Source organism: Stenotrophomonas sp. EMP41, from assembly GCF_047495535.1.
Taxonomy (GTDB): Bacteria; Pseudomonadota; Gammaproteobacteria; order Xanthomonadales; family Xanthomonadaceae; genus Stenotrophomonas; species Stenotrophomonas sepilia.
The window spans coordinates 848,587-906,257 of sequence record NZ_CP179923.1 but is presented as its reverse complement, the minus strand read 5'-3'; the positions used below and the strand labels follow the sequence as shown (position 1 = coordinate 906,257).

Genomic DNA, 57,671 nt, shown 5'->3' with positions numbered 1-57,671 from the left:
ATAGTGACTGGTGCTGCGAATGTCCTCGGTGCCATTCTTGCCGTTGCGCCACCAGGCGGGTCGATCCATGCGCACCGGAGCGTTCACGGTGGTGGTCTGTGTGATGACCACGTTCTCGCGGATGTTGTTGAGCACCTGCGCATCGATGGACAGGTTGCCGGTCACATCGATGACCGAGCTGATGTTGTCGATCCGCCCGGCAATGCCGCTGGCGATGCGATCGGCACTCAGCGTGCCGCCGATGGCCGCATCACCGCCGCTGTAGATCAGGCCCTTGCCGGTGTTCTGCAGCTCGCGCACGCCCAGGTCCAGGCGCTCGCGTGCAGCCACGGTGCCGACGCGGGTGGCATCAGCGGCCTCTTCGGCGCGGTTCTTCAGCACGCCGGTGGAGATCGCCACGCGATCACCGTAGATGCGCCCGGTGCCAAGATTGTCGATTTCGCTGGCCTCCAGGTGGGTCCGCGCGCCATCGATCAGGCCGCGGTTGGTCAGCTGGCCACGGGCGTTGAGGTGGGTCGTGCCCTGGCTGGAGATCTCACCCGAGGCCGCATTGGTGATGTTCTGGGCGTTGAGGTCGAGGTTGCCACCGCGCACCACCCCTTGGTTGTCGAGGTCGCCGGACAGGTTCAGCGACAGCGTGCCGTTGGCGATCCATTCGCCACGATGGCGCATGTCCTGCTGCAGGGTGAGGCCAAGATCCCGCTGCGCCTGCACCTGGCCGTCTTCGCTGAGCGCACGTGCGACCAGGGTCTGGCTGCCATCGGCGCGCAGCAGGCCGCCGCTGTTGGCGACGTTGTCCGCCTGGCTGTCCAGGTTGCCGCCGGTGCTGATCACGCCGCCGGTGTTCTGCAGCTGGCCGTTGATCTGCAGCCGCGCACCGCCATCGGTGACGACCTGGCCCTGGCTGTTGTCCAGCCACTGTGCACCGAACTGCAGCTGGCCCGCCTGCAGGCCACGCGTGCCGTCGCCGCCACGGGTGTTGCGGTTGTCCACGCTGGCGGCCGTGAGGGTCAGCAGCTGGCCGGCCGCGATCGCGCCGGCGGCGTTGTCCAGGTGCCCGTCCAGGGTCAGGTCGAGGTTGCGCCCGGCCTGCACGCGACCACTGGCATTGGCCAGGCTCGCCGCCTGCAGCGACAGATTCGCGGCGCTGGCAAGTGTTCCACCGGAACTGTTGTCGACGCGGGCCAGCAGCAAGCGCGCATCGCCTTGTGCATTGACTGCGCCGCCACGGTTGTCCAGCACGCCACCATCCAGCTGCAGCTTCCCGGCCGCCAGCAATCCACCGCTGCCGGCGGTGGCGCGGTTGTCGATGTCCTGCCCGGCCGTGTTGATGGCCAGGTCGGCCGCCGACTGCACGCGACCGCCCTGGTTGTCCATCGCGCCACTGCGAACGATCAGGTCGCCCTTCTGCGTGCCCAGCGTGCCGGCGCGGTTGTCCAGCCGCTGGCCGCGGGTATCGATGTCCAGCTGGCCGCCCAGCAGCGTGCCGCGCTGGTTGAGCAGGCCGTTGCCCTGCAACTGCAGCCGTTCGGCGGCCTGCATCGCGCCGTCGCTGTTGTCCACGCCTGCCGCCGTGGTCACCGCCAGGTCCTTGCCAGCGACCAGGGTGCCGTGGCGGTTGTCGAGACTGCCGGCGCCCAGGGTCAACGTGCCGGTGCTGGACAGCAGGCCCTGATCGCCATTGTCGAGGCGACCGTCAACGCCCAGCACCAGTGCGCTGCCGCCCGCATGCACGGTGCCCCCCTGGTTGCCGAGGCTGGCCGCGGTGAGCGTGCCGGCACCGCCGAGCAGGATGCGGCCCTTCTGGTTGTCCAGCGCCTGGCCGATCGCCAGCGTGGAGTGACCCGCGCCTGCACCCTGCAGCGTGCCCTGTGCATTGATCAGCTGCTGCGCGGTGAGATCCAGCACGCCATTGCCCGCCAGCGTGCCACCACGATTGTCCAGCACACCCTGTACGCGCAGGCGCAGCGCGTCTTCACCGGTTGCGGTGAGCGTGCCACCGGCGGTGGTCAGGGTATCGGCGGTGATGTCGACGCGGCGCGCCGAGGTGGTTGCCGCGGTCAGATCGAGGTTGGCGCCATCCAGCGCGAAGCTGCCATTGCTGAGCACGCTGCCGCCGTTGCCCAGCAGGGTCTTCGCCGAGACCTGCAGCTGGCCGCTGCCCGCGTGCTGGATCCTGCCTGCACGGTTGTCCAGCGCCTGTGCCAGCAGGGCCAGGTCGCCATTGCTGGCCAGCGTGCCACCGGCATTGCCCAGCGTCGTGGCCTTGATGCGACTGGCGCCTTCGCCGCTGGCGATGATGCGGCCACCGGCGTTGTCGAGCGTAGTGGCCTCAAGGTCGAGGCGATCGGCGCCCAGTGTCGCGTCACGATGATCCACGTCGCCAGCACGCAGGGTCAGCGTGGCCGAGGAGACCAGCGTGCCCTTGCTGCCGTCCAGGCGGCCGGTGGTGATGTCCAGGCCCTGGTTGCCGGCCTGGCGGATGCTGCCGCCACTGTTGTCCAGCCGTGCGGAAGTGACCGTCAGGCGGTTGGCATTGCTGGCGATCGTGCCTTCGTCATTGTCCAGCGCAGCGACGATCTGCAGCGTGCTGTCAGCTGTCCCCGCACCGCTGAGCGTGCCCCTGCGGTTGATCAGTTCACCGGCCTGTACATCCAGCGCGCCGTTGCCGGCGATGGTGCCGCCGCTGTTGTCCACGCGCTGCGCCACGTGCAGCCGCAGCGTGTCGTTGCCGGTCGCGCTGAGGTTGCCGCCGGCATTGTCCAGCTGCTGCGCATCGATGGCGATGCGCTCGGCCTGGGTAATGCTGCCGGCCCCCAGCAGCAGGTCGCCGCCCTCAAGTTCCAGCGCCGACTGGCTGAGGATGCGGCCGCCCGCGCCCTGCAGGCTGTCGGCCCGGATCTGCAAGGTGCCGCTGCCCGCGTGTTCGATCGCGCCGCCGCGGTTGTCCAGGCGCGCTGCCTGCAGCTGCACATCACCGGTACCGGCCAGGCGGCCGCCGTTGCTGTTGTCCAAGCGCTCTCGGGCCTGCACCTGCAGCGCGCCACTGCCTGCCGCCAGCACCTTGCCGCCCTGGTTGACCAGGCTGCCAACCTGCAGCTGCACCTGGCCATTGCCGGAGATGCCGCCGCCGCTGTTGTCCAGCGTGTCGCGCACCGCCAGGGACACGCCCTGCGTACCGGCCGACTGCAGCGTGCCCTTCTGGTTGTCGATGCGACCGGCGTCGATGCGCAGGCCGCCGTTGCCGACGATCTGGCCGCCCTGATTGTCGAGCGCATCGCGCACGTCCAGCGCCAGCGCCGAGACACCCTGCGAAACGATCTGGCCCTGGCGGTTGCGCAATGCCCCGGCGTGGATCTGCACACTCTGCGCCGATGTCGTACCGCCACTCACGTCCAGCTCGCCGCCGGACAGCACCAGCGCGCCGTTGCTGAGCAGGCGCCCTTCGCTGCCACGCAACGTATCGGCCTGCAAGCTCAGGGTGCCGGTGCCAGCCTGCTGAACCAGGCCGTTGCTGTTGTCCAGCGTGGTCGCGACCAGTGCCAGATCGCCGTTGCCGGCCAGCGTACCGCGGGCACGGTTGTCCAGCGTCGTGGCCTTCACCGAACTGGCCCCGCTACCCAGCGACAGCAGGCTGCCGCCCCGGTTGTCCAGCGTCGCGGCCAGGATGTCGAACCCGGCCGCACTGAGCGAACCGCTGCTCAGATCGGCGTTGCCGGCCGACCATTGCAGGCGGCCCAGGGTACTCAGTCGCCCACCACTGCCGGCCCAGTCGCCCGTAACCAACGCGAGACCATCGCCACCGGCATGTTCGATGCGGCCACCGGCATTGCCGACCTGGCCTGCGCGCAAGGCCAGCTGCGTGGCATTGGTGGCCAGCAGACCACCGTCGTTGTTGAACAGGCCCTGCACCGTCCACGACGATGCCGCTTTGCCGGCGTGCCGCAGTTCACCACCGCGGTTGTCGAGCGACTGCGCATTCAGCCACAGGTCGCCGGCCACGCTCAGCGCACCCTTCTGGTTCGACAACAGGCCCACCTGCAACGCGGCATCGCCATGCACCTGCAGCATGCCGCCGTCATTGCGCAGCTCACCCCCGGCCTGCAGCGCGCTCACTCCCAGGCGACCGCCGCTGTTGTCGAGACCGTTGCGTGCGGCCAGTGACACCGTGCCGCCGTTGCTGATGCTGCCGCCGTCGTTGTCCAGCGTACCGGCGATGGCGATCAGGCCCTCGGCCAAGGGCAGCTCCGGCGACGTCGGCGTACCCGCCGAGCCGCCATTGCCGCCTCCGGTTCCCGGCGTTCCCGGCGTGCCGGTTCCTGGTATTCCACCGCCATTGCCGGGCGACGCGCCGCTGCCAGCGCTGCTCCCGTTACCACCTGACACCACGGCATCCAGTGCGCCCAACAGGCCATTGCTACGGTTGCTGGCTGCGTCGGCCTTGACCGCCAGCGCTTGTGCGCCGGTCTGTTCAATGGCGCCGCCATGGTTGCGCAACCCCTGCGCCTCCACCTGCAGGCGCTGTGCATTGAGCGTGCCGCCGCTGTTGTCCAGCGTGCCACCGGCGGTGATCGCAACTTCGCGCGTGGCCGCGATGGTGCCGCCATTGGCAAGGTCGCCACTGGCCTGCACGCGCACGTTCTGCCGCGACTGCAGGGCGCCGGTGTTTTCCAGGCGGCCATCCACCGTCACTACCAGCTCGCCGGCCTGCGCGCCGATGCTGCCGGCATTGCGCACGCCCACGCCGTGCTCGTTGCCCACCAGCCAGATCTTGTTGGCGAACATGCCGCCCAGTGCGCCAACGTCCAGCGCGAAGGTCGGTGCCTCGCCGCTGGCTGCGGTCGCACTGGCCTGGCTGTGGTCGGCACTGACCACGTTGTTGCCCAGCGTCGCCTGCAGCTGGTTGGCCCAGATGCCGGCGTTGACCTGCAACGAACGGGTGATCAGGTCGGTGTAATCGGCACGGCTGGTGTCCAGGCCATCGCCATCGATCTGGATCGCGCCGCCGGTGACGCGGTAGCCCTCCAGTGCGCCGGCCCCCGTGAACATCGGCGTGCCGGTGGTCAGGGTCACCCGGCTGGCATTGAGGAAGCCGCCGCCGTTGACCTGGATGGCGGCCGGGTTGGCAATGATCACTTCGGCGCGCTGCCCGGCCACTTCCACATAGCCGTTGAGCCGGCTGGCCGGACCATTCACTTCATTGAGGATCACCCGTGCACTGCCGGTGGCGAGCCACGGGTTGCCCTGCACCCAGCCGCCCAGCTGCGTCTGCACCTGGCCGCGGGCGTTGTTGAGGATGACGCCATCGCGGCCCACGTCGAACTGCGAATAGCGGTTGCGCGACACGCCCGCCGCCGACGGCGTGGTGATGTTCACCATCGGCACGCCATTGGGTGCCGTCACCATCGTCGGCCGTTCACGGCCCGGCGCATTCGGATCGGAAATGATGCGCGCGTCGGACTGCGCCAGTGCAGGTGTTACCAGGCTGACCCAGCCCAGTGAGCACATCAGCGCGAAGCCCAGCGGCGACAGCGCGGCGCTCTGCCGGCCCGGCGCATGGCCGACCAGGCCACCGCCACCCTTCACCAGCTCCGACGCCACCTGCCAGACGCGCAGCGCGCGGTTGAAAACCAGACGATAGATAGTGTTCATGTCACGTGTCCTTGTGGCAGATCAGTAGCGCCAGGCCAGGCTGAAGCCGAATGTGGTGTAGTCGGTGGGGAAATGGGCGGGTTTGCGCAGCGCCGAACCGACGAAGCCATCCCAGGAAAGCTGCTGCCAGCCGCCGCGCAGGCCCAGTGCCATGCCGGCCAGGTCATGGCCGGACTGCCACTGCGCGGATGGGCCGCCGATGCGGCCGTAGTCGGCAGCCACGTAGAACTCCTGGCCGCCCCCGATACCGAGCGAAAGATCGTTGCGCAGCGACCAGCCACGCTCGCCGCTGAGCGAACTTTCACCGTCGAAACCGCGCACGGTATAGCGGCCACCGATGGCGAAGCGGTCCTGTGGCGAGAGCGGTGTGCGGTTCCACTGCGCCCGCCATGCGGCGGTGTAGCGCAGGCGTTGCTTGCCCAGCTGGAACGGCACGCTGAACTGCGCGTCGGCGGTGATCAGCTTCATCCGCGAGGTGCCTTCCAGCGGCAACGTCGGGTCCCACAACTGCGCCATCTCTTCCGGCGAACGCAGTGCGTGGAAGGCGCCCGTGCCACGCCGGTAGGCCACACTGGCATCGAGCGTGGCAGTGCCGATGAACTGCTTGTGGGTCAGGCCCAGTTCCCAGCCGGCGGTGCGGCGGCGCTGCACTTCGATCTCGGTATCGTCGATGTAGTTCTTCGACTCGCGCTGCCAGCCGCGTGCGTAGGCACTGAACTTGACCTTGGCATTGCGCAGCAGCAGCCGGTCCACCCGCGCCTCGGCGTTGCGGCTGCGGCCACTGTAGTCGTAGCGTTCAAAAGCACCGACCACGTTCTGGCTGTAGTCGTAGGCGCTGGCAGTAGCACCGAACAGCCAGTAGCCGTAGGGCACGTCGTAGTGCGCGGTCCAGCTGTCGGTGTCCTTGCCGCGGCCGTTGAACACGCCGCGGCCAGCACTGACGTAGAACAGCTCGTTCAGGCCCAGCGGATTGTCCAGCGACAGCGTCGCGTTGGCCTGCAGCTTCCCGGTCCCGCGGCTGCCGGCATCGTCCAGGGTGACGCTGGCGCGTACCGGTGAACGCTGCGTCCAGTCGATCTGCAGGTCGCTCTGGCCGGGCGCCGCGCCCTCGCCGTCGGCCGGCGCGATCTTGATGTCGGCGCTGACGGTGGGCACGCGCTGCAGGTTCTCCAGGCCCTGCTCGATGTCACGCAGGTTGAGCAGGCCGCCACTGCGGATCGGCAATGCATTGGCGAGGGCCGGATGCCGTCCCTGCGGATCGGAGAACACGGCCTCGCGGAACCGGCCCGGCACCACCGACAACGCCAGCGTGCCCTGGTTGAGGTCCTGCGGTGCCGACAGCACGCGCGTGGTGACATAGCCACGGGCGATGATCGCGTTCTGCACACGCTTCATCACCACGTTGATGCCTTCGGTTCCCAGGCAACGGCCAGTGGCCGGATCGTCCGCCGGGTCGGCCGCCGCCAGTGCCCAGCCGAAGCGCTGGCTGTCTTCGCCTTCCAGCACGATGCGATCGATGCGTACGCACGGGTGCTCCTGCGCCGGCAGGCGGTCGCCCTCCTTCTGCGCGTCCCGCTCCAGGCGGACGTCGGGGCGTTGTTCCTGCTGCTCGCGCAGCACGCGTTCGCGCTCCTGCTGCCGCAGCAGTTCCTGCGCGGCGGGATCACCGGCCTGCTGGGCGGTCGCCGGCCATGCGGCAACGGCGAGCATCAACGACCAACCACGATGGAGCCTCGGCCCCGGGTGCTTCTTCCCTGTTTCCACTCTACGTTCCATTCGAAATCGTCCTGCCAGCGCCCGCGGTGCCAGCCGCGGTGCTGCAGGAACGCGAACTGCGGCTGCGCCACCATGGACAGCCACGGCATCGCGCGACAGGCGCAATGCCGCGGTACAGATCGGCCGGCGCGGAAGTTTCTGAAGGGTGGATTTCCGGAGGACGCGCGTGAGCCCGGTGCAAAGGCTCGCGGCAAAGCGTTGGCAGGTTGCGGAACGCGCGTTGCACTCGTGCCTGCAAAGCAGCGCATGCTGCTGCGCGACAGCCGTGCAGCGAGGTGCAGCCGCGAAGTATGCGGTGCACGGCCCACGCCCGCAAAGCGAATCCGTTCAGCCGCACACGCCGTACGCGCGGGTCACGCTACAGTCGGCGCATGACCATCGTCCTGCAGATCGAAGGCAGCGCCATCAATGACATCGCCACCCTGTACGCGGAGATCAACCGCGTGTTCATGGCTGGCGAGGCGTGGCAGCTCGGGCCGAGCCTGGACGCGCTGGACGACCTGCTGCATGGCAGTTATGGCGCGTTGGCCGGGCAGGCGCAGGCCACGCTGATCTGGCGCGATATCGCCCACAGCCGCGCGGCCCTGGGCATGGACACCACCCGCCAATGGCTGCAGGCAAAGCTGGACACACCGGGCAGTTTCAATACGCAGGCCATTGCCCGCCAGCTGCAGGCCCTGCAACAGGGCGAGGGACCGACCTACTTCGAAATCGTCATGCAGATCTTTGGCAGCCATCGGCAGATCACCCTGGTCCCGGCCTGACCCCCTTTCCGTGCCGTACCGGCCTGCCATCGGTGGCCGCAACCCTGCGCCCCAGCAGTTACCATGGAGGGCCCTGTACCGGCTCCGCTGCCGCCGCCCTCCGGCGCGGCCGGACGCCCTGATCCACGAGTCCCATGTCCAAAGACAAGTCCGCCGAACACACCCCGCTGATGAAGCAGTTCTTCGCAGCCAAGTCCGAGTACCCGGACCTGCTGCTGTTCTTCCGCATGGGCGATTTCTACGAGCTGTTCTACGACGATGCGCGCAAGGCCGCGCGCCTGCTCGACATCACCCTGACCCAGCGTGGCAGCTCCGGTGGCGCGCCGATCCCGATGGCCGGCGTCCCGGTGCACGCCTACGAGGGCTACCTGGCACGGCTGGTGGCGCTGGGCGAGTCGGTGGCGATCTGCGAGCAGATCGGCGATCCGGCGCTGGCCAAGGGCCTGGTCGAACGCAAGGTGGTGCGCATCGTCACCCCCGGCACCGTCACCGACGAAGCGCTGCTGGACGAGCGCCGTGACACCCTGCTGATGGCGCTGTCGCGCACGAAGCAGGGCTACGGCCTGGCCTGGGCCGACCTGGCCGGTGGCCGCTTCCTGGTCAACGAAGTGGAGACCGACGACGCACTGGAAGCCGAACTGGCCCGCCTGGAGCCGGCAGAGCTGCTGGTGCCCGACGAAGAGAACTGGCCGGAATTCCTGCGCCAGCGCACCGGCGTGCGCCGTCGCGCCCCCTGGCTGTTCGACGCCGACAGCGGCCGCCGCCAGCTGCTGGCCTTCTTCAAGCTGCACGACCTGAGCGGCTTCGGCATCGATGACAAGCCGCGCGCGACCGCTGCCGCAGGTGCCCTGCTTGGCTATGTCGAGGAGACCCAGAAGCAGCGCCTGCCGCACCTGACCTCGATCGCCATGGAAACCGCTGGCGAGGCGATCGCGATGAACGCCGCCACCCGTCGCCACCTGGAACTGGACACGCGCGTCGACGGCGATACCCGCAATACCCTGCTGGGCGTGCTCGACAGCACGGTGACGCCGATGGGCGGCCGCCTGCTGCGGCGCTGGCTGCACCGCCCGCTGCGCCTGCGCGAGGTCCTGGTACACCGTCACCATGCGGTGGAAACCCTGATCGACCGCGGCAGCGACGCCGATATCCGCGAACAGTTCCGGCGCCTGGGCGACCTGGAACGCATCCTCACCCGCGTCGCGCTGCGCTCGGCGCGCCCGCGCGATTTCTCCACGCTGCGTGACGGCCTGGGCCTGTTGCCGGCCGTGCGCGAAGTGCTGGCGCCGCTGGATTCGCCGCGCCTGCAGGCCCTGCACGCCGCACTGGGCGAACACGATGCGTGCGCGCAGCTGCTGGCCAGTGCCATCGCCGAGATGCCACCGCTGAAACTGAGCGACGGCGGCGTGCTGGCTGACGGCTTCGATGAAGAGCTGGACGAGCTGCGCCGCCTGTCCACCCATGCCGACCAGTTCCTGGTGGACCTGGAACAGCGCGAACGCGAAAGCAGCGGCATTCCCACCCTGAAGGTGGGCTACAACCGCGTGCACGGCTACTACATCGAGATCAGCAAGGGCCAGTCCGACCGTGCGCCGGTGCACTACACCCGCCGCCAGACACTGACCAATGCCGAGCGCTACATCACCGAAGAACTGAAGGCGTTCGAAGACAAGGTGCTGTCCGCGCGCGACCGTTCGCTGTCGCGCGAGAAGTACCTGTACGAGCAGCTGCTGGATACCCTCGGCGAACAGCTGGAACCGTTGAAGCAGTGCGCCGCTGCGCTGAGCGAACTGGACGTGCTGGCCGCCTTCGCCGAGCGCGCGCAGGCGCTGGACTGGTCGCGCCCGGAACTGGAAACGGCACCGTGCCTGAAGATTGAGCGCGGCCGCCATCCGGTGGTCGAGGCGGTGCGCGAGCAGCCGTTCGAACCGAATGACCTGGACCTGCATCCGGACCGTCGCATGCTGGTCATCACCGGCCCGAACATGGGCGGTAAATCGACCTACATGCGGCAGAACGCGCTGATCGTGCTGCTGGCCCACATCGGCAGCTTCGTGCCGGCCAGCCGTGCGGTGATCGGCCCGATCGACCGCATCCTGACCCGCATCGGCGCCGGTGACGACCTTGCGCGCGGGCAGTCGACCTTCATGGTCGAGATGGCCGAGACCAGCTACATCCTGCATCACGCCACCGCCCATTCGCTGGTGCTGATGGACGAGATCGGCCGCGGCACCTCCACCTACGATGGCCTGGCGCTGGCCGACGCGGTGGCTCGCCACCTTGCCTACCAGAACCGCTGCTACACGCTGTTCGCCACCCACTATTTCGAGCTGACCGCGCTGGCCAACGAACAACACGAGGGCGGCCGCAGCGGCATCGCCAACGTGCACCTGGATGCGGTCGAGCACGGCGAGGCGCTGGTGTTCATGCACGCGGTCAAGGATGGTCCGGCCAACCGCAGTTTCGGCCTGCAGGTGGCGGCACTGGCTGGCCTGCCGCGCGCCACCGTGGCACAGGCACGCCGTCGCCTGGCCGAACTGGAGCAGCGCGGTGGTGAAAGCCATGCTGCCGAACTGGCGCCACAGGCACTGGATGCGCCGCAGCAGTTCGGGCTGTTCGCCGCGCCGTCGAACAAGGCCCAGGAAGCGCTGGCCGCCATCGACCCGGACGAGCTGACCCCGAAGCAGGCACTGGAAGCGTTGTACCGGCTGAAGGCGCTGCTCTAGCCCTGCCGCGCCCGGCCCCGGCCTCCCGCCACGGCGCGGGCGGCTGTCCGAAAGGCCCTGTAAATCCGATTCTTCGTTTCAATTGACAGAAACTATCAGCCTGAACGGATCATTCGATTATTCATTTCATCTGGCCCTAGCTAAAGTCGAGTGAAGATGTTCCACCCCCGTCTTCACCCGCAGGAGCCAGCCATGAGCCAGTCCGATAACAACAGTCCCAAGTGCCCGTATCACACCGCTCCGTCGCCGGCAGAAGGCGCCCAGCAGCAGCGTGAACTGAGCACCACGCCGAAGCAGAAGCACGGCGACGATCCGGTCACGCCGATGACCACGGCCTTCGGCGCACCGGTGGTGGACAACCAGAACAGCAGGACCGCTGGCCCGCGCGGCCCGCTGCTGATGGAAGACGTGTGGCTGCTGGAAAAGCTGGCCAACCTCAACCGCGAGATCATTCCCGAGCGCCGCATGCACGCCAAGGGCTCGGGCGCGTTCGGTACCTTCACCGTCACCCACGACATCACCCGGTACACGCGCGCCAAGCTGTTCGAGAAGGTCGGCAAGCAGACCGAGATGTTCGCCCGCTTCACCACGGTGGCCGGCGAGCGTGGCGCCGCCGACGCCGAGCGTGACATCCGCGGCTTCGCCCTGAAGTTCTACACCGAAGAAGGCAACTGGGACCTGGTCGGCAACAACACGCCGGTGTTCTTCCTGCGCGACCCGCGCAAGTTCGCCGACCTCAACAAGGCAGTCAAGCGCGACCCGCATACCAACCTGCGCAGCGCACGCAACAACTGGGACTTCTGGACGCTGCTGCCCGAAGCCCTGCTGCAGGTGACCGTGGTGATGAGCGACCGCGGCATTCCGCGCAGCTTCCGCCACATGCACGGTTTCGGCTCGCACACCTACAGCTTCACCAACGCCGACAGCGAGCGCTTCTGGGTGAAGTTCCACTTCGTCAGCCAGCAGGGCATCGAATCGCTGACCGACGCGCAGGCGCAGATCCTGGTCGGCCATGACCGCGAAAGCCACGGCCGCGACCTGTTCGCCGCGATCGAGAAGGGCGACTTCCCGAAGTGGAAGCTGTTCATCCAGGTCATGCCCGAGCTGGAGGCGGAAACCTACCGCATCCATCCGTTCGACCTGACCAAGGTATGGCCGAAGAGCGACTACCCGCTGATCGAAGTCGGCCAGTTCGAGCTGAACCGCAACCCGGTCAACTGGTACCAGGACGTGGAGCAGTCGGCGTTCGCACCGAGCAACCTGGTGCCGGGCATCGGCCCGTCGCCGGACAAGATGCTGCAGGCACGCCTGTTCGCCTATTCCGATGCGCAGCGTTATCGCCTGGGCGTGAACCACCACCAGATTCCGGTCAACGCCGCACGCTGCCCGGTGCACAGCAACCACCGCGATGGTGCGATGCGCGTGGATGGCAACTACGGCGGCCTGCCGCATTACGAACCGAACAGCTACGGCCAGTGGCAGGAACAGCCGCAGTACCGCGAACCGCCGATGAAGATCCGCGGCGACGCCGACTTCTGGAACTTCCGTGAGGACGACGCCGACTACTTCAGCCAGCCCGGCGCCCTGTTCCGCAGCTACAACCAGGCACAGAAGGACCGCCTGTTCGCCAACACCGCCCGCGCCCTGGGGGATGCACCGGACTTCATCAAGCAGCGCCACATCGACAACTGCAGCAAGGCCGACCCGGCCTACGGTGCCGGCGTCGCCGCGGCGCTGAAGGCGCTGGCCAGCCAGCCGTCGGATCCGTTCAAGGCGGCGCAGCCGGAAGCGGACTTCCCCACCGCGACCCCGGGCGCGGAAGACATCGAGCTCTGATCGCCCCCGTGTACGGCACGCCGCCTCCCTGTGAGGCGGCGTCGCCGTTTTAACGGTCCGCATCGTACCTTCGGCACGCCCCACCCCAACCAAGGATTCCGCAGATGAGCCTGACCGATGAACTTCTCGCCAAACTGCAGGGCGCTCCGCTGCAGCAGGTGTCGCAGCAGCTTGGCATCAGCGATACCCAGGCCTCCGGGGCAATCAGTGCCGCACTGCCGGTGCTGATGGGCGCGCTGGGCAACAACGCCTCGCAGCCACAGGGCGCACAGGCGCTGCTCGGCGCCCTGCAGAACAACCACAGCGGCCTGGACCTGGGCAGCGTGCTCGGCTCGGTACTGGGCGGCGGTGGCGGTGGTGCCGCCAGCGATGGCGCTGGCATCCTCGGCCACATCTTCGGCGGCAGCCAGCAGAAGGTCGAAACCGGGCTGGCCCAGGCGACCCAGCTCGACAGCAGCCGCACCAGCCAGCTGCTGCAGATCCTCGCACCGATCGTGATGGCCTTCCTCGCCCAGCGTCTCGGTGGCGGCCAGGCCGACGCCGGCTCGCTCAGCAAGGCGCTCGGCCAGGAAAAGCAGCAGGTGCAGCAGCAGGGCGGCATCGCCGGTGGCCTGCTCGGCAGCCTGCTGGACCAGGACGGTGACGGCCAGCTCGGCGTGGGCGATCTGCTGAAGATCGGCGGCAGCCTGCTCGGCGGCAAGCGCTGAGGTCTGCGGGCGCCGGACCCGGTCCGGCGCCGCATCATTTACAGCGCGTCGATATCGCCCAGCGCGCGGATCAACCGGCGTGCGCGCTTGTCCGGCTTGTGCTCCGGCGGCTGGAATCCATCGCGCGCGGCGATGCGCAGCGCACGCTGTTCGGCACGACGCGCCTTGGAGGCCTCGCTCTCGGCATACAGCTGCTGCGCCGTCGCTGCGGGCCCGCGCTGATCGCTCAGGCCGAGCACCTGGACCTCGAAATGCTCTTCACCACGGTCGACCTGAAGCTGCTCGCCCACGCGCACCGCGCGTGAGGATTTCGGACGCTGCCCGGCAACGCTGACCTTGCCGGTCTCGATCGCCTGCTTGGCCAGGCTGCGGGTCTTGAAGAAACGGGCCGCCCACAGCCAGATGTCCAGGCGGACACTGGGCGACAGCGGGGAAAGCTCGGTCATCGGCAGGGACTACTCCGTTCGCTTGTTCAGGGGACGCGGGTTGTCGGGGTCGGTGCGGCAGCCGCTGCCGCCGATCAACGTGGGTACGCCAGCAGACAGATCCTGGCGCTGGCTGCCGACCAGGCACTCGGGGCGGTCGGTCGGCCGCACCTGGGTATCGCCCAGCCGGTCACCCGTCGAACATGCGGCCAGCGCGGCGCCGATCAAGGCCAGCGCCAGCCTCCGCTTCACCTGCAGTCGTTGATGCATTGCCACATCCCGCATACCGGCTTGGTGCTAGTGTGCGCCTCCCGGGATTGGATCACCACTCCATGGCCAAAGCGCCGCTTGACCTGACCTCCGGCCCGATCGGGCGCAATCTCCTGTTGTTCTCCCTGCCGATCCTGGCGGGCAACATCGCGCAGTCGCTGAACGGTTCGGTGAACGCGGTCTGGGTCGGGCGCTTCCTGGGCGAGGCGGCACTGACCGCCACCGCGAACGCCAACAACATCATGTTCTTCCTGATCGGCTCGGTGTTCGGTTTCGGCATGGCCTCCACCATCCTGATCGGCCAGGCGATCGGCGCGCGCGACATCGCGCAGGCGCGTCGCGTGGTCGGCACCAGTGCCACCTTCTTCATCGGCCTGTCGGTGATCATCGCCCTCGCCGGCTGGTTCATGGCCCATCCGCTGCTGGCGGCGATGGGCACGCCGGCCGCTTCGCTGCCATTGGCCGAGGCCTACCTGCAGATCATCTTCCTGGCGATGCCGACGCTTTACGCGTTCGCCTTCCTCACCGCCGCGCTGCGCGGCGCCGGTGATTCGCGCACGCCATTCCGTTTCCTGATGGTGTCGGTGGCACTGGACATCGTGCTGAACCCGGTACTGATCTTCGGCATGGGGCCGTTCCCCGCGCTGGGTATCGCCGGCTCGGCGTGGGCCACGCTGGTCGCACAGACGCTGTCGCTGGCCGGCCTGCTGCTGTACATGCGGCACAAGCGCCATACCCTGTGGCTGGGCCGCGCCGACATGCGCCTGTTCAAGCTCGACATGACCATCCTCAAGGCGCTGGTGGTCAAGGGCGTACCGATGGGCCTGCAGATGGTGCTGATCTCGCTGTCGGTGATCCTGCTGATGACCATGGTCAACCAGTACGGGACCGACACCGGCGCGGGCTACGGTGCCGCCCTGCAACTGTGGAACTACCTGCAGATGCCAGCGATGGCGATCGGTGCAGCGTGCTCTTCGATGGCCGCACAGAACGTGGGTGCGCAGCGCTGGGATCGCGTGCGCGGCACCGCGCGCCAGGGCGTGCTGTTCAACTTCCTGCTGACCGGCGCGTTGATCCTGCCGCTGGTGGTGTTCGATCGCCAGCTGCTGGCGCTGTTCCTGCCACCGGCGAGCCAGGCGCTGGAGATCGCGCGCCACCTCAACCACGTAGTGATCGGTTCGTTCCTGTTCTTCGGCGTCAGCTTCGTGATCTCCGGCGTGGTGCGCTCGACGGGTGCGGTGATTCCGCCGCTGCTGATCCTGGCCGGCTCGCTGTGGGGCGTGCGCGTGCCGTTCGCCGAACTGCTGCAGCCGTACTGGGGCGCCAATGCGATCTGGTGGAGCTTCCCGGTCAGCTCGCTGGTGTCGATGCTGCTGTCGCTGGCGTACTACCGCTGGGGTGGCTGGCGCAAGGCGAAGATGATGGGCAAGCCCTCGCATGCCGAAGAACTGGCGACGCCGTCGGAGATTCCGGCCTGTCCGCCGTCGCCGGTGGCCGACCCGGATGCCGCGCCGCTGCGGTAGTGCCGGCCGCTGGCCGGCAACCTCACGGACCAACCCATGACACGGTAGTGCCGGCCGCTGGCCGGCAACCTCACACCTCTCCAGCAGCATCGCGCAACAGCCGGCCAGCGGCCGGCTCTACCGCTTCTTCTTCGCCGCGTTGAACGTCGCCGCCGCGCGCAGCAGCGCCTTGAACGCAGCGGCATCCGGCATCGCGCCTTCATGGATGTCGATCGCACGCCGCGTATTGCCCTCGAGGCTGGCGTTGAACAGGCCTTTGGGATCGGCCAGCGCCGCGCCATTGGCGAAGGTCAGTTTCACCGCCTGCTTGTAGGTCTCGCCGGTGCACAGGATGCCGTTGTGCTCCCACACCGGCGTACCCCGCCATTTCCAGGTTTCCTGCACGTCGGGCAGCGCTTCATGGATCAACGCACGCACGCGTGCCAGTGTTTCACCGCGCCAGTCTGCCAGCTCGGCGATGCGTGCATCGATCAGTTCGGCCGCCGGTGTTCCGGCATCGGCCGGGTTGGGGGCATGCGTGGCCATCAGGAGTTCTCGTCGGGAAAGGAATGAGAAGGTCGGGGTTACATGCGCTCGCCGGGCAACGCGGCGGCCTGGCGCACCCAGTCGAGGAACTGCGCCTCATCCCGCAGGCCGTCCTGCGGGATGTGCAGGTAACGCGTATCGGCGCTCCTGGACGGCTCGGGCGGCACTGGCACCAGTGCCGTGCCGCGGAAGAACGCCACCTTGATGTAGCGGGCGAAGCAATGGAAGCTGAGAAACCACCCTTCGCCCGGCGCAACCGCATACATCGGCGAGTTCCACTTCACCGCCTTGTGCACGCCAGGTACGGCCTGCTCGATCAATGCATCCAGTCGCGCGCCGATCGGACGCTTCCAGTCCGGCATGGCGGCGATGTATGCCTGCACCGGAGCATCGCCCTCGCCCTTGGCGATCTGCGGGTTGCCACCGGACAGCAGCGTGGGCGCAGTGGAAGGTGCGGTTCGCTTGGCAGGCATCGCACGATACGTCCATCGGGATGAAGCTGCAGCCTAGCGCAGGCACGCCGGGTGGTCACGGCGCAGTGCGCCATCGGCTCAGTCCGCCTGCCGTGCGCGGAACCGGCGCCAGTCCGGCAGCTTGCGGTGGCGTCGCAGCGAGCGCATCAGCGCTGCCATCACGATGCCGAACAGCGCGCCAGCCAACAGACCGGCCACCAGCAACAGCGCCAGCGGGCGCTCGCTGCCCTGCCACAGCATCAGCCACATCAGCGCGGTCCAGAACAGCCCGAACAGCAGGCCCTGCACCAGCGCATTGGTACCAAAACCAGCCAGGATCGGTGGTGGCAGCGCGATGCCCGCGCGCCACAGCAGGCGGTGCAGCAACGGCGCCGACTGCACGCGCGCCAGCCCCTTGCCGTCGAGAAAGCGCAGCGCCGACTGGATCACGGCGGGATAGCGCGGGTTGATGTCGTTCATCAGCTGATCGTGGCCGATGCGATGCCGGAAACGCAAACGGCCACCCGAAGGTGGCCGTCGCGGCAACAACCGAAGTTGTTTATCAGGCCTTGTCGGCCAGACGGGCAGCCTTGGCGGCAGCAGCGGCAGCCAGGTCTTCCTTGATGCGGGCAGCCTTGCCTTCCAGGCCACGCAGGTAGTACAGCTTGCCGGCGCGGACCTTACCACGACGCTTCACTTCGACCGAGTCGATGATGGCGCTGTGGGTCTGGAAAACGCGCTCGACGCCATAGCCGTGCGAGATCTTGCGGACGGTGAACGAGGAGTTCAGGCCGGCGTTCTTGGTGGCGATGACGACGCCTTCGTAGGCCTGCACGCGCTCGCGGCTGCCTTCCTTCACCTTCACGTTGACGACAACGGTGTCGCCCTGGCTGAACTTCGGCAGTTCACGGGTGATCTGGGCGGATTCGAATTCCGCGACGATGGACTTGTTCAGCTTGCTCATGGGTTACACCGATTCTTGTTCGGGTGGGCGTGTCGTATCGACAACGTGGGCTCATGCAGTCACCGAACTGTGCTGCACGTTTGTTTTGGGTACTGCGCGCGCCAACCGGGGCTGGCGGGAATTGGCCATGATAGCCGATAAAGCCAGCCCTGCGCTAGGGGCTGGCCTTGGATTTCTGCGCCTGGCGGCCCTGCTCCAGCAGTTTGCGGTCGGCCTTGCCCAGTGCCTGTTCATCCAGCAGGTCCGGGCGCCGCTGGGCGGTCCGGAGCAGCGATTGCTGGCGGCGCCAGGCGGCGATGGCCGCGTGGTTGCCCGAGCGCAGCACCTCCGGCACGTCACCCAGCGGATGCTGGGCCGGCTGGCTGTAATGCGGGCAGTCGAGCAGGCCGAGGTCGCCCTCGAAGCTGTCCTGCGCCGCCGATTCGGCGTCGTTCAGGGCACCGTCCTGCAGGCGGGCCACCGCGTCGATGATCACCGCCGCGCCCAGTTCACCCCCGGACAGCACGTAGTCGCCGAGGGAGATCTCCTGGTCGACATTGGCCTCCAGGAAACGCTCGTCGATGCCCTCGTAGCGGCCGCAGAGCAGGACCACGCGCGGCAGCGCCGCCAGTTCCCGCACCTTGGCCTGGGTCAGCGGCGCCCCCTGCGGGCTGAGGTAGATCACCCGCGCTGGGGTCGGATCGGCCTCACGGATCGCCTGCAGGCAGGCCTGCAGCGGCTCGATCAGCATCACCATGCCCGGGCCACCACCGAACGGACGGTCGTCCACCCGGCGGTAGTTGCCTTCGGCGTAGTCACGGGGGTTCCAGCCATGCAGGCTGAACAGTCCCTTCTCCTGCGCACGCCCGACCACGCCCAGTCCAGCGGACTGGGCGAGGAACTCGGGAAACAGGGTGATGACGTCGAAACGCATGCTCACACTCAGAACTCGGGGTCCCAGTCGACCACGATCAGGTTGGCCTCGAAATCGACCGATTTGACGAAGTCCGGCTGCACGAACGGAATCATCCGCTCGCGGTCACCGCGGACCACCACCACATCGTTGGCGCCGGTGCTGAACAGATGCGAGACCTGGCCCAGGGCAACGCCCTCGGTGGTCTTCACGTCCAGGCCTTCCAGGTCCACCCAGTAATACTCATCGGGCTTCGGCGGCGGCAGGGCACTGCGGGCCAGGTAGATCTCGGTGCCGCGCATCGCTTCGACCACATCGCGATCCTCGACCCCGGGAAAACGGGCCACCAGGTGCTTGCCGCTGTCGCGGCCACGCACACCTTCAATCGTGGTTTCCACGCCGGACGGGCTGCGCACGATCCACGGCTGGTAACGGAAAATGGCGGATCGTGGCTCGGTCCAGGACTCGAGCTTGATCTCGCCGCGCACACCAAAAGCGCCGACAACCCTGCCCAGCAGGATGCGGCGCTCGATATCTTTCATCTGCTTCAACCAAGAGGGCCACGCCGAAGCGTGGCCCGTCAGGATCAGGCCGCAGCGGCCTGGGACTTGGTCGCTTCCTTGATCAGGTTGCGGACCTTGTCGGTCGGCTGGGCGCCGTTCTTGACCCAATGGTCAACGCGGGCCAGGTCCAGCTCGATGCGCTTCTCGGCGCCCTGGGCGACCGGGTTGTAGAAGCCAACGCGCTCGATGTTGCGGCCGTCGCGCGCGCTGCGCACGTCGGTGACGATGATGTGGTAGAACGGACGCTTCTTGGCGCCGCCGCGGGTCAGTCGAATCTTGACCATGGTGTTTTTCCTATTGCCCAGTCGCCAGGATGGCGAGGTAAGCGGGCGATTATAGCGGCAGATCGCGGCCGGGCCAACCCCGGGGGGGGCAGATCGCTTCTGTGCCGCAAAAGGGATCTGCCCCCAATCCCTGCCAGGCCACCGCCGCCAGCACCGCCCTGCCCTGTTCAGCCAGCGCCTGGGAGCCGGCCAGGACATGCCCGTCAATGGCCTCCAGCGCCCACAGGCCGCTGGCGTTGCAGGCAAAGGCGGCCTTCACACCGGCCAGATCCGCCAGTTGCAGAGGCTGCGTGGCCTGCGGGCCCGGCCAGTGCCGCTTCAGCAGTGCCTCGGCCGTCCCGCGCAGGGCCGGCGCCTGTGGCCAGAGCAGCCGCTCACCATCGTGCACGGCCAGATTCCAGGTGCTGCCTTCACTCACTTCGCCATCAGCGGTCACGAACAGCACGTCGTCGAATCCTTGCGCCATCGCCGCGCGCCGCTCAGCGAACAGGCCAAACGTGCCCACATGCTTGATCTGCGGCATTTCGCGCTGCCAGGCCACGCTGCGCACGCGCTTGGGCGCGGCCAGGGCCACCGGTGCGGACACCGCCACCAGCACGTCCACCGGCACCGCCGCCAGCGGATTGCGGAAATCGAAGCGGCGCGAGTACACGGTCACCCGCAGCGAGGCATCGGCCTGCCCTGACTGCTGCAATGCCTGCGCCATCCATGCCTGCACCTGCACCGTGTCCAGTTCGCTGCCGAACAGTTCGCGCGTAGCCTGTGACAGCCGCGCCAGATGCAGGTCCAAGCCCTGCACGGCGTGATCGCGCACCTGCAGCGAAGTGAAGTGGCCATAGTTCACCAGCGCCGGCAGCAGGTCTTCCACCTGTGCCGGCAGGCCGTTGCAGGTCAGCGTCATCGCAGCAATGCCTGCGCCTGCTCCCACATGCCGCGCAGCACGTCGGCGGCCGGCTGCGCCGGCGCCATCCACGCCGACTGCCCGGCCCAGGCCTGCATCGCAGCCAGACGATTTTCCTGCGCCGCCTGCCTGCGCATCGGGGCTGTCAGGCCGCGCTGCACCGGGTACGGACGCGGCGCAGGCGCCCCATCTGCGGCGGCGGCGCGCACATACGCGGTGGCCAGGCCACGGCCCAGGCGACCACTGAAGGCGCGGGTCGGCCAGGTATCTTCCGGTTCGCTGGCGGCCAGCCCATCGGCCCACGCCGAAGCGATCGCCGCTTCCGGCGTGCGCAGGAAGGCGGTGCCGATCTGGACGGCGCTTGCCCCCAGGGTGAGTGCGGCAGCAATGCCACGACCATCGGCGATGCCACCGGCAGCGATCACCGGAATCTGCAGGTGATCGGCCAGGCGCGGCAACAGCGCGAACAGCCCGACCAGCTGGCGCTCGGCCATCGCCGGATCGAACGCGCCGCGGTGGCCACCGGCCTCGGCGCCCTGTGCCACCACCGCATCGGCACCAGCGTCCTGTGCCGCGCGCGCTTCGGACAAAGTGGTGGCACAGGCGATCCAGGCGATGCCGGCGTCCTTCAGCTGCTGCACGTGATGCGGCAACAGCACGCCCATGATGGTCGACGCCACCGCAGGACGCGCCGCCAGCAGCGCGGCGAACTGTTCTTCGAAGTCGGCGGGCGTGGCGTCGGCGGCGCTGGCCGGCACGTCCGGGCCCCACTGCGCGAGGAAAGCGCGGCTGGCGGCCTCGGCGGCCACATCACGGGTCGGCGCAGGATCGGGCACCCACAGGTTCACCTGGGCCGGGCCGGTCGAAGCGGCGCGGAATTCGTCCATCCAGCGACCGATATCGGCCGAAGAGGACAACACCGCGCCCATCGCGCCCATGCTGCCGGCGTTGGCCAGCGCGGCCGACAACGGCACCGGACAGGCACCGGCCATCGGTGCCAGCAGGATCGGAACGGATACGCCAAAGCGCCGGCAGAACGCCTCGACGCGGGAAGTTACAGCGGAACTCTGCATGACGGCCCATCGTTTCGGACAGGCCACCATGGTGCGCGCGGGACAGGGGTGGCGTCGAGCCCGTTGCCCGACCGCCTGCTGCGGCGCTTGCGCCGCCGCCCGAGCGTGGGCCCGGGCGCTACATCACACTGCGACCGGGGCCGTCATCAACGGAACGGCATGCCACGGCCGCCCATGGCACCCATCATGCCCTTCATGCTGCGCAACATGCCCTTCATGCCACCGCCGGCCATCTTGCTCATCATCTTTTCCATCTGCATGTACTGCTTCATCAGCTTGTTGACGTCAGCCGGCGTCACGCCCGAGCCCTTGGCGATGCGCGCGCGGCGCGAGCCGTTGAGCAGGTTCGGGTTGCGCCGTTCCTTCTTGGTCATCGAGCTGATGATGGCGATCATGCGCGGCACTTCCTTGCCCTGGCTGACCTGCTGCTTCAGATGGTCGGGGATGTTGCCCAGGCCCGGCAGCTTGTCCATCAGGCCGCCGATGCCGCCCATGTTCTGCATCTGCTCGAGCTGGTCACGCATGTCGTTCAGGTCGAATTTCTTGCCCTTGGCGACCTTCTCGGCCAGCTTGGCGGCCTTGTCCTTGTCGACCTGCTGCTCGACCTGCTCGACCAGCGACAGCACGTCGCCCATGTCGAGGATGCGGCTGGCGATACGGTCCGGGTGGAACACGTCCAGGCCTTCCGGCTTTTCGCTGACGCCGACAAACTTGATCGGCTTGCCGGTGATGTAGCGCACGCTCAGTGCGGCACCGCCACGGGCGTCACCGTCGGTCTTGGTCAGCACCACGCCAGTCAGCGGCAGGGCGTCGCCGAAGGCCTTGGCGGTATTGGCCGCGTCCTGGCCGGTCATGGCGTCGACCACGAACAGGGTTTCGGCCGGGTTCACCGCCGCGTGCAGGGCCTTGATCTCGGCCATCATCGCTTCGTCGATGGCCAGGCGGCCGGCGGTATCGACCAGCAGCACGTCGACGAACGACTTGCGTGCATCGTCGATGGCGGCGCGGACGATGGCCTCCGGCTTCTGGTCGGCGCTGGACGGGAAGAACAGCACGCCCACCTGCTCGGCCAGGGTCTTCAGCTGCTCGATCGCGGCCGGACGGTAGACGTCGGCCGAGACCACCATCACCTTCTTCTTGCGCTTTTCCTTCAGGTGCTTGGCCAGCTTGCCCACCGTGGTGGTCTTGCCGGCGCCCTGCAGGCCCGCCATCAGGATGATGGCCGGGGCGGGCACGTTGAGGTTCAGGTCGCTGGCTTCGGCGCCCATCACCGCGGTCAGCTCGTCGCGCACGACCTTGATCAGGGCCTGGCCCGGGGTCAGCGACTTCAGCACTTCCTGGCCGACCGCTCGTACCTTGATGCGCTCGATCAGGGCCTGCACCACCGGCAGCGCAACGTCGGCTTCGAGCAGCGCGATGCGCACTTCGCGGGTCGCCTCGCGGATGTTCTCCTCGGTCAGGCGGCCACGGCCACGCAGGCGCTCGATGGTGCCGGAAAGGCGCTGGGTCAGGGACTCGAACATGCGGCGCAACCTGTCTGAAAGCGGGGGACAATAAGGCCGACAGTATAGCGGGTCCGGCTGTCTCCCCGGACTGCGACCACGGGGCCGTCGCCACCACCGCAGGGGTATGCGAAACTGCAACGATGACAATCGTTCTCATCGCCGTCCTGCTCTACCTGGCTGCCAGTGCCCTGCTGGTGCGCGCGCTTGGCCGCGATGAGACGACCGGCTCACCCATCTGGCTGTGGCCGGCCCTGCCCGCCATGCTGCTGCACGGCGGCTACCACGTGATGGTGGCGATGCGCACCGACGGCGGGCCGGACATGCACTTCTTCGCCGCACTGTCGCTGGTCGGCCTGGGCATGGCCTGGCTGACTTCGCTGGTCGGCGCGCGCGGGCGGATGTCGGCGCTGGGCGTGGTGGTATTCCCGCTGGCTGCCGTGCTGCTGCTGGCCTACCACGGCTACGGCCACGAACCGAGCAAAGTACTGGGCTGGCGCCTGGCCAGCCACGCCTGGTTGGCGCTGCTGGCCTACGCCACGCTGAGCATCGCCGCGCTGCTGGCAATCATGCTGTGGCTGCAGGAACGCGCACTGCGTCGCCGCGAGTTCCGGCCGTGGCTGCGGGCGCTGCCGCCGCTGGCCGACCTGGAATCACTGCTGTTCCGGGTGATCATCGTCGGCTTCGCGCTGCTGACGCTGACCCTGGTCACCGGCGTGCTGTTCGTCGATGACCTGCTGGCACAGAAGCTGGTGCACAAGACCGTGCTGAGCGTGCTGTCGTGGATCGTGTTCGGCGTGCTGCTGATCGGCCGCCGGCGCTACGGCTGGCGCGGCATGAAGGCGGTGCACTGGACGCTGGCGGCGATGCTGTTGCTGCTGCTGGCCTTCTTCGGCAGCCAGTTCGTGATCGAACTGGTGTTCGGGCATTCGCGATAAAGGCGTGCCGACCAACGGTCGGCACCCACCGTAACGGCCCGGTAGTGCCGGCCGCTGGCCGGCAACTGAACCGCACCATGCGCGGACACTGCCGCCGATCAGGGAATCGGCTGCGCCAGGATCGTCCGCACCGAGCGACCGCTGTTGGTGAGGATGTCATCGACCTGCCAGCACCCCTGCCCCTGGCGCACCATCGGCAGGCGGGTCAGGTAGGCCTTCTTCCACACCGAATAGCGCATCTCGACCTGGCCGGCGGAGGCCGAAGCCTCCTTCCAGCTGTAGCGCACCGGGGTTTCGATGTCACCGTCCTGCGCATCCAGCCACGGATCCGAATCGATTGTGCAGATGCCCTCTTCGCGCTGCTGGCACGCGCGCTCGCCACGCAGTGCCTTGCCGAAGGCAGGGCTGACCAGCGCCGGTGGTGGCTCCAGCAGATCGCCATCGCCCGTCGTTGCCTCGTAGAAGGCGCGGGCAATGGCCATGGGTTCTGCACAGGCCGGTGCGGCCTGCACGGTGGGGGCCAGCAGCACCCCGGCGATCACCAACATCCCTGTCTTTCGCACGTATTTTTCCCTGAGGTGGTGCCGGCCGCTGGCCGGCAATACAGGATATCCCGGTGCTGCCGGCCAGCGGCCGGCACTACCCGATATCCGGCCTACAACCCGTAACGCTCGATCACGTCCAGATGCGGCTGGCGATCCTGGTCACAGGCTTCAGCCAGGCGCAGCCAGCAATGCGGATGCGGCCACGTCGCGGTGTGCTGCTGCAGGAAGCGGTGCAGCGCCAGCGGCGCATGGTCCTGCGGCTGGGCGACGGTGAACAGCAGGCCGGGCAGCGTACCCTCTTCCACATCGGGGTCGGTGACGGTGTAGTCCGGGCGGCTGTGCGACCACACTTTCCAACCCTGTGCTTCGGCCGCCTCGACGAAGGCATTCCAGGCCTCTTCGCCCGGGTGCGCGCCATCGATCATCCAGCTGCGGGCGAAGCCGCCGCGCTCCAGCACATGCACCTGCGCATAGGTCGGGATGAAATGCTCGCGTGCTTCCTCCTCTTCGGGTGCCGGATGCACCAGCGCGGCATCGAACACCACCCAGTCGCCCACCTGCTGGGCGCGGTTGGACGGCGCGTTCTCGACGATGCGCGCAGTCACCGGACCGCTGCGACGGGCGTAGTACTCCATCGGCTCGCCGTTTTCTTCGCTGCGGATGATCACCCAGCCCCACGGCTCTTCGACCACGCCGTCCTGGCTGGACAATTCCATGCCAAGCGCCGCCGCCGAGCGGCGCACGGCGTCCCAGTCGCGCGCCGCGCTGGCTGCACTCATGTGGTCCCAATGCGCGGCGTTGGGCTCCTCCAGCAGCTCCACCAGCTGTGCATAACAGGCCTGGGCCTCGCTGAAACGGCCGGTTTCCATGTACATGCGCGCCAGCGTGCCGCGCGCGCCGTGCGAACCCGGAGACAGCTCCAGAAGCGATCGGGCCGCCTGCTCCAGCGCAGGCCAGTCGGACACGCGGCGTGCACGCTGCACCTCGCACCAGTGCGCGAACACCGGCACGCTGCCGCGATAGAGATCGGCCAGCTGGCGCAGTCCGTCGTCGTCGCCCTGTTCGGCCAGCCAGCGCATCAGCGTGTAGGCCGCGGGGCCATCGTGCTGCGCATGGCCGCGTACGAACCGCCACAGCAGCGACCGCGCCTCGGCCTGCGCGCCGCAGGCATTCAGTGCCGAGGCGGCCATGTCGGCCAGCGCCTCGTCGTCGGGCAGCCCGGCATGCGCCTGCAGCAACCACTGCGCTTCGCGCTCGGGATCGCGCGACTGGTTCTGCTCGCCCTGCGCGTCCAGCCATGCCAGCAGCTCGCCCGCCGGCACCGGCAGTGGCGCGACGTCCGGCAATGCCTCGATGCGCGCGGCCAGGCCGGCCACCAGGGCCGCGGCACCACGGTCCTGGCGCAGTTGCGCCAGATGGGTACGCGCCAGCTCCAGCTGGCGCAGCGCCACCCAGCGCGCACCGCGCTGCAGGGCGAGCTCCAGGCTCAGCGCCGCGACTTCGATCAGCAGGCGGTGCGAACCGACCCGTGCGAAGTGCTCGATGATGGTGTTGAAGCGCGTGCCCAGATCCCACGTGTTTCGCGCGGGATCACGCTGGCACAGTGCTGCGGCGGTGTTTGCCCACAGCCGCCAGTAGTTCGGGGTCAGCTCGCTCCACGGCACCAGCTGCTGCAGCGCCTCTTCGTCGCGGCCCAGCTGGGCCAGCGCCCAGGCCTTGGACAAGCGACGCGGCACCGTGCAGTTGGCCGGTTCGTACTCCCCGGAGGCTGCCACCTCGGCCTCGCGCTTCTCGATCAGCGCCAGTGCCTCGTCGGCGCGGCCGACAGCGAGCAGGATCTTGATCTGCATCTCGGGGAAGCTGTCGAACACTTCCTTGCCACAGGCTTCCACGGCATCGGCCTGCACCTGCAGGTAATCCAGCGCCTCCTGGCCACGGCCATCATCGAGCAGCGCATCAGCCTTCTCGCAGCTCAGGCACTGGAAACAGGCCCAGCTCGGATCGATGCGGCCAAGGGTTTCGTCGCATACCTCGATGCGCTCGGGCACCCAGCCCGGGCCATCGATGTTGCCGTAGCAGGCCGCCAGGTCCTGGGTCACGCAGATCGACTGCGGGCATTCCAGCGTGTCCTCGCGGTGTGCGCGCTCGAACAGCGCTACAGCTTCGCCGAGCGCGCTCTCGCCTTCCACGCGGTTGCCGACGCGGTTGCGCAGCGCCCAGTGGCCGACGTAGACGTCAACCCAGGGGTTGTCCAGCGCCTTGCCCAATGCGCGCGCTTCGGGCAGCAGCGCATCGACGCGGTCGATCTGCAGTTCACTGACCTCGTCGGCGAGACGGTTCAGCAGGTGCGCGTTCTGCGCCTGGCCGGCCTGGCGCAGGTCACCCTGCAGCTTTTCGACCCAGTTCCAGATGTCCATGGGGGTAATTGCTCCTGTCTAGCGAAGGCTGGATGAGAAGGTGCGGTGCTCAGCGCAGCATCTGCTGCAGGGCGCCGGCGATGTCGGTGAAGGCGCCGTTGAGATCCGGGCCGGGCGTAGCGTTCGTGCGTGCCAGCGGGCGGCCCTGCGCGGCGACGATGATTTTCAGCGAGCGCAGCAGGCGCGCCGCAGCCTCGGCCTGTGGGTGGCCCTCGCGCTGGGCGCGCAGCAGTGCCTGCACCGCCGGGTTGTCGAGATTGAGATACAGCCGCGACGGTGCGCGCGATTCGATGCGCGCGGTGAACTGGCGCGCCAGGCGCAGCGCGGCCATCGAGACGCGCTTGTCGTTCTCGTCGTCTTCCAGCCGCTGCTTCAGCTCGGCCTCGCGGTCGGGCACCACCACCACCGGCAGCGCCTCCGGGCTGAAACGCGCGGGCAGCAGCTGCTCGCCGTCGCCCAGTTGTTCGCGCAGCCACGCCAGCTGCGCCTCGTCGAGGCTGTCATCACTGCGGAACAGTGCGCGGTTGCCCTGTTCGGTACCCAGCTCGACCAGGCGCAGGCCCTTGGCCTGCGCCCAGCGCCGCAGGAACGGCACCACCGCATAGCGATGGCCATGCGCGACCGGTACGCCCATCGCGCGGAACAGCATCTCTTCAAAGCCACCGCCGTTGTCGAGGATGACATGCACGGCACCACGCGCCGGCAGCGCACTGGCCGGCAGGTCGCCCTGCGAAGTCGGCACGCGCACGTGCTCCAGCAACAGGTCGAACAGGCGCTCATCGCACAGCGACGCACCCAGCAGGGCCTCGTTGTGGCGGGTCAGCACGCGCCGCCAGGCTTCCGGTTGCTGCTTCGCAACGTCGGCCAGGCCGTCGATCAGCGCCTCCAGCAGTGCATGCTGCACCGCGCGGTACTGGTCATCGCGCTGCAGGTCTTCGCGGCTGGCGGTGGGCGTCAGCCGCGAGGATTCGATCACCCCGCCGATGAAACCGGCCCACGGCGGCAGCAGGTCGCGCGCGTCGTCATCCAGCAGCATGCCGCGCACGAACACCGACAGGTTGCGGTTGTCGCTGGTGCCATAGGTGGCGCCGTCCTGGACCCACAACAGGCCGGTGGCATCGCTGTTGCCATCGGCACGCAACGGCACGGTGACGATCGGCTCGAAATCATGCTCGAACCGCGCCGCGAACTGCAGCGCCTGGCGGCGGGCCTGCACCGGATGCACGGCGACATCCCCCTGGCCGCGCCACGGTGGCGGCTCGGGATTGATCGCCTCGGTCGCAGCACCAATGAAGATCGGCTCGGACAGCAGCGCGCAGTAGCGGCCCAGCACCTCGTGCAGGCGCGCCTCGTTGGCCAGCGGCAGGAAATCAGGATGCAGCTCCAGCTCCACCTCGGTGCCGACCGCACGTGCCGGCACTTCGCTGACGGTGTACTGCTCGGCGTTGCTGGATACGTACAGATGGCCCAGGTCCGGGGTCTGGTACGAGGTGGTGCGCACGCTGACCCGGCGCGCCAGCACGAAGGCCGACAGGAAGCCGAGGCCGAACATGCCGATCAGGCCCTCATCGTCCTCGCCGCCCTGGCGCAGGCCACGGGTATAGCCGACGCCGACGGTGGCCAGGTAATCGTGGATCTCCTGGCGGGTCAGGCCGGCACCGGTATCGGTGATGCGCAGCACGCCGGCACCGGCATCAACCTGCACCGAAATGCGCGAAGGCACGTCAACGCCGGGCTGCTCGATGCGGCGGCGGATGATCGAGTCATGCGCGTTCTGCACCAGCTCACGCAGCGCCACCACCGGGGTGGAATACAGGTGCTTGCCCAGCACCGTCATCAGTCCATTGAGATCGACCCCGGCACGACGGATCTCGGCGTTGGGGGCGGTGAGTGCGGTGTCCTGCATGTAATCGTTTACTCCTGGGCACGGAAAGACGCCAGAGGGCGTCTTCGTCGAGCGGGAAAAACTAGCACAAGGAAGCTGACCGTTGCCGTGATTGACGTTTGTAGAGACGGCATCACGCCGCGTCGATGGCCTCGGACAGGCGTTCCACCGCGATCACCTCCATGCCTTTCACCGAACCGCTCTTGGGCGCATTGGCCTTGGGCACGATGGCGCGCTTGAAGCCATGGGTGGCGGCCTCGCGCAGGCGGTCTTCGCCATTGGGCACCGGGCGGATCTCGCCGGACAGCCCCACCTCGCCGAAGGCGATGGTCTTCTCCGCCAGCGGCCGGTCCTGCAGCGACGACAGCACCGCCAGCAGCACCGGCAGATCGGCGGCGGTCTCCTGCACGCGGATGCCACCGACCACATTGACGAACACGTCCTGGTCGCCGACCAGTACGCCGCCATGGCGATGCAGCACCGCCAGCAGCATCGCCAGGCGGTTCTGCTCCAGGCCGACCGCGACACGGCGCGGGTTCGACAGCGGTGATGCATCGACCAGCGCCTGCACCTCCACCAGCAGCGGCCGCGTGCCCTCGCGGGTGACCATCACGCAGCTGCCCGGCTGATGGGTGCTGCCGCCGGAGAGGAAGATCGCCGAGGGGTTGGAGACTTCCTTCAGGCCCTTGTCGCCCATCGCGAACACGCCCAGCTCGTTGACCGCACCGAAGCGGTTCTTGAACGCGCGCAACAGGCGGAAGCGGCTGCCGCTCTCGCCCTCGAAGTACAGCACCGCGTCCACCATGTGTTCCAGCACGCGCGGGCCGGCGATGCCGCCCTCCTTGGTCACATGGCCGACAAGGAACACGGCGGTGCCGGTCTCCTTGGCGAAACGCACCAGCCGCGCCGCGCTCTCGCGCACCTGGCTGACCGAACCCGGCGCGGCGGTCAGGCTCTCCGTCCACAGGGTCTGCACCGAATCGGCCACGATCAGCCGCGGGCCCGCCCTGGAGGCATGCTGCAGGATCGACTCGACGCCGGTCTCGGCCAGTGCATTGACCCCATCCAGCGGCAGTTCCAGGCGGTGCGCGCGGCCGGCGACCTGCGCCAGCGACTCCTCGCCGGTGACGTAGAGCACCGGCAGTTCGGCCGCCATCTTCGCCACCGCCTGCAGCAGCAGCGTCGACTTGCCGATGCCCGGGTCGCCGCCCACCAGCACCACCGCGCCTTCGACCAGGCCACCACCCAGCACGCGGTCGAACTCGCCGATGCCGGTCGTGACCCGCCGGTGCTCGGTCTGCTCCACGTCTTTCAGCGCGGTGATCTTCGGCGGATCGATCTTGCCGGCCCAGCCCGCCCGCCGCGAAGCCGGTGCCTTGGCCGCCGCCGCGCTCTCCAGCACGATTTCCGACAGCGAGTTCCAGGCGTTGCACTCGGTGCACTGGCCCTGCCATTTGCTGAATTCGGCGCCGCATTCATTGCAGACGTAGGCGGTGCGGGCTTTGGCCATCGGATGATTTCCAGCAACGGGAACAGGCGTGGCAGGATAGCCGAGCCGGGTCGCAGCTGCTGCGACCGCTCAAGTCCTGCCCACCCGCGCCGATAGGGGTCGCGGGCGTGCGCCTTGCGGGCGCTCCCTTCCTCCCCCACTGGATTCAACATGACTGGCAGTTACAGTCAGAGCCTGGTCACCATCTCCCTGCTGGTGGCCATTCTTGCTTCGTACACGGCGCTGGACATGGCCGGCCGCCTGGCCACCGCCGAGGGCCGCGTGGCGCGCTGGTGGCTGGCCGGCGGCGCGGCGGCCATGGGCCTGGGCATCTGGTCGATGCACTTCATCGGCATGCTCGCCTTCGACCTGCCGATCCCGGTGGGCTATGACCTCGGCATCACCCTGTACTCGCTGGCGGTCTCGATCGGTGCGTCCGCCTATGCGCTGTGGCTGGTATCGCGCCCCAGCCTGCCATGGCGCCGGCTGCTGGCCGGGGCCGTGCTGATGGGCCTGGGCATTGCCACCATGCACTACCTGGGCATGGCCGCGATGCGCATGCAGCCGGGCATCGACTACCACCCGGGCTGGTTTGCCGCCTCCATCGCGGTGGCCATCGGCGCCGCTGGCGCCGCCCTGTGGATCGCCTTCCGCCTGCGCGCCGAGCACCGCCACACCCTCCTCCTGCGCGCGCTCGCATCGCTGGTGATGGGCCTGGCCATCGTCGGCATGCATTACACCGGCATGGCCGCGGCGCGCTTCCCCGAAGGCAGCATCTGTGGCGCCGTCGGCAGTGGCGGCATCGACACGCGCTGGCTGGCGGTGCTGGTGATCGTCACCACCGTGGCCACGCTGGGCATCGCCCTGGTGGCCTCGCTGTTCGACCGGCAGATGCGCGTGCGCACCGGGCTGCTGGCCGATTCGCTGGCGCACGCCAACGACAAGCTGATCCAGGCAGCACTGCACGACCCGTTGACCCAGCTGCCCAACCGCATGCTGCTGCAGGACCGCATCGAGCAGGCCATCGAGAAGGCGCGGCGCCGCAATCATGCGGTGGCGGTGATGTTCTGCGACCTGGATGGCTTCAAGGCGGTCAATGATGCCTATGGCCACCAGCTTGGCGACCGCCTGCTGGTGGCGGTGGCGCAGCGCATCGGCGGCCTGCTGCGGCCGCAGGACACGTTCGCCCGCCTCGGCGGCGACGAGTTCGTGATCGTGCTGGCCATCGATATTCCCGACGATGCGGTGGTGGTGGCCGAGCGCATCATTGCCGCCGCCGGTGAGCCGTTCACGCTGGATGCGGCCGAACTGCAGGTCAGCGCCAGCCTGGGCATCGCCCTGTACCCGGACGACGCCAGCAATGAGCGCGAACTGATGGCGCACGCCGATGCGGCGATGTACCACACCAAGGAAACCGGGCGGAACGGCTATACCTTCTTCACTCCCTCGATGCAGCTCAGTGCCAATCGCCAGCTGCGCCTGCTGCAGGACCTGCGCAAGGCCATCGCCCGCAACGAACTGATCCTGCATTACCAGCCCAAATTTCCAGCCGCGGGCGCACCGGCCACCGGCGCCGAGGCGCTGCTGCGCTGGCAGCACCCGGAGCTGGGGCTGCTGGCGCCGGATGTGTTCATTCCGATCGCCGAACGCAGCGGCCTGATCCTGCCGATCGGTGACTGGGTACTGGACCAGGCCTGCGCGCAGCTGCGGGCATGGCACGATGCCGGGCATGCGGAATGGACAATGGCGGTGAACCTGTCGCCGCTGCAGTTCGCCTCGCCGGCACTGCTGCACAGCGTGCGCGAGGTGCTGGAGCGGCACCGGATCGAACCGGCACGGCTGACCCTGGAGATCACCGAGACCACGGCGATGAAGGACGTCGATGCCAGCTTGGCGATCCTCAGCGACCTGACCGCCATGGGCGTGCACATCGCCATCGATGATTTCGGTACCGGCTATTCCAGCCTGCTGTACCTCAAGCGGATGCCGGCCACCGAACTGAAGATCGACCGTGCGTTCGTGCACGACCTGGAGCGCAATGACGAGGACGCCGCCATCGTCTCGTCGATCATCGCGCTGGGCCGCACCCTGCAGCTGCAGGTGGTGGCCGAAGGCGTGGAGACCCAGGCGCAGCGCGAGTACCTGAGCGAGCTCGGCTGCGACCAGCTGCAGGGCTACCATCTGGGCCGGCCGATGGAGGCCGAAGAGTTCCTGCGCCGCGTAGGGTGAGGCGCGCGGCTCATCCACGCACGAGGTGGAACCACGGGTAGAGCCGGCCGCTGGCCGGCTTCCCGCGATTGCCGGCCAGCGGCCGGCACTACCGGACAACGGGAAACAGGAAGGCCGCCCGAGGGCGGCCTTCCTGCGTGGCAACGTCGCGAGGACGTCAGTGCATCATGTGCACGTTCATGTTGTGCATGACCCACAGGGTGCCGATCACGATGATGCCGATCACCACGACGGTGAAGGCCGCAGCGTTGACGTTCCAGCGGCTTTCCGAAGAGCGGTCCAGGTGCAGGAAGAACACCAGGTGGACCAGCATCTGCAGTACCGCGGTGACCGCGATCACCACACCGTTGACGGTGCGCGAGAAATCGCCCGACATCACCATCCAGAACGGGATGACGGTCAGCACCACCGCCAGCACGAAGCCGATCAGGTACGACTTCACGCTGCCGTGGCTTTCGCCGCCGGTGCCGTGGTCGTGTGCATGGTTGTCATGTGCCATTACAGCGCTCCATTGAGGTAGACGACGGAGAACACGCCGATCCAGATCAGGTCCAGGAAGTGCCAGAACAGGCTCAGGCACGCCATGCGGGTCTTGTTGGTCGGGGTCAGGCCGTACTTCTTCAGCTGCACGAACATCACCAGGAGCCACAGCAGGCCGGCGCTGACGTGCAGGCCGTGGGTACCGACCAGGGCGAAGAACGCCGACAGGAAGGCACTGCGGTCCGGACCGTAGCCCTGATGGATCAGGTGCTGGAACTCCCACACTTCCATGCACATGAAGCCGAAGCCCAGCAGCCAGGTGATGCCCAGCCACAGGTACATCTGGCCCATCTGCTTGCGGTGCATGGCAATCATGCCCAGGCCGAAGGTCAGCGACGAGGTCAGCAGCAGCGCGGTTTCCCACGCCACGAACGGCAGCTCGAACAGGTCCTTCGCGGTGGGACCGCCATCGGTACCGCCTGCCAGCACCACGTAGGTGGCGAACAGCGAGGCGAAGATGAGGCAGTCGCTCATCAGGTACACCCAGAAACCGAAGACGGTGTTGCCGCCGGTATCGTGGTGCTCGTGGTCGTCATGGCCATGGGCCGCCGCATGCGCGGCGTGCCCGTGGCTCAGGGTCGAGGTATTGGTGCTCATGCCTTCAGCTCCGACTTCACCAGGCCCTGGGCTTCCAGGTGCTTGCGGTGTGCGTTCTCGATGCGTTCCACCTCGGCGGCCGGGACCCAGTAGTCCACGTCCTGGTCGAAGGTGCGGTAGATGAACGTGGCGATCATGCCGACGAAGCCGACGATGGCCAGCCACCAGATGTGCCAGATCATCGCGAAGCCGAACACCAGGCTGAAGGCACCGATGACAACGCCCGTGCCGGTGTTGCGCGGCATGTGGATGTCGGTGTACTTGGCCGGCTTCGGCCAGGCTTCACCACGCTGCTTGCGTTCCCAGAAATCGTCCAGCTCGGTGACGTCCGGCAGGGTCGCGAAGTTGTAGAAGGCCGGCGGCGAGGAGGTTTCCCACTCCAGCGTACGGGCATCCCACGGGTCGCCGGTCAGGTCGACGGTCTTCTTGCGGTCGCGGATCGACACGGCCACCTGGATGATCTGGCACAGGATGCCGGCGCCGACGATGAACGCGCCGCAGGCAGCAACCAGCAGCAGCGGCTCGTAGGCCGGGTTGACGGTGCTCTGCAGGCGGCGGGTCATGCCCATGAAGCCCAGCACGTACATCGGCATGAAGGTCACGTAGAAGCCGATGAACCAGCACCAGAACGCGCACTTGCCCCAGAACTCGTTGAGGCGGAAGCCAAACATCTTCGGCCACCAGTAGGTGATGCCGGCGAACATGCCGAACACCACGCCGCCGATGATGACGTTATGGAAGTGGGCGATCAGGAACAGGCTGTTGTGCAGCACGAAGTCGATGGCCGGGATCGCCAGCATCACGCCGGTCATGCCGCCGATGACGAAGGTGACCATGAAGCCGATGGTCCACAGCACCGGGGTGGTGAAGTGCACGCGGCCACGGAACATGGTGAACAGCCAGTTGAAGATCTTCACGCCGGTCGGGATCGAGATGATCATCGTCGTGATGCCGAAGAAGGCATTGACGTTGGCACCCGAACCCATGGTGAAGAAGTGGTGCAGCCACACGATGAACGACAGCACGCCGATGCAGGCGGTGGCGTAGACCATGCCCTTGTAGCCGAACAGCGCCTTGCGCGAGAAGGTCGCGATGACTTCGGAGAACACACCGAACGCCGGCAGGACCAGGATGTACACCTCCGGGTGACCCCAGATCCAGATCAGGTTGATGTACAGCATGGCGTTGCCGCCACCGTCATTGGTGAAGAAGTGCGTACCCAGGTAACGGTCCAGGGTCAGCAGCACCAGGGTGATGGTCAGCACCGGGAAGGCCGCGACGATCAGCACGTTGGTCACCAGGGCGGTCCAGGTGAACACCGGCATCTGCATCAGCTTCATGCTCGGGGTGCGCATCTTGAGGATGGTGATGAAGAAGTTGATACCACTGAGCGTGGTACCCAAACCCGCCACCTGTAGGCCCCAGATGTAATAGTCCATGCCGACGCTTGGACTGTATTCGATGCCCGACAACGGCGGGAACGCCAGCCAGCCGGTGGCAGCGAACTCACCGATCCACAGCGACAGCATGATCAGCACCGCGCCCGCCACGAACAGCCAGAAGCTGAGCGAGTTGACGAACGGGAACGCAACGTCACGCGCACCGATCTGCAGCGGCACGGCCAGGTTCATCAGGCCGGTGATCAGCGGCATCGCCACGAAGAAGATCATGATCACGCCGTGGGCGGTGAAGATCTGGTCGTAGTGGTGCGGCGGCAGGTAACCCTCGGAACCACCGACGGCGATGGCCTGCTGGGTACGCATCATGATGGCGTCGGAGAAACCGCGCAGCAGCATGACGAAGGCGACGATGAGGTACATCACGCCGATCTTCTTGTGATCCACCGAAGTGAACCACTCCTTCCACAGATAGCCCCACAGCTTGAACTTGGTGATCAGGGCGACGACGCCCAGGCCACCAAGAACCGCGCCGACCAGGGTGGTCAGCACGATCGGATCGTGGGGGATCGACTCAAGAGAGAGTTTTCCCAACATGTTCATTCTCCCGAACCCGCGTGGCCGGCATGGCCTGCGTGTTCGTGTTCGGTGGCATCCAGGTTTTCACCCGATTCCTTGGAATCATGCGCGTCACTCGGGGCATGGCCCTCGTGCGCTTCATGGGTGGCGGCATCGGCAGCGGCGGCACCGGCATGCGAGTGCTTCATGCCGTAATGCTTGTTGTCGCCCATGTGCTTGGCGATGACCCAGTCGAACAGGCCTTCTTCGGTCTTGCCGAAGTAAGTGACCGGATACCACTCGGCGTTGCGTGCTTCACCCAGGGCCTTGAACGAGGCCTTGTCCAGGGTCTGCTCGCCGGCGCGGACCTGGTCCAGCCACTGGCGGTATTCGGCATCGGTGACCGAGTAGGCGGTGAAGTGCATCTTGGCGAAGCCCGCGCCGCTGTAGTGCGAGGACATGCCCGGGAATTCACCGGTCTCGTTGGCGATCAGGTGGAGCTTGGTCTCCATCGCAGCCATCGAGTAGATCATGCTGCCCAGGTGCGGGATGAAGAATGCATTCATCACCGAATCGGACGTGATCTTGAAGTTCAGCGGCGTGTTGACCGGGAACTTGATTTCGTTGACGACCGCCACCTTCTCTTCCGGATAGATGAACAGCCACTTCCAGTCCAGCGAGATCGCCTCGATGGTGACCGGCTTGACGTCCGAATCCAGCGGACGGTACGGGTCCAGTGCGTGCGACGAGCGCCAGGTCAGGACCGCCAGCACCAGCACGATCATGCACGGGATCGACCACACCACCACCTCGATCGCCGTCGAGTGGGACCACTTCGGCTCGTAGCGGGCCTTGGTGTTGGAGGCGCGATACTTCCACGCGAACGTCAGGGTCATGATGATGACCGGGATGACGACCAGCAGCATGAGCACGGTGGCCGTGATCAGCAGGGTCTTCTCATCCTGGCCGATCTGGCCCTTCGGACTGAGGATGGCCACCGCATCGCAGCCGGTGAGCATCACCAGCAACGACAGCAGCAGGCCCGGGCGCAACCAGCGCCCAAGGGTTTTCAACGGAATCATCGGTCGATCCAATTGCGAGGGAATGCCGTTCCCCGTCCCTGCCTGTTCCGGCCAAAGCCGGTCCCACCGGTCCGGAAGACAGGCAGGGAGGTGGGGTCGAGTCAGCCTTTCAATTTTAGGCCGTCACCCACCATTTAAGAAAGACATTGACAATGATCGAGCGCAGGAAAGGCCCGATTCTGGCTGCGACACGTTGTCGCACCGCGCAGGCGCGGCGGGCAGAACAGCCGGGGGCGGCATCCTAGCATCGGGCGGTGGCCGGCGCTTCGCCCTCGTTCGGCAAAGTCATCTGAACCTGTTCAGGCGTGCTGGCGGGTGCCCGGCATGGGATGCTCGGCGCTGGAGGAAGCCCATGGACAAGATCGACTTCAAGAAGCGCGACCGGGCGCTCTATCAACCGCCCGCCGGCAGGTTCGTACGCGTGGATATACCGCCCCTTCCCTACGTGATGGTCGATGGTCGCGGCGACCCGAACACGGCCCCCTCCTACCTGCAGGCCGTGCAGTGGCTGTATTCGGTGAGCTATGCACTGAAGTTCGCGCTGAAGGCCGAAGGGCGCGACTACGTGGTACCACCGCTGGAAGCGCTTTGGAGTGCCGAGGACCCGGCCAGCTTCGTCGCACGGCGCAAGGATGAGTGGGCCTGGACCGTAATGATCCGCACACCCGAGGGCATCGGCCCTGCGCAGTGGCAAGCGGCGATCAGCAAGGCGCGCGCGAAGCTGGGAGAGGCTCCGCCCAGCCTTCGCCATGAACTCCTTGCCGAGGGCCCCAGCCTGCAGACCTTGCACGTGGGCGCCTACGACGACGAAGGCCCCATCCTGGCGCAGCTGCATGACGAAGTGATGCCCGCATTGGGATACACCTTTGCCGGGCCCCATCATGAGATCTACCTCAGCGACCCACGCAGGACCGAGGCGGCACGATTAAAAACCGTGCTGCGGCAACCGGTGCGGCCGATCGGACCTGATGAGGATTCCCGCAGATGACACAAGGCACAAGGAATGCCATGCGCCTGATCAGCCGACTGCTGCACTGGACCACCGTGCCCGCCGGGCGCCGCCTGATGGCCGTGCTGGGTGCTGCACTGGTGATCGTGCTGGCCTGCAATCCGGATCTGCTGCCGTTGTTGCCGGTGGTGGATGCGCTGGGGCTGGACGTGCTGATGCTGTTGTTGGGTGCACAGGTGGTGGCGGTACTGCCTTGGGTGCGGGAGCGGGCCGCGCGCGGGGCCAGAGTGCTTGCACGCCTGCTGATCGGTGCATTGGCGGGAGCTGCAGGTGGTTATCTCCGGCAGCTGGCGTGGTGGCTGGCGCGGGACGCAGGGATGACGAGGCGTTGATGAAGGCTTGCAGCCTTCAGTGAGGTGGCCATCCAAGGATCACCGGCGGGCGCAAACAAAAAGCCCCAACCAAGGCCGGGGCTTTTCATTACAACTGGTGCCGGAAACAGGAGTCGAACCTGCGACCTACGCATTACGAATGCGCCGCTCTACCAACTGAGCTATTCCGGCCTAGCTGGACATTGTAGGACTACAAGCAACATGCGGTCAATGGCTGCGCATCTACCCTCTTCATGGGCCAACAAGCCGCTACCAGCTACTGATAGTGGCTTTCACGGATGACCTTGGAACATCGCTGGTCGAGATCAACATGAAATGACTTCAGTCCACCTTCTGGCAGCAGAACCCTGTCATGGACGTGCTGGACTGAGAAGCCAATATCTGCGGTGCCGGAAGACTCCTCCGCAATGCGATACATCTCCCGTTTCCATCCCCTCGTCTCTTGGACGTAAGTCTCGATTGTCGTCAGGCATCTTTCTAGCCCCTCCAACCCCTTCTCACCTCGGGGCTCCTTCGCTGCACAGCCGCCCGCCATCAGCAATGAAAACAGCAGCCCCACTTTCAAGATGACTAAGCGTTTCATCTGTGTCCCTCCATGATAGGTACGAACTCATAACCCTCATGACTTCTAATCATCCCAGGCACTCCCATTTCTTCAAGGAACTGATAGTCATACCCGTTAGCTGCAGGGCGATAACCCTCTTCCCGAGTATTCGGGTGAGTATGGAAGAATCCTATAACTCGGCAACCACACTGAAACTCTGAAGGCTTGAAAAGCACATCCTGCCCCATTTGAGCACGAGTACCAGGTTGAGCACGAATCAATTGAGGGGCGCCAACCAGGTTCGGAGCCACGATCCATCCTCCTTGTTCCCGCTTCAGCGATCCAGGTTGCCCCCACAATACAGTTGGCGCATCGGGGTTGGAGTCCTGCCAAGCTCGCTCCATCTGCCGCTTCAGCCCAGGATCTCTCGTCCAAGCAGGATCAGTCGATTGCGGAGAGCGACCGTAACTTGGTGACGCCGAAGTTGATTGCCTGCTTCCCACTGCCCCCGTGCCCATCGTTCCTCGACCTGCAGAAGAACCACCGTATGCCCCCTGCTCCAACTGGCAGTCAGTGTCTTTGCCACATGCTCGCCGGCCATCGGGATCAAAGTAGCGATATGGGTTCGAATTGGCATACCTGTAGCGTCCGAATGCTCCCACCGAATCGCTTTGGGGCGACACCGGATCCACACTAAGGAACACACCAAGGATTGGATCCATATACCGCTGCTGCATGTAAATCAAGCCCGTCGAAGCATCACTTACGTGCCCTGCATAGCCAGGCCCATCAGCGACGGACCCACCAAGCACGGCGCCATAGGGCTCGTAGGTGGCACGCCGGATAACGCTGCCAGCCGCGTCAGTCTCAGCGACCGGTGACCCTAACGCATCGGTATGGATATAGGTAATCGTCTCCGCAGCGGCCTGATTGAAAAGTCCACCCAGAATCAGCGCGGCCCCGGCTACGGTTCGACTCAGCAGCGTCTTCATTCCTGCGTTCATCGCGTCCACCTCAGTTCGACCAGGCCGAGCACGCCTGCGCATTACAGGCACGAACGACGTAGGCTGCATCGCATCGAGTGTCCAGCTCGTAGCCTGCCCCCGTGGTCGTATAGGTCGCACCACCGCGGGACGAACGCACCTGGTAGTAGGTTGCACCAGTGGAAATATTCCAGACGATGGAGCACAGCTGAGGTTGATTCTTGACAATCCTCACGCCGGTCGGAACCGGAGGCGCACTGGAGATGACGATCTGACCCGACACGGAACTCGGCCCGCACCCGGCAGGATTGCAGGCACGACCACGGTAGAAGAACGTCCCACCACCGCCTTTGCTCAGGGTGACGCTGCGTTCACCCGCGATGGTGCTCCAGTTGGCATTGTCGGTGCTCTCGTCGATCTCGTAACGAGACGCCTCTGCCACTTCCAGCAACGCGACGGAGTAACCCACTCCCATGCCCGCTGTTCCAGGCACCCGGATCTCGGGAGCGGCCGGAGGACCAATCACGCGCACACCCGCTACCGCCGACCATGGGCCGCATCCAGCAACATTGCAACCACGCACCTGATAATCCCACTGACCAGGCCAACGGCCGCCACGCGCCACCGAGGTAGCGCCATCCTCCTGAGCAAGGCCGAAGCCACCACCATTGAACTGTTCCATCAGCTGATAGCTTGTCGCTGCGGGAATCGCACCCCACCACATGCTCACGGTGGAACTGTAACTCGTGCCGCCAAGGTTGATCCCCGTTGCCTGGACAGGGGGCAGCGTCACGACGATGTTCGCAGTTGAACTGGCCGCACTGCACCCGGCGTCATTACATGCGAACGCACGATAGGCATGACTACCAGCGCTTCGTCCGCTGATGGCCAGCTGAGTGCCGCTGATCCTGTTGATCTCTGTCCACGTGCCACCGTTGAGCTGCTCTTCAATGCGGTAGCTACTGGCTTGAGCCACACTCGAAAGAGAGAGCGTGTAGCTGCCGTTGTAGCTCGCGGCGGGCACGGACACTGTCGGCACGGATGGGGCATACAGCGCGGTAATCGCCACTTCGACCGAATAGGCACCGCAGCCCTGCGGATTGCATCCGTTTACCCTATAGCGATAGGTTCCAGCAGGCTTGCCGGCCACCTGATAAGAGCGGCTGGGGCCATCGGACACCACACTCCAGGCGGCGCCTACAGCTTCTTCAAGCACGTAGCGGGAAGCCCCCGGCACCACTGACCAGCTCAGCGAATACGTCCCGTTGGTGCCATTCGGTGGTGCCGTAATCACGGGTGCAGCTGTGGGCGCAAGCTCCACCTGGATGGAGGCTTCCACACCCCAATCGCCGCAGACAGTGCCATTGCAGGCACGGCCACGATATCGATAGACGCCGGAGCTTCGCCCGGCCAGCGAAACGTTCAGCGCGGGCCCTTGATAGACAGCCTGCCAGTCTCCGCCATTCGACTCCTGCACCTCGTAACGCTGCGCACCGGCAACGGCTGCCCACTGCACCGCAAACGCGCCGTCCGCGCTGTAACCCGGAACCGTTACGACCAATGCTGCAGGCGCGATATCCACAGCACGCTTGGCAACGAGGCTGCCGTTGAGCTGGATATAGTCAAAGCCCTTCGCCTGGCGCTGGTCGTGCTGATAGCGCAGCACGCCATCCTGCCCATACAGGGAGCGAATGTTGCCATTGGTTGCGCTGGCCAAGGTACGACGGCCATGTGCATCGTACTGATAAGCCTCCTTGCCATCGACCTCGCGCAGGCGATTGCCATAGTCGAACCGGAACGCCACGCCGTTGCGGATCTTCAGATTGCCCTGCGCGTCATACCCCAGCCCGGTCACGGTCGCACCACTGTCGACATCCCGCACGTTCGTCAACCGATTGTTGAAGTCGTATTCAAAGGACTGCCGCCGCGCGCCGACGTTGGCGGCCACGATGTTGTCCAGAACGTTGTACGCATAGCTTGCGTTTCCGAAGCTGGCTGCCGTCACCGCGGTCAGACGATCCAGACCGTCATAACGCATGTCGCGGTTTCCAGGGGCTGCCGGCAGGCCGTCACTGATGGCCGCCACATTGCCATTGGCATCGTAATCGTAGCCATCATCGATGACCTTGCCACCGGCACCACTGTCGGTGCTGCGATCGGGAAGGCCGCGCGCGTTCTGCGTCATCTGATGCACGACGCCGTTACCATAGGTGAAGCCGCTCATGCCGCCGTTCGCGTAATAGCGCACGTTGGTGGCGAAGGTTCCGGCGCGCGTCGGCTGCCCCAGCGCATTCGGGCCGTAGTCGATCGTCAGGCCGGACGGCTGCACATGGGTTGCCAAGGCGCCGTTCGCATCGTAGCCATAGCCCAGTGCCCAGGGCTCGCCGCCGTCGTAGGCCACGCTCTCGGACGTAGGCAGCCCGCGTAGGTTGTAGGTGTAGTCGTTGGTGGTGACGGCGCCGTTGTTGCGGGTCTGCACACGCTTCACTTTCCCGCCAGGCCAGTAGTTCCAGTCCTGATCACCCTGGCCATCCGAGAAGCGCAGCGTCAGCAAACGATTCATGCTGTCGTAGGTGCGGTCAGCCCGTGAAGGCGACGCATAGGCAGCCTCGCTGTCGCATTGAGGGCCCAGCAACGTCAGGCCCGAGGCAGACCAGAGCAGATTGCCTGCAGCGTCATAGCCCATGCCGGTCGCACCCGTTTCGGGCTCCATGCTCTTGCACAGTCGCTGGGCGCCGTCATAGACGTACTGCCGCCGCACACTGATGCTGCCATCGCCGTTGCGTCGCAGGATCGACAGCGGCTTGCCCAGCGTGTCGCGCTGAATCTCCGTCACCACTCCCTCAGCGTGGAGAATCCGGATGGGCGTGTCCTGGCTGGGCTTGCCGTACATCAGGTAGTCGGTGGTGGTGGCAATGCCGCGTGGATTGGTCACCTTTACGCTGCCTCCGCCAAGCTGCTCGGTGGTCGTGACAAGCCGGCCCAGTTCGCTGTCCTGCTCGCTGCGATTGGGGCGCCCGAGCGCGTCATAGCCGGTATAGGTACCGGGCAGCGCCGAGCGGAAGTCGGACGCCGTGCGCGTCGGATAGGAGGTGAAAACCGGGCGACCATTGCTGTCATAACGGGTCACCGTCTGGCGCAATGTACCGTCACGGTCCGCAGCGTCGAACGACTCTTCCAGTACTGGGCGCCACAACCCGTCGTAGTACGTCACCGCGCGCGCGTTGCCGGTGCTGGACTCGCGTTTCCAATGCCCTGCTTCCAGCCCGACCTCCGCGCCCGCCACCTGGAAGAACCGCGTCGTTGCAGGATTCCAGGCCACGCTGTCATTGGCGGCCTGGGTTGCCAGCACAATCCGGCCCATGCCGTCGTAATCGAAACTCCGGCTGGCACCATTGGGCTCCACCGCCGTGCGCACCCAACCATTGTCGTCGACCTGCAGCGAGGCACTGCTGCCGTCCGGGTACGCAACACTCTGCGGCAGACCACGCTTCCAGCTGCCCAGTGCAATGGCATTGCCATTGCCGTCGGTCACGGAGGCAAGCGTGCCATCCGCGTGGTAACCCAGCGCCTGCTGCAGCATGCCGAAGGCGTAGGTACGCTGCGGGCGCGCCAACGCGTCGAAGTCAGTGCGCTCGGTCTCGATCTCGACGCCACCGACGGTCTGTGTACTGCGCCCGACCTGGCCGAGTATCCAGCGGCCGGTGTCGTCGAAGTAGGTGGTTCTCAGCGTACGCGAGCGCCCCAACGAGTTGCTCTCGGTCTGCACCACCGGCCGCACATGCACATCGAACTGATCTGTCGTGTTGACGAAGCTGACGCCATCTTGGCTGAGAACCGACTGCTTCAAGGGACGCGCCCTGACCGCGAACGCGTCATCCGCTGCAGACAGCAGACCATAGCTGTCAGCGAACGGCATCGTGGGCGCATCCGCCTCGGTAACGTAGCTGTTGCTAACGACCTGGACGATCGTTCCGTCAGGGGCACGGACAGCCTCTTCCAACAGCTGACCTTCGTTCTCGTCAATCTTGATTCCGAACACGCGATGGCGGCGGGTGCCATCGGGTTCAACGACGGTGGAAACCGCAGCATCGGCACGCGAGTCGTAACCGCCGCCTTCAAATGACCAGGCCTGGGCGCTCAACCCCGGCCCTGACAAAAGCTTCCGCTTGATTGCATAGAGGTCGAACGAAGCCGAGGCGCGCTGGTAGTAACGGGTACCCAGTTTTGCGCAGGCGTTTGCACCGATACCCGTGCGGATGCGCCGAACGTACTCAAACTCGAACTCGCCGCGCGCGCCCGCTGGATGGGTCGCGACCAACGTAAACGTCGAAGGAATGAACGATGGTTTGGTGCAACGCGTCGGGTTTCCATCCCAGGATCCATACTCGGGGTTCAGTCCGCCAAACTCGTCAGGTGCGCTGTACTCATAGGTGTAACGCGAACCGTCCGGCTGGACCACCGCGCGCAGACTTGGCCAGCGCGCGAATCCCAGCGCCCCGGCTCGCGCGTTGTACTCATAGCGCCAGGTGCGGCCATTGGCGGTCGCACTGGTGATTTCGTCACCAGCGTAGGCGATGTCGATGGCACGCCCATCGTTGCTTCGGATCCCGACCAGCTTGTCTCCGGCATAGTCGTACGCGACCCAGTTGCCGTGGCGGTCTTCGACCCGGCTTGCCATCAGCAACACCCGCACCATTCCGAAGCTCGAGCCACCGAAGTCCATTGGCCCGACCCAACGCTCGATTCCCACGTCGAAGAAGTACCGGTTGCCCTCGCCATCCACCCCAAGAAATCCCTCGCCTGGATAGCCGTTGGCGGTGGCTGGCAGGCAGGAGAAACGGAGATTACCCCGCGTTCCCCAGTTGTAGATGGCGCCATCGGTCGGCCGCGGATTGACCGTGCCGGCTGCGCCGATGTAGAGGAGCTCCTGGTCGGAGCCACCGGGGATGTGTGCCTTGTTGCCGGTCCAAACTTCGTACAGATTCGCGATGGTCGGAACCTTCGGGTAGAAGGGCTGACCACAGCGTTGCGTCGCCCCGTTGCCCCCGATGTTCCATTTGCTTGTGGCTTCGAACGTCCCATCGATGAAGGGGACATCGATGTCCCAGCTACCGAATCCGCCCAGTGGCTGGCGGTCCTTGAATGAGCCTATCGACAAGCGGCGCTGCAGCCGCACCGGCAAGGCAGAGTTGCCAGGGAGTTCAACGTCGGTAACCACGAACTCGGTCGCGCCAGAGCTTGGATTGATCTTCTCGCCGAACAGTTCCGATGTCAGCGGCGAGAGCATCTCACCTGTCCGGATCCGCTTGTTGTATTCGGTATGCGGGGTCAACGGGCTGCTTGCGACAGCCGACCAGACCATACCCACCAATACCGTCCCCAACCCCCCCCGCAACGGCCAATTGCGCATGGAACATCCCTCTTTCCAGATGCGTCGGCAAACGGACTACGCACATCCGCCGACCTGTCTTGGCGTCATGTTCCGGCCAACCTGCAACTGCGCCGTCCCTTGCGCCCCTATGATTCAGAGAGGCGCAAGCCCCTCCTTCACCCCAGCTTCATATGATATTCATTCAAAGTAAAGACCCTACCCGCCTACAAGTGCGCCGCGACGCCTACTCATCCCCCACCCGGTTCGCACACACCCGCCCCTCGGCGAAATCCCGCAGGTTCCCCAGCGTAATCGCCGAGATCTCCTGCAGCGCCTCCACGGTGAAGAAGCCCTGGTGGCCGGTCACCAGCACGTTGGGGAAGGTCATCAGGCGCTGGAAGGCCTCGTCGTCGATGATCTCGCCGGAGAGGTCCTGGAAGAACAGCGCGCTTTCCTGCTCGTACACGTCGATGGCCAGATGACCCAGCCGCCGTGACTTCAGCGCGCGGATCACCGCATGGGTATCCACCAGCCCGCCGCGCGAGGTGTTGACCAGCATCGCGCCGGTCTTCATCCGCGCCAGCGATGCGTCGTTTATCAGGTGCTGGGTATCGGGCGTCAGCGGGCAATGCAGCGACACGATATCGGCGCGCGCCAGCAGCTCCTCCAGTCCAACCCCTTCGCCCACGGCGGCAAAGGCCGGCGATGGGTACGGGTCGTACCCCAGCACGGTGCAGCCCATGCCGTGGAAGATGCGCGCGGTGGCCAGGCCGATCTTGCCGGTGCCGACGATGCCGACCGTGCGCCCATGCAGGGTGCGCCCGAGCAGGCCATCGAGCATGAAGTTGCCCTCGCGCACGCGGTTGTAGGCGCGATGGGTCTGCCGGTTGAGCGTCATCACCAGCGCCAGCGCGTGCTCGGCCACGGCTTCGGGGGAATAGGCCGGCACCCGTGCGACGAACAGGTCCAGCGCTTTCGCGGCGGCCAGGTCCACATTGTTGAAGCCGGCGCAGCGCAGCAGGATGGCGCGTACGCCCAGCGCATGCAACGCGTGCAGTACCGGCGCGTCGAGGCGGTCATTGACGAACACGCATACCGCGGCGCAGTCCTGTGCCAACGCAGCGGTATGCACGTCCAGCGCGGCATCGAAGTACACGAATGCAAAGCCCTGCCCGGCTGCATCGCGCTGGTTGGCCTCGTCGAGGAAACGACGATCGTAGGGGCGGGCACTGAAAACGGCGATCTGCATGAACGGGCCTGGCGGGAGTTCCCTGCCGACCATACCGCAGCACCTGCCCTGATGGGATGGCCCCGGCGATACGGATATCGCCGGGGCCAGGTACCCCTTAGAACCGGTAGCCCAGGCCCAGCATCACGCCGTTGTGGATCTGGCCATCGCGGCGCTCGCCCACGTAGTCGGCCATGATCGACAGGCGTTCGCTGGCACGGCTGGTCACGCCCAGGTTCCAGGCCAGCACCTGCTCGCCCACGGCCTGGCTGCTGGCACCGAACAGCAGGTCCGGAGCTGCGGCGAAGCCGGTGCTGTAGCGGGCCTGGGTGTCACCCAGTTCCTTCTGCCAGACCACGCGCGCGCGCGGGGTGATGCGCTCGCCGTTGTTGCCTTCGAAGGTCTTGAACAGCTGCAGGCCGGCACCCACACGAACGCTCTCCAGGCTGCCGCTGCGGCCCACCAGCGCACCGGCGCCCTGCCCTTCATTGAAACGGGTGGCCGAGGTCCGTGCGTAGTCCACCACCGGCAACAGCGGCTGGATCACCAGACCCTTTCCAGTGGTGAAGGAGAACGCATGCTCCACCCGTGCCGAGATGGCATCGTTGCTGTACTTCGCGCGCAGAGGCTGCTGCAGCCCATCAATGCCGCCGACACTGCGGCGGGTGTCATGCCGCAGGTCGGTGTAGCGCACGGCTGCCGACAGGTAGCCCCGCGAATAGGTCGCGTCCAGATAGCCCCCCACGTCCAGCGCGCGCACGTCACCGCTGAAGCCGGAGCCATCGCTGGCCTTGGTCGACATGTCGGCCGCGGCCACGCTCACGCCGAGGGTCACGCGGTCATCGGCGACGCGGGTATCGGCACCGATCACGATGCCGCCGACATTGTGGCTCAGGCCGGCCACGCCGCCGTCGGCATCGATGCGGCCATGGCTGGCGAAACCGCGCGCCCACAGGCCACGGCTGCCACTCGCCGTGCGGCTGTCGCCAGGACCCTCGCCGGCCGGCTCGACCAGATGCATGGCCAACTGGTTGAACAGGCTGCCGTGGCGCATGCCCGGCTGCGACGAGACCGACTGCGCAGCCTGCGAAGCCAACCCGTCTGCATCACCACCACTGCGCATCGCTGCCTGGTGCTGCTGCACGACGTTGCCGATGCTGCCGATCAGTGCATTGTCGGCCAGTCGCAGGCTGGCGTGCGCGTCACCGCGCAGGGCGCCGGCCTGCTGTGCGATCACATCACGGTCAGCGAACTGCAGCGCACCCAGCAGCGACTTCAGGCCGCTGTCCTGGCGGTCCGATGCAGCGGCCAGCGCGCGCCCCAGGCCGTCGCCGGAGGTGCCGTTGGTGAACAGGCCCAGCTGGTCGAAGCCTGGATTGGCGGTGAGCCACAGGCCGTCGGCGGTCTGGTTGACGTTGAAGCTGAGCAGCGAATTGTGGCGCGGGCGGAACACTTCACCGGCAGCGATGCTGGCGCTGTAGCCGGTGTCGCCCAGTCGCACGGCATCCTGGAAGCCCCCCTGGTAGATCGGTCCTTCCACCAGGTCGCGACGGTAGGTGCCGGCATAGAAGCCCTGGGCGACGTTCAACGCCAGGTGTGCGCCCTGCGCGATCACCAGCGCGCCCTCCTCGGAGCCGCCATCGTAGAAGCTGCCGACGCGCAGGCGGCCACTGCCGGTACCACCCGTTTCGGTAACGTCGAACAGCACCTGCCCGCCGGGCATGATGTTGACGTAGCCGTGGGTCACCAGATCACCGCCACGCGGCATCAGCGTGCCGAACACACGCAGGCGGTTGAAGCCGTCTTCGCGGTAGGACGGGCCGGTGCCATCCAGCAACGCATCGCTGTCGGTGCCGACCGATGCGATGTCGCCATGGCCAACCACCACGCTGCCCGGCATCACCCGCAGCTCGGGGGTACGCAGCGCGCCGCCCTCCAGCGCGATGGTGCCGTTGTCGACCAGCATGAAATCGGCGCCGGTGGTCTCGGCGGTGCGCCAGGTGGCGCCGTTGCTGACACGGATCACGCCCGCCGAACTTGCCAGGGTGGACGCATCCAGATCGGCCAGCCGCAACTGGCCGCGCAGCTCATCCTGGAGGTCGGGATCGGCGAGCATCTGTTGCAGCGACTGCGTGCCGATGCCGTTCGGCCCCCGCGTGGAGACGTTGTACAGGCTCACCGCGTAGTTGATGTAGGTGCTGGCCCAGTCGGTGTTCCAGCGCGCGAAATCGTCGTCGACGAAGGCCTGCAGCTGGCGCGCGGTGCGCAGGTAGCCCGGGTTGATGTCGCCGCTGACGTTGCTGGTGACACGGAGGGTGTCGCCCGGATCGCGATAGCCTGCCGTGTTGATGATGTTGTTGCCGCGGATGTCCTGGCCCGGGAACGTCTCCAGCTTGCTGCCGCTGCCATCCGGGTCGAAGGTGACCGACGTACCCGTGGTGCGCGCCGGGTCGCGGAATACCAGCAGGCCATTGGGCTGCACCACCTCATACATGGCCTTGTGCAGCAGGCCCGCATCCATGCCGCCACCGTAATTGCCGGTGTAGATCTGGGTCATGCGCGGCGATGGCGCGTAGGTGATCCTGCCGCCGCTGCTGGCGGCATGGATCTGCACCGAATCGGCCAGCGGCAGATCGCCGCCGAGGTAACGGTTGACGCCACCGGACTGCATGATCGAGCAGGACGAGATGCAGTGGCCGGACACGATGGTGTCCAGCCCCTGGGTGCGGATCACGGCCTGCAGCCACTCGCCGGCGATCAGCGCGCCGCCATTGGATGTGCGCAGCACGACTTCGCGGATCGGACGGCCTTCAGCCTGCGCCTTGGCCAGCAGTGCGGGCAGCGCCACCACGTCGGCGACGGTGACGCCGCCGCTGAGGAAGACGCGATCGTCCCGCACGTGATAATTCATTGCCATGACGTCATCAACCGCCGCCATGGCGGTGACGCCCATCAGCCCGGCCAGGGCCAGGCTCAACTTCGAATGCTTCATGTGTTCTCTCTCCACCCGCAACACACGGGTCAGGAGTTCAACGTCCGGGCGGCGAAAACTCCCCCAGCGCACCAGCCCCCGAAACATGAATGCATTCACAATGGAATCAGGGGCCATGCGCGCTCTTCCCCATCCGGTCATCGTCGCGTAAAACTCGAAGACACACCCGCCACCGACGCCCGAGGCCAGCCCTGTCCACCCCCTCTCCGATCCATCGCGCGCCGGACCTGTCCGTGCCGACGGACGCGTTCATTGCGTTCGTGCGGGAGGAACGCGCGCCGTTGTGCGCTTTCCTGCGCACGCGCGGCGTTGGGCCGGAGGATGCCGAGGACATCGCGCAGGACTGCATGGAGCGGCTGATCCGCTATCGCGCGCACAGTGCCGACGAGCTGCGGTTGCTGCTGTATCGTATCGCCCGCAACCGCCTGGCAGACCGCGGCCGCTCGTCGCAGTCGCGGCCACACCTGTCCCTCGCCGAACACGATGGCGGCGACGAGCCCTCCAGCACGTCGCCCGATCCATTGCGCCAGGCCGAGTCCGGTCAGATGCTGTCCCTGCTGCGGCAGGCCCTGTTCAAGCTGCCCGAGCGCGCGCGCGAGGTGTACCTGCTCAACCGGATCACCGGCATGAGCTATACGCAGATCGCGCGGCACTGTGGAATCACCGCCAAGACCGTGGAAAAACATATCGCCCGCGCCCTGCAGGGCCTGCGCCAGGAACTCGGATCGGATCCGCTGCACAACGACAGGGACAACGGATGAGTCACGCCAGACCCAGGGAAGACACCCTGCTGTTTGAACGCGCCAGCGCCTGGGTGGCGCGGCTGGAGGCGCCGGACTGCACGCCGGGCGAGCGAGAGAGGTTCGAGGACTGGCTGGCCGAGGACCCGGCCCATGTCAGCGCCTGGATCCAGGCCGAGACCCTGTTCCAGCGGGGCGAAGAACTGGCCGCCGACCCGTGGCTGCGCACCGCCGCGGCACGTGCGGCACGGCCGGCGCAGCGTCGCTGGCTGCCGGCCTTGGCCGCCGCCGCGGGCGTCTGCCTGGCCATCGGGATCGGCTGGATGGTCGCCGTAGACGGCAACCCCACGCCGCTGCGCTATGCCAACGATTCCCACCAGCCCCGGCAGCAGACGCTGGCCGATGGCAGCGTGGCCACGCTGGATGCGGGCACCACGCTGCACGCCCGATTCGGTTGGCGCCATCGCAACCTGGTGCTGGAACGTGGCCGCCTGCAGCTGCAGGTCGCACCGTCGAGCAAGGCGCTGCAGCTGCGCGCCGGCGACAGCACCATCCGCGACATCGGCACCACCTTCCAGGTGGAGCGCCTGAACGACGGCCTGGTCGAAGTCGCACTGCTGGAAGGTGCGGTGGAAGTCAGCAATGGGGGGACCCGGCACACCCTGGCACCCGGCCAGCAGCTGCAGGTGCTGCCCTCGGGCCGCTTCCAGCCCGGCCCGGCGCTGTCATCCAACGCCGCTGCCGAAGGCTGGCTGCAGGGACAGCTGGTGTTCGATGCCACGCCCCTGTCGATCGTGGTCGAGCGCATGAACCGCTACGGCCGCACGCCGCTGGTGATCGCCGATCCTGAGATCGCCAGCCTGGCCGTGAGCGGTACCTTCCGCGCCGGCGATGCGCAGGAACTGCTGTCGGCACTGCAACTGGGCTGGTCGGTGGCTGGCCAGACCCGACCGGATGGCGCGCTGGAACTGCGCCGCACGTACTGAGGAGGCCTGCAGTGAAGGCAGTACCGGGCGCGCTGCGGGCGGGGGTGCTCCGCACCCTGTTCTGCTTCGCGCTGAGCATCGCCGCGCAGCCCTCTGCCGATGCCGCCGAACAGGCCGGCACCCTGGAGGTCCATGTGGGTTCAGGCCCGCTCGCACCTGCCCTGCAGCAATGGGCGCGCCAGAGTGGCATCGCCCTGCTGTTCGATGCGCGTGAACTGGACGGCCTGCGCACGGCCGGCACCCATGGCCATAGCGATGCGGCCGCAGCCCTGAAGGAACTGGTCGCCGGCATGCCGGTGACCATCCTGCGCACGCCTGCCGGCGGATTCGTCGTCCGCCGCACCCGGCCGGCACCGCCATCGCCACCGCCGGTCGCGGCGCGCGCGATGCCCGCGGCACCGTCGCCGGCCAGGATGCCCGAGACGCCGCCGCAGGTGGAGCTGGCGCCGATCCATGTCACCGGCAGCCGGCTGCCGCGCACCTCTGTGCAGACCACGCTGCCGGTGACCATCATCGACCGCGATGACATCCTGCGCAGCGGCTACGGCAGCCTGTTCGACCTGCTGCGGCACTTGCCGGGCATGAACGGCCACCCGGCGATGAGCACCTCGCGCAGTGGCGATTCGCAGTACCTGCCGGTGGGTGCGGCCACCACCACCAGCCTGGACGGCATGGGTCCGCGTGCGACCTTGTTCCTGGTCAATGGCCGGCGCCTGCCACGCTATCCAATGGTGTCGCTGGAACAGGGCGGGCTGACCGACCTGGGGGGCATCCCGCTCAGCTTCGTCGAGCGCATCGAACTGGTGCGTGGCGGTGCGTCGGCCATCTATGGTGCCGACGCGATGTCCGGCGTGGTCAACATCATCCTGCGTGACCAGGCCGATGGCCCTGAAGCCATGCTGCAGACCGGCCTGAGCGGGCGCGGCGACGCCGGCCAGTATCGCCTGCAGGCGGCCACCGGCGGCGTGCGCGACGGAGGGGACCGCTGGTTCGCTGGCGTCGACCTGCACCGCATCGACCACGTGGCCGGCGATCGCCGCGAATGGCATGCGGAAACCTCGCAGTACCTGATCGGCGCGTTCCGCGATGGGCGCTACTGGCCGGCAAAGCGCTGCGAAGGGCCATTGAAACGGCGCGATGGTGCCTGCTGGTTCGACAGCGCACGCCCGCGTTCGCTGCAACCGGCCTCGGACACCGCCTCGGCCTACCTGCGCTATCGGCATGAGCGCGGCGAAGGTCGCTATGCCTACGCCGAGGCGCGAGCCAGCCACAACCGGCAGCGCTTCGACCTCGGCCCGACCGCCGTAGCCATCGGACTTTATGGGTTCACCTTCAACAGCGTGCTGCGCGAAGCCGGCAACGTGCGTCCGCATGTACGAGCCACCGATGCCGACGTCACCTTCGGCATCGGCCGCGACCAGGGCCGCCGCAGCTGGGATGCCGGCATCAGCGCACAGCGCAGCGATGTCACCCTCACCACGTCGGGTACGGTGCGTGCCGAACCGCTGCTGCGCGCGGCGGAGACGCTGGATTTCCTGCCCGGCTTCACCTCGTTGCCGGCAGAGACCGCCGCGCAGTTGTTCCCGTCGATCCGCAACCGCGGGCGCACCGAGCAGTGGCAGGGCTGGTGGGGCATGCAGCGCGAGTTGATGCCATTGGCCGGCGGTGCTGCACAAGTGGCCACCGGCATCGACCTGCGCCAGGAACGCTGGACGTCGCATCCCGACGCGCTGCTGAGCCAGGGCGACCTGGCACTGGGCCTGCCGCAGGAACAACGCCACCTGTCACGCCGCAGTGGCGGTGCCTACGCCGAACTCGGCCTGCCATTGGCGCGCACGCTGCGCATGGACCTGGCGGCACGCTGGGACCGCGATGGCGATTACCAGGCTTTCTCGCCACGCGTAGGCGTACGCTGGAGCCCGACACCGCAGTGGTCATTCCTGCTTGCCACCGGGCGCGGCTACCGGGCCCCCAGCCTGTTCGAGCAACGGCGGCCGCCGGGCTATTTCGGCGCGATCGAACTGCCCGCCTCCAGCGCGCTGCCCGACTGCGCGCAGAGCAGCGGCAACGGACGCTGCAGCGTAACCGTGGACGTGGTGGAGAACGATGCGCTGAAAGCGGAGCGGTCGCGCAGCCATTCCCTGGGTGCGACCTGGACACCGACCGATGCGTTTTCGCTGTCGCTGACCCACAACATCGTCGAGCTGCGCAATGAAATCCTGGCCCTGCAACCGGCCGACGCAGTGTGGAACTCAAGCACGTGGGAGCTGGACGAGGATGGACGCCTGTACAACCTGCGCCTGTCGTTCGACAACATCGGGCGCACCACGTCGCGCAACCTTGTTCTGCGCGGGGAGTACCACATCGACACCCGCAGCACCGGCCAGTGGCTGTTCTCCGTCGATGCATTGAAACAGCAGGAACTGCGCCGCGAGCGTGGCCACGAAGCGACGGTGGACCTGCGTGGCCATGTCACGCCAGCGATGGCCGCCGTGCTCAATGTGCAGTGGCAGAACAGCAACTGGGACATCGCCCTGCGCGGCAACCAGGTGGGACGCACGCGTGCCTGGCTGCCCGGTGCGGAATGCCCGGAGGAACATCGCGAGCAGAACCATTGCATGAATCCGCGGCAGCTGCGCTGGAACCTGCATCTGGCAAGGCGGCTGGGGCCGCGCGTGGTCGCCGCGCTGGACGTGCACAACGTGCTCGACACGCAACCGGTGAACTACCTGGTCGGCAATGGCGGCCAGATGCCGGGGCTGGACGATCCACTCGGCCGCTACTTCCTGCTGACCCTGCAGATCCGCTGAGCGTAGTACCCTACGCGCCCTGTTCCATCGGTCCCCACCACCCCATGAAGGCCTATCTCTGGTTCTGGGGCGCGTTCCTGCTGTTCTTCGCGTTGCCCTTCCCCTGCATCCTCTACTTCGGCACGTCGTGGCCGGTGCCACTGGCCGACCGCAGCGCGCCATGGCTGGCCCTGCTGCTGCTCGCGCTGTCGCTGATCCTGTGGCTGGCCCTGCTGCTCGCCTTCCTGCACTACCTGCTGCTTGGCCCGCCGCGTGCCCTGCACCGCGTGCGCTCGATCCTGGCCGACGGTGAAGCGCGCGACGCATTGATCGAACAGGCCGAGCAGACCGGCGTGCACGTGCGCGGCTTCGCGCAGTGGAAGCTGCAGCTGGGCTTCCAGAACCTGTCCGGCACGCCCATCAACGAACAGATGCTGGTGGTGGACAGCAAGCCGCAACTGCAGCGTTTCGTGGCCGGCAAGCGTATCGAGGTACGCCTGAGCCGCGAACCGGGCGCGTTCCCCAACGTGGTGCTGGACGGCGCCCAGCCCGAACTGGATGTCGCCAGCCTCTGGCGCCGCGGCGCCGGCGCGGTCATCGGCATCGTCGTGGTTGCCAGCGCCTACGTGCTCGCCTATCGGCTGCAGAGCGAGGGCCTGGGCTGGACGTTCCTGTCCTTCGGCCACCCACTGCTGGTGTGCCCGCTGGTGTTGTGCGGCTACGCCCTGGGCCTGCGCGTCCTGGGGCGCCTGCTGCAGGCCGATGCACGCGGAGACGCGCTGAAGTACCGCGGCATCGGCGTGGGTGCGAAGGTGCTGAAGCTGCGCCAGACCGGCACCTACCTCAACGAGCAGCCGCAGGTGGAGTTCCAGCTGGAGTACATCGACCGCGAAGGTGGCGTACAGCAGGTGAGCGTGCGTCGCTTCATCCCGTTGATCGAGCTGGCCAACCTTCCGCGCGAGCAGGTCACGCTGCTTTACGACCCGGAAGATCGCGGCAACGTTCGCCTGGAGGGTGTATGAAGCAGCCCCCCTCGACGCGACTGGTATTTTCGATGGTGCTGCTGTTGCTGGCCGGCGTCGCCGTTGCCGGCGGGGCACTGCAGACCCTTGCCGAAACGATGGGCCATTCGGTGCAGGATGACCGCGCAACCACGCCGAACACCGCGACTCCACCGCGCGAGAGGCCTGCTTCGCTCGCACCGATTCCCGAACCGCGGTCGATGCCGGTTCCCGAACGCAGCAACCGCTTGTTCGATGCGGACTACCTGCTGGCCGCCCGCCAGGCACTGGAACAGATGCCAGCCTTGGCCGGGCACCGGTTGACGGTGTTCCACAGCATCCACTTCTACGACGACGGCCGCATCAATCTGGACCTGGTCGATCCGCAGCAACCCACGCACGTGGACAGCTACCACTTCGAGCGCGGCCAGTGGCGCAAGGGCGACCCCGTCGATCCGCAGCGCTTCGCGCCCACCATCACCCTGCGCCGCAGCAGCACGGCGCTGGCCAACATCGATTTCGAGGCGGTGCCACGCGTCGCCCAGGCGCTGCAGGCGCAGCGCAACGCGTTGATGGCCACGCCGGGTGACGTCGGCCACGTCTATGTGATCGTGCGCAAGGGCGGCAAGCTGGTGTGGCTGCCGGACGAGGTCGCCGGCGATCGCCAGTCCGCCCGCCTCTCGTTCGACGCACAGGGCCGTTCCGGCAAGGCGAACCGACGATAGTCAACGCAAAAAGGGGACGGAGGGGATTAAGTCGCAGACCGCACCAAGGCACATACGACTTAATCCCCTCCGTCCCCTTTTTCTATTTCAACGCGTCCATCGGCAGCATCAGCGCGATGTCACCCACGCACGACAGCAGCATGCCGGCCAGCACCGCGCGCCGGTAGGACGGCTGCGCAGGATCACGCACCCGCCAGGCAATGGCCGCGATCAGCAACGTGGTCGCCGGCTTCGCCAGCCAATGCAGCCAGCGCCCGTCACCGGGCAGGAACGCGCCGATGATGGCGAGGATTGCCATCGACAGGATCACACCGTCGCCGGCGCGCTGTTTCATCGCCGCTTCCACAGCTCCGCCAGGCGGTCAGGCTTGCCGGCAATGCGCTCCAGCACCGGATACTGCAGGCCACCGTGGTAGTCGATGTTCATCGTGTCGATCCGATCGAACTGCTTCACCAGCAGCACGATCGGCGCCTTGTCCTTGGCCGCCGTCGCCACCGCGTCCTTCAAGCGCTGGCTGCTGTACTCGCGGCCGCCGACCGCGATCACCCTCATGCCGGGCGCCAGGCCGGCGTTGAACGCCGGGCTGTCCCAGATCACGTCGCCGACCGTACCGTTGTCGAGCACCGTCGCACCCAGCGAGTACGCCAGCAATGCGGCCTTGGCGCGCTTCTCCTGCGCCTTGTAGGCGTCGTTCGGGGTATCGCGGTAGACCAGCTTCCAGCCCGCCAGCTCCAGCCCCCCGGTCAACGCGCCGTGGCCGTCCAGGCGCCCGCGCAGGAACGTCGCCCAGTCGTAGGGCGCGATGCCGTTCAAGGTCGCCACCACGTCCTCGAAGGTATAGGGATTGACGTCCCAGTCACCGTTGCCGACGCCGAAGAACGCACGCGCGAAGTCATCCAGGCTGCGCCGGTTGCCGCTCAGTTCGCGCAGCTTGCCTTCCACTTCCAGCCACAGCATCTGGCCGCCGGAGTAGTAGTCTTCGCTCATCTGGTAGTTGCGGTACGGCAACGTGCGGCGCTGCGCGATGGTCGGGTCGTTGGTGGTGTCCTGCAACGGCCGCCACGCCAGGCCTGGGCGACCACGGTCATAGGTCGCGGCCACGTTGGCCAGCATGTCGCGTGCCTGCGCGACCGACCACAGCCCCGAGCGCGCCGCCAGCACCTGCCCCCAGAACTGGGTCTGGCCTTCGTACACCCACAGCAGGCTGTCGCCCATCGGCGTGTTGAAGTTGGCGGTGGCAAGATCCGCGCCGCGACGGTACTTGCCGTTCCAGGAATGGGTGTACTCATGCGGCAGCAGATCGCGCATCCAGGCGTTGCTGTCCCACTCGGTGAAGTAACCCGGTTCGGCGCTGTTCTCGCTGGAACGGTGGTGCTCCAGGCCGATGCCACCAAGACGGTCGGTCAACGCCAGCAGGAATTCATAGTGGTTGTAGTGACGCGCACCGTAGAGCTTGTCGGCCTGCTGCACCAGCGCGCGGTGCAGGGTGATCTGTGCCTCGCTCGGCTTCAGCGACTTGGCTTCGTCGGCAAACACATTGAGGTGCACCGGCACCTTCGCGCCCGGATCGAGATCGATGCGCTGGTAATGCTCGCCGGCAAACAGCGGCGAATCGACCAGGTGGTCATAGGAGATCGGCTTGAACACCACGGTGTCGCCGTCGTGGCGTGCGGTTTCCAGCGCAGTGGCGAACGACCAGCCCTTGGGCAGGGTCACGCTGGCCTGCGTCTGCAGCTGCCGTGCATCGATGCCGGCCGGATACAGCGAGTTGGCATTCCACTGCAGGTTGAGCATCTCCGGGGTCATCACCACACGCCCCTGGCTGCCACCCTGCGAGGACAGGAAATCGAAGTGGGCGACGATCTCGCTGACGCCCTCGGGCACGTCCACCTTGAACGCATAGACGTTGTACTGGTCGCGCTGCCAGGCCAGCGGCTTGCCGTTGGCGGTGATACGCAGGCCGGCCAGTTTGTCGATCGGGCCAGTGGGTGAATGGTTGCCGGGAATCCACTGCGGGTACAGCAGGGTCATCGGGCCGGGCTTGGCCGGCACGGTGGCGGTCACCTTGAAGATGCGCCGGGCCAGGTCACGCGCGTCTACATCGATGCGCAGCAGTCCTGGGGCTGCGGCATCACCCGATGGCGAGGCCTGCGCCAGCGCGGGCGTGGTGGCCAGCGCGAACAGCAACGACATCGCCAGGGCTCGGGTCTTCATCGGCAACTTCCAGCAGCGGAGAATCCTCCGATGCTAGGCCTGTGCGGTGCCCATGCCCCATGGCCAAAGGTCATGGGCGGTGCGCCCAGCAGTGCATGCCAAAGGTGTGCGAACCAAGGTTCGCACCCACCAGCGCCAGGCCCGGTCAGTCAACCAATCGCAAACGCAGTTCCTTCGGCAGCGCGAACACCATCGATTCCGGTTCGCCTTCCAGCTCGCCCACGCCGGTGGCACCCAGCTCG

The 57,671-nt window shown here is 66.7% G+C and carries 43 protein-coding genes, 1 tRNA gene and 1 pseudogene (2 of these 45 only partly in view); 14 read left to right on the top strand and 31 right to left on the bottom strand.

Translation table 11 applies throughout. The annotated features are described in order from the left end of the window. A protein-coding gene (locus ACMGRF_RS04140) for a hemagglutinin repeat-containing protein (protein WP_414485658.1) crosses the window boundary here: on the bottom strand, positions 1–5,652 show its start. It extends 6,978 nt beyond the left edge of the window; only the first 5,652 of its 12,630 coding nucleotides appear in the window; it begins with the start codon at positions 5,650–5,652; its stop codon lies beyond the left edge, outside the window. A gap of 21 nt (positions 5,653–5,673) precedes the next feature. Continuing rightward, positions 5,674–7,362, bottom strand: a complete 1,689-nt coding sequence (locus ACMGRF_RS04135) for a ShlB/FhaC/HecB family hemolysin secretion/activation protein (protein ID WP_414485657.1) — start codon at positions 7,360–7,362, stop codon at positions 5,674–5,676. Positions 7,363–7,799: 437 nt separating this feature from the next. On the opposite strand from ACMGRF_RS04135, the gene ACMGRF_RS04130 reads away from it, so the two are divergent. The 4 genes from ACMGRF_RS04130 to ACMGRF_RS04115 all read left to right on the top strand — a co-directional run bounded on the left by ACMGRF_RS04130 (position 7,800) and on the right by ACMGRF_RS04115 (position 13,461). Further along, positions 7,800–8,192: a barstar family protein gene (locus ACMGRF_RS04130; RefSeq protein ID WP_049417404.1), complete on the top strand. Its 393-nt coding sequence runs from the start codon at positions 7,800–7,802 to the stop codon at positions 8,190–8,192. Positions 8,193–8,326: 134 nt separating this feature from the next. Then, positions 8,327–10,918 (top strand): DNA mismatch repair protein MutS, encoded by a 2,592-nt coding sequence (mutS, locus tag ACMGRF_RS04125; protein WP_312546747.1) that lies wholly within the window; start codon positions 8,327–8,329, stop codon positions 10,916–10,918. Between the two features lie 276 nt (positions 10,919–11,194). Beyond that, positions 11,195–12,754, top strand: a complete 1,560-nt coding sequence (locus ACMGRF_RS04120) for a catalase (protein ID WP_414485905.1) — start codon at positions 11,195–11,197, stop codon at positions 12,752–12,754. Between the two features lie 104 nt (positions 12,755–12,858). Next, positions 12,859–13,461 (top strand): DUF937 domain-containing protein, encoded by a 603-nt coding sequence (locus tag ACMGRF_RS04115; RefSeq protein WP_049417355.1) that lies wholly within the window; start codon positions 12,859–12,861, stop codon positions 13,459–13,461. Between the two features lie 38 nt (positions 13,462–13,499). Here ACMGRF_RS04115 and ACMGRF_RS04110 read toward each other — a convergent pair whose 3' ends face one another. Together ACMGRF_RS04110 and ACMGRF_RS04105 are read right to left on the bottom strand one after the other, a co-directional pair. Further along, on the bottom strand, positions 13,500–13,907 hold the full coding sequence (locus tag ACMGRF_RS04110) for an RNA-binding S4 domain-containing protein (protein WP_049417354.1): 408 nt from the start codon (positions 13,905–13,907) through the stop codon (positions 13,500–13,502). Positions 13,908–13,916: 9 nt separating this feature from the next. Further along, positions 13,917–14,156, bottom strand: coding sequence for a hypothetical protein (locus ACMGRF_RS04105; protein WP_005412658.1), 240 nt, complete (start codon positions 14,154–14,156; stop codon positions 13,917–13,919). Between the two features lie 62 nt (positions 14,157–14,218). On the opposite strand from ACMGRF_RS04105, the gene ACMGRF_RS04100 reads away from it, so the two are divergent. Next, entirely contained in the window at positions 14,219–15,679 is a 1,461-nt protein-coding gene (locus tag ACMGRF_RS04100; protein ID WP_049417353.1) for an MATE family efflux transporter, read from the top strand. A gap of 117 nt (positions 15,680–15,796) precedes the next feature. On the opposite strand, the gene ACMGRF_RS04095 is transcribed toward ACMGRF_RS04100, so the two are convergent. From ACMGRF_RS04095 to ffh, 10 genes are all read right to left on the bottom strand, one after another. Further along, a complete protein-coding gene (locus ACMGRF_RS04095; RefSeq protein WP_049417351.1) occupies positions 15,797–16,204 on the bottom strand; it encodes a DUF1801 domain-containing protein in 408 nt (135 codons plus the stop codon). Positions 16,205–16,242: 38 nt separating this feature from the next. Then, a complete protein-coding gene (locus ACMGRF_RS04090; protein WP_049417349.1) occupies positions 16,243–16,677 on the bottom strand; it encodes a DUF1801 domain-containing protein in 435 nt (144 codons plus the stop codon). Between the two features lie 78 nt (positions 16,678–16,755). Continuing rightward, positions 16,756–17,136 carry a DUF6404 family protein gene (locus ACMGRF_RS04085; RefSeq protein ID WP_049417408.1) on the bottom strand — a complete coding sequence of 127 codons (381 nt, stop codon included), beginning with the start codon at positions 17,134–17,136 and terminating at the stop codon, positions 16,756–16,758. An 82-nt stretch (positions 17,137–17,218) separates the two neighbouring features. Continuing rightward, positions 17,219–17,620 (bottom strand): 50S ribosomal protein L19, encoded by a 402-nt coding sequence (gene rplS, locus ACMGRF_RS04080; protein WP_005415736.1) that lies wholly within the window; start codon positions 17,618–17,620, stop codon positions 17,219–17,221. 154 nt (positions 17,621–17,774) lie between these two features. Beyond that, positions 17,775–18,533, bottom strand: coding sequence for a tRNA (guanosine(37)-N1)-methyltransferase TrmD (gene trmD, locus ACMGRF_RS04075; protein ID WP_049417407.1), 759 nt, complete (start codon positions 18,531–18,533; stop codon positions 17,775–17,777). Between the two features lie 8 nt (positions 18,534–18,541). After that, positions 18,542–19,054 (bottom strand): ribosome maturation factor RimM, encoded by a 513-nt coding sequence (gene rimM / locus ACMGRF_RS04070; protein WP_414485656.1) that lies wholly within the window; start codon positions 19,052–19,054, stop codon positions 18,542–18,544. Positions 19,055–19,098: 44 nt separating this feature from the next. Continuing rightward, on the bottom strand, positions 19,099–19,359 hold the full coding sequence (gene rpsP / locus ACMGRF_RS04065; protein WP_005415733.1) for a 30S ribosomal protein S16: 261 nt from the start codon (positions 19,357–19,359) through the stop codon (positions 19,099–19,101). Positions 19,360–19,408: 49 nt separating this feature from the next. Next, positions 19,409–20,260, bottom strand: a complete 852-nt coding sequence (locus ACMGRF_RS04060; protein ID WP_180879683.1) for an aminotransferase class IV family protein — start codon at positions 20,258–20,260, stop codon at positions 19,409–19,411. Further along, positions 20,257–21,333: an NAD(P)H-dependent flavin oxidoreductase gene (locus tag ACMGRF_RS04055; RefSeq protein WP_099494779.1), complete on the bottom strand. Its 1,077-nt coding sequence runs from the start codon at positions 21,331–21,333 to the stop codon at positions 20,257–20,259. Before ACMGRF_RS04055 ends, ACMGRF_RS04060 begins: the two co-directional genes overlap by 4 nt. Before the next feature lie 146 nt (positions 21,334–21,479). Then, positions 21,480–22,856 (bottom strand): signal recognition particle protein, encoded by a 1,377-nt coding sequence (gene ffh / locus ACMGRF_RS04050; RefSeq protein WP_005408591.1) that lies wholly within the window; start codon positions 22,854–22,856, stop codon positions 21,480–21,482. A 122-nt stretch (positions 22,857–22,978) separates the two neighbouring features. On the opposite strand from ffh, the gene ACMGRF_RS04045 reads away from it, so the two are divergent. After that, positions 22,979–23,773, top strand: coding sequence for an inner membrane protein YpjD (locus tag ACMGRF_RS04045; RefSeq protein WP_414485655.1), 795 nt, complete (start codon positions 22,979–22,981; stop codon positions 23,771–23,773). Between the two features lie 98 nt (positions 23,774–23,871). On the opposite strand, the gene ACMGRF_RS04040 is transcribed toward ACMGRF_RS04045, so the two are convergent. From ACMGRF_RS04040 to radA, 4 genes are all read right to left on the bottom strand, one after another. After that, a complete protein-coding gene (locus ACMGRF_RS04040) occupies positions 23,872–24,336 on the bottom strand; it encodes a hypothetical protein (RefSeq protein WP_049417338.1) in 465 nt (154 codons plus the stop codon). 92 nt (positions 24,337–24,428) lie between these two features. Then, the gene (locus ACMGRF_RS04035; protein ID WP_049417337.1) at positions 24,429–26,735 is read right to left on the bottom strand and encodes a tetratricopeptide repeat protein; all 2,307 of its coding nucleotides are present in this window, start codon (positions 26,733–26,735) and stop codon (positions 24,429–24,431) included. A 49-nt stretch (positions 26,736–26,784) separates the two neighbouring features. Continuing rightward, a complete protein-coding gene (locus tag ACMGRF_RS04030) occupies positions 26,785–28,641 on the bottom strand; it encodes an ATP-binding protein (protein WP_099487033.1) in 1,857 nt (618 codons plus the stop codon). A 112-nt stretch (positions 28,642–28,753) separates the two neighbouring features. Further along, a complete protein-coding gene (gene radA, locus ACMGRF_RS04025) occupies positions 28,754–30,130 on the bottom strand; it encodes a DNA repair protein RadA (RefSeq protein WP_049417334.1) in 1,377 nt (458 codons plus the stop codon). Positions 30,131–30,280: 150 nt separating this feature from the next. Between radA and ACMGRF_RS04020 the strand changes: the two genes are divergently transcribed. Beyond that, on the top strand, positions 30,281–32,338 hold the full coding sequence (locus tag ACMGRF_RS04020; protein ID WP_414485654.1) for a putative bifunctional diguanylate cyclase/phosphodiesterase: 2,058 nt from the start codon (positions 30,281–30,283) through the stop codon (positions 32,336–32,338). 157 nt (positions 32,339–32,495) lie between these two features. On the opposite strand, the gene cyoD is transcribed toward ACMGRF_RS04020, so the two are convergent. From cyoD to cyoA, 4 genes are read right to left on the bottom strand one after another with little or no spacing between them, the layout of a single operon-like run. Further along, positions 32,496–32,837, bottom strand: coding sequence for a cytochrome o ubiquinol oxidase subunit IV (gene cyoD, locus ACMGRF_RS04015; protein ID WP_005415725.1), 342 nt, complete (start codon positions 32,835–32,837; stop codon positions 32,496–32,498). Next, a complete protein-coding gene (cyoC, locus tag ACMGRF_RS04010) occupies positions 32,837–33,475 on the bottom strand; it encodes a cytochrome o ubiquinol oxidase subunit III (protein WP_005408583.1) in 639 nt (212 codons plus the stop codon). The genes cyoD and cyoC overlap by 1 nt, the downstream gene beginning before the upstream one ends. Next, positions 33,472–35,469 carry a cytochrome o ubiquinol oxidase subunit I gene (cyoB, locus tag ACMGRF_RS04005; RefSeq protein ID WP_099487037.1) on the bottom strand — a complete coding sequence of 666 codons (1,998 nt, stop codon included), beginning with the start codon at positions 35,467–35,469 and terminating at the stop codon, positions 33,472–33,474. Before cyoB ends, cyoC begins: the two co-directional genes overlap by 4 nt. A 2-nt stretch (positions 35,470–35,471) precedes the next feature. Then, on the bottom strand, positions 35,472–36,512 hold the full coding sequence (cyoA, locus tag ACMGRF_RS04000; protein WP_005415723.1) for a ubiquinol oxidase subunit II: 1,041 nt from the start codon (positions 36,510–36,512) through the stop codon (positions 35,472–35,474). 352 nt (positions 36,513–36,864) lie between these two features. On the opposite strand from cyoA, the gene ACMGRF_RS03995 reads away from it, so the two are divergent. Both ACMGRF_RS03995 and ACMGRF_RS03990 read left to right on the top strand, forming a co-directional pair. Continuing rightward, on the top strand, positions 36,865–37,500 hold the full coding sequence (locus ACMGRF_RS03995) for a GyrI-like domain-containing protein (RefSeq protein ID WP_049439181.1): 636 nt from the start codon (positions 36,865–36,867) through the stop codon (positions 37,498–37,500). A 20-nt stretch (positions 37,501–37,520) separates the two neighbouring features. Further along, complete coding sequence (locus ACMGRF_RS03990; protein WP_049439180.1) at positions 37,521–37,853, top strand: hypothetical protein; 333 nt, start codon at positions 37,521–37,523, stop codon at positions 37,851–37,853. Between the two features lie 95 nt (positions 37,854–37,948). Here the strand turns inward: ACMGRF_RS03990 and ACMGRF_RS03985 are convergent. The 6 genes from ACMGRF_RS03985 to ACMGRF_RS03960 form a co-directional block, all read right to left on the bottom strand. Then, a tRNA-Thr gene (locus ACMGRF_RS03985) sits at positions 37,949–38,024 on the bottom strand. An 85-nt stretch (positions 38,025–38,109) separates the two neighbouring features. Continuing rightward, on the bottom strand, positions 38,110–38,436 hold the full coding sequence (locus ACMGRF_RS03980; RefSeq protein ID WP_049439179.1) for a hypothetical protein: 327 nt from the start codon (positions 38,434–38,436) through the stop codon (positions 38,110–38,112). Next, on the bottom strand, positions 38,433–39,389 hold the full coding sequence (locus ACMGRF_RS03975; RefSeq protein WP_239668846.1) for an RHS repeat domain-containing protein: 957 nt from the start codon (positions 39,387–39,389) through the stop codon (positions 38,433–38,435). The genes ACMGRF_RS03980 and ACMGRF_RS03975 overlap by 4 nt, the downstream gene beginning before the upstream one ends. Positions 39,390–39,411: 22 nt before the next feature. Beyond that, positions 39,412–44,793: a hypothetical protein gene (locus ACMGRF_RS03970; RefSeq protein ID WP_414485653.1), complete on the bottom strand. Its 5,382-nt coding sequence runs from the start codon at positions 44,791–44,793 to the stop codon at positions 39,412–39,414. 205 nt (positions 44,794–44,998) lie between these two features. Further along, on the bottom strand, positions 44,999–46,003 hold the full coding sequence (locus ACMGRF_RS03965; RefSeq protein WP_414485652.1) for a 2-hydroxyacid dehydrogenase: 1,005 nt from the start codon (positions 46,001–46,003) through the stop codon (positions 44,999–45,001). Between the two features lie 97 nt (positions 46,004–46,100). Further along, on the bottom strand, positions 46,101–48,974 hold the full coding sequence (locus ACMGRF_RS03960) for an autotransporter domain-containing protein (RefSeq protein ID WP_414485651.1): 2,874 nt from the start codon (positions 48,972–48,974) through the stop codon (positions 46,101–46,103). Between the two features lie 233 nt (positions 48,975–49,207). Here ACMGRF_RS03960 and ACMGRF_RS03955 point away from each other — a divergent pair, with 233 nt between their 5' ends. Genes ACMGRF_RS03955 through ACMGRF_RS03935 form a run of 5 tightly spaced genes read left to right on the top strand, consistent with a single transcriptional unit; the run spans position 49,208 to position 55,215 of the window. Next, positions 49,208–49,735, top strand: coding sequence for an RNA polymerase sigma factor (locus tag ACMGRF_RS03955; RefSeq protein WP_080352916.1), 528 nt, complete (start codon positions 49,208–49,210; stop codon positions 49,733–49,735). Continuing rightward, complete coding sequence (locus tag ACMGRF_RS03950; RefSeq protein ID WP_049413765.1) at positions 49,732–50,700, top strand: FecR family protein; 969 nt, start codon at positions 49,732–49,734, stop codon at positions 50,698–50,700. Before ACMGRF_RS03955 ends, ACMGRF_RS03950 begins: the two co-directional genes overlap by 4 nt. An 11-nt stretch (positions 50,701–50,711) precedes the next feature. Further along, a complete protein-coding gene (locus tag ACMGRF_RS03945) occupies positions 50,712–53,510 on the top strand; it encodes a TonB-dependent receptor plug domain-containing protein (RefSeq protein WP_414485650.1) in 2,799 nt (932 codons plus the stop codon). Positions 53,511–53,554: 44 nt separating this feature from the next. Next, positions 53,555–54,511, top strand: a complete 957-nt coding sequence (locus tag ACMGRF_RS03940; protein WP_180881012.1) for a hypothetical protein — start codon at positions 53,555–53,557, stop codon at positions 54,509–54,511. Continuing rightward, positions 54,508–55,215, top strand: a complete 708-nt coding sequence (locus ACMGRF_RS03935; RefSeq protein WP_111096422.1) for a hypothetical protein — start codon at positions 54,508–54,510, stop codon at positions 55,213–55,215. Before ACMGRF_RS03940 ends, ACMGRF_RS03935 begins: the two co-directional genes overlap by 4 nt. A 91-nt stretch (positions 55,216–55,306) precedes the next feature. Here ACMGRF_RS03935 and ACMGRF_RS03930 read toward each other — a convergent pair. The 3 genes and pseudogenes from ACMGRF_RS03930 to ispH all read right to left on the bottom strand — a co-directional run. Continuing rightward, positions 55,307–55,549 (bottom strand): annotated as a pseudogene (locus tag ACMGRF_RS03930) (lysoplasmalogenase family protein); the annotation flags it as partial. Beyond that, the gene (locus ACMGRF_RS03925) at positions 55,546–57,429 is read right to left on the bottom strand and encodes a M61 family metallopeptidase (RefSeq protein WP_414485649.1); all 1,884 of its coding nucleotides are present in this window, start codon (positions 57,427–57,429) and stop codon (positions 55,546–55,548) included. The pseudogene ACMGRF_RS03930 and the gene ACMGRF_RS03925, both read right to left, overlap by 4 nt. 145 nt (positions 57,430–57,574) lie before the next feature. Then, positions 57,575–57,671: the 3' end of a 4-hydroxy-3-methylbut-2-enyl diphosphate reductase gene (gene ispH / locus ACMGRF_RS03920; RefSeq protein ID WP_049439172.1), read on the bottom strand. It continues 854 nt past the right edge of the window; 97 of the gene's 951 nt are visible here — the last part of the coding sequence; the start codon falls outside the window, past its right edge; it ends in the stop codon at positions 57,575–57,577.

Excerpts from the sequence above, each read along its gene's own strand:
- ffh (WP_005408591.1), bottom strand. The coding sequence starts at position 22,856 with ATGTTCGAGTCCCTGACCCAGCGCCTTTCCGGCACCATCGAGCGCCTG.
- ACMGRF_RS04035 (WP_049417337.1), bottom strand. The coding sequence starts at position 26,735 with ATGGACATCTGGAACTGGGTCGAAAAGCTGCAGGGTGACCTGCGCCAG.
- ACMGRF_RS04085 (WP_049417408.1), bottom strand. The coding sequence starts at position 17,136 with ATGAACGACATCAACCCGCGCTATCCCGCCGTGATCCAGTCGGCGCTG.
- ACMGRF_RS03940 (WP_180881012.1), top strand. The coding sequence starts at position 53,555 with ATGAAGGCCTATCTCTGGTTCTGGGGCGCGTTCCTGCTGTTCTTCGCG.
- rpsP (WP_005415733.1), bottom strand. The coding sequence starts at position 19,359 with ATGGTCAAGATTCGACTGACCCGCGGCGGCGCCAAGAAGCGTCCGTTC.
- ACMGRF_RS04105 (WP_005412658.1), bottom strand. The coding sequence starts at position 14,156 with ATGCATCAACGACTGCAGGTGAAGCGGAGGCTGGCGCTGGCCTTGATC.
- ACMGRF_RS03935 (WP_111096422.1), top strand. The coding sequence starts at position 54,508 with ATGAAGCAGCCCCCCTCGACGCGACTGGTATTTTCGATGGTGCTGCTG.
- ACMGRF_RS03960 (WP_414485651.1), bottom strand. The coding sequence starts at position 48,974 with ATGAAGCATTCGAAGTTGAGCCTGGCCCTGGCCGGGCTGATGGGCGTC.
- ACMGRF_RS03965 (WP_414485652.1), bottom strand. The coding sequence starts at position 46,003 with ATGCAGATCGCCGTTTTCAGTGCCCGCCCCTACGATCGTCGTTTCCTC.
- mutS (WP_312546747.1), top strand. The coding sequence starts at position 8,327 with ATGTCCAAAGACAAGTCCGCCGAACACACCCCGCTGATGAAGCAGTTC.
- ACMGRF_RS04090 (WP_049417349.1), bottom strand. The coding sequence starts at position 16,677 with ATGCCTGCCAAGCGAACCGCACCTTCCACTGCGCCCACGCTGCTGTCC.
- ACMGRF_RS04110 (WP_049417354.1), bottom strand. The coding sequence starts at position 13,907 with ATGACCGAGCTTTCCCCGCTGTCGCCCAGTGTCCGCCTGGACATCTGG.
- ACMGRF_RS03925 (WP_414485649.1), bottom strand. The coding sequence starts at position 57,429 with ATGAAGACCCGAGCCCTGGCGATGTCGTTGCTGTTCGCGCTGGCCACC.
- ACMGRF_RS03975 (WP_239668846.1), bottom strand. The coding sequence starts at position 39,389 with ATGAAGACGCTGCTGAGTCGAACCGTAGCCGGGGCCGCGCTGATTCTG.
- ACMGRF_RS04100 (WP_049417353.1), top strand. The coding sequence starts at position 14,219 with ATGGCCAAAGCGCCGCTTGACCTGACCTCCGGCCCGATCGGGCGCAAT.
- cyoC (WP_005408583.1), bottom strand. The coding sequence starts at position 33,475 with ATGAGCACCAATACCTCGACCCTGAGCCACGGGCACGCCGCGCATGCG.
- radA (WP_049417334.1), bottom strand. The coding sequence starts at position 30,130 with ATGGCCAAAGCCCGCACCGCCTACGTCTGCAATGAATGCGGCGCCGAA.
- ACMGRF_RS03995 (WP_049439181.1), top strand. The coding sequence starts at position 36,865 with ATGGACAAGATCGACTTCAAGAAGCGCGACCGGGCGCTCTATCAACCG.
- cyoA (WP_005415723.1), bottom strand. The coding sequence starts at position 36,512 with ATGATTCCGTTGAAAACCCTTGGGCGCTGGTTGCGCCCGGGCCTGCTG.
- ACMGRF_RS04020 (WP_414485654.1), top strand. The coding sequence starts at position 30,281 with ATGACTGGCAGTTACAGTCAGAGCCTGGTCACCATCTCCCTGCTGGTG.
- ACMGRF_RS04115 (WP_049417355.1), top strand. The coding sequence starts at position 12,859 with ATGAGCCTGACCGATGAACTTCTCGCCAAACTGCAGGGCGCTCCGCTG.
- ACMGRF_RS04045 (WP_414485655.1), top strand. The coding sequence starts at position 22,979 with ATGACAATCGTTCTCATCGCCGTCCTGCTCTACCTGGCTGCCAGTGCC.
- rplS (WP_005415736.1), bottom strand. The coding sequence starts at position 17,620 with ATGAGCAAGCTGAACAAGTCCATCGTCGCGGAATTCGAATCCGCCCAG.
- cyoD (WP_005415725.1), bottom strand. The coding sequence starts at position 32,837 with ATGGCACATGACAACCATGCACACGACCACGGCACCGGCGGCGAAAGC.
- ACMGRF_RS04060 (WP_180879683.1), bottom strand. The coding sequence starts at position 20,260 with ATGACGCTGACCTGCAACGGCCTGCCGGCACAGGTGGAAGACCTGCTG.
- ACMGRF_RS04030 (WP_099487033.1), bottom strand. The coding sequence starts at position 28,641 with ATGCAGGACACCGCACTCACCGCCCCCAACGCCGAGATCCGTCGTGCC.
- cyoB (WP_099487037.1), bottom strand. The coding sequence starts at position 35,469 with ATGTTGGGAAAACTCTCTCTTGAGTCGATCCCCCACGATCCGATCGTG.
- ACMGRF_RS04130 (WP_049417404.1), top strand. The coding sequence starts at position 7,800 with ATGACCATCGTCCTGCAGATCGAAGGCAGCGCCATCAATGACATCGCC.
- rimM (WP_414485656.1), bottom strand. The coding sequence starts at position 19,054 with ATGAAAGATATCGAGCGCCGCATCCTGCTGGGCAGGGTTGTCGGCGCT.
- ACMGRF_RS03980 (WP_049439179.1), bottom strand. The coding sequence starts at position 38,436 with ATGAAACGCTTAGTCATCTTGAAAGTGGGGCTGCTGTTTTCATTGCTG.
- ACMGRF_RS03950 (WP_049413765.1), top strand. The coding sequence starts at position 49,732 with ATGAGTCACGCCAGACCCAGGGAAGACACCCTGCTGTTTGAACGCGCC.
- ACMGRF_RS04055 (WP_099494779.1), bottom strand. The coding sequence starts at position 21,333 with ATGCAGAGTTCCGCTGTAACTTCCCGCGTCGAGGCGTTCTGCCGGCGC.
- trmD (WP_049417407.1), bottom strand. The coding sequence starts at position 18,533 with ATGCGTTTCGACGTCATCACCCTGTTTCCCGAGTTCCTCGCCCAGTCC.
- ACMGRF_RS03990 (WP_049439180.1), top strand. The coding sequence starts at position 37,521 with ATGCGCCTGATCAGCCGACTGCTGCACTGGACCACCGTGCCCGCCGGG.
- ACMGRF_RS03970 (WP_414485653.1), bottom strand. The coding sequence starts at position 44,793 with ATGCGCAATTGGCCGTTGCGGGGGGGGTTGGGGACGGTATTGGTGGGT.
- ACMGRF_RS04095 (WP_049417351.1), bottom strand. The coding sequence starts at position 16,204 with ATGGCCACGCATGCCCCCAACCCGGCCGATGCCGGAACACCGGCGGCC.
- ACMGRF_RS04135 (WP_414485657.1), bottom strand. The coding sequence starts at position 7,362 with ATGCTCGCCGTTGCCGCATGGCCGGCGACCGCCCAGCAGGCCGGTGAT.